Origin of the sequence: Vogesella sp. LIG4 (assembly GCF_900090205.1) — a bacterium.
Classification (GTDB): domain Bacteria; phylum Pseudomonadota; class Gammaproteobacteria; order Burkholderiales; family Chromobacteriaceae; genus Vogesella.
Window position 1 is genome coordinate 3,015,564 of the sequence record NZ_LT607802.1, and the last position, 57,671, is coordinate 3,073,234.

Sequence of the window (57,671 nt, forward strand, 5' to 3'; positions counted from 1 at the left end):
AGCGGCAAATGATGGCTGGCGCGATGTACCTGTGGCTGAATGAATGGCAGCCGGCTGGGGCTGCCCGATGCGGCAGCCTTTTGCCGGTGCGCGGCCCTGCTGGCGATCCGCGTCATGTCTTGCAAGGAGGGTGTTATGTCGCTGAGTGAGCAGGCCTCGCGCCGTGGTTGGCGGATTGCCACGTTGTGGCGCGATGCTTCGCTGTCCGCGGTGACGGCCGGGTTTCTGGCGGTGCTGGTGTCGTACGCCGGCCCGCTGGCCATCTATTTCCATGCCTCGGAGGTTGGCCGCATACCGCCACAGTTGGTGGCCTCCTGGCTGTGGGCCATCTCCATCGGTGCGGCGGTTTCCGGCATCTGGCTGAGCTGGCGGCTGAAAGCACCGGTGATTACTGCCTGGTCGGCCCCCGGCACGGCGCTGCTTGTGACGTTGCTGCCTACCATGCCGCTATCGGACATGGTGGGCGCGTATATCACCGCTGCCGTGCTGCTGCTGTTGATTGGCTGGTCCGGTTATTTCGATCGCCTGATCCAGCGTATTCCACGCGGTGTCGCGTCCGGAATGATGGCCGGCATCCTGTTCCAGTTTGGTACCCAGGCGTTCAAATCGGTGGCGGCCGCGCCCTTGCTGGGCGGGGGCATGTTGCTGGCCTACCTGGTGTTCCGGCGCTTGTTGCCGCGCTATTGCATGGTGATGGTGCTGCTGTGTGGTGTTGCCTTGGCGCTGGGCAGCGGCGGCATGAGCTTGCCGGCCATGCAGCTGGGCATGACGGTGCCGCAATTCATGGCGCCAAGCTGGAGCTTGTCCGCGACCTTCAGCCTGGCTATCCCTCTGGTGATTGTCAGCCTCAGCGGGCAATACCTGCCGGGCATCGCCATTCTGCGTGGTGCCGGCTATGCGGTATCGGCGCGCCCGATCCTGGTGGTGACCAGCCTGCTGTCGCTGCTCATGGCCTGTTTTGGCGGTATCACCATCGTGGTGGCGGCCATTACTGCCGCGCTCTGTACCGGGGCGGATGCCCATGAAAACCCGGCCCGGCGCTATGTGGCAGGGCTGGCAAATGGCGGTTTTTACCTGTTGGGCGGGGTGTTTTCCGGGGCCTTGGTGTTGCTGTTTGCTGCGCTGTCGCATGAGCTGGTCGCGGTACTGGCCGGTGTGGCACTGATAGGTGCCATTGCGGCCAACGTGGCCGGGGTGGTTGGCGATGAAAAGCACCGCGAAGCCGCGATGATCACCTTTCTGGCTACCGCCTCCGGGATGAGCTATGCCGGGATGGGCGCCGCATTCTGGGGCGTGGTGCTGGGCAGCATCGCGCACCTGATTCTGCAGTCGAGGTCGCAGGGCAAGGCTGATTGACGGCCATGCTCGGGCGCCATATGCACATCGGCAATTTGCTGCCCGCGCACGGTGGCTGCCTGCGGGCGGGGTTGGCCTGTTGCGTGTGGGCACGGCAGCGCGGCGACCGGTCGGCAGGGTCAAGGTGCCGCCCGCCGATAAGAGCATGCTGGCATGCGGCGATGCCTGGCCGCTGAAGGAAGGCTCAGCGGCGATAGTGCGCAACGGGCTGCAGAAAATCTGTCTGATATTCGGCCTTGCTTATCAAGCAAGGCCGATTTCTATTTGTGACTCAGTCAGAATATTGCTACCGAATAAAAGGTGGCGCTTGCATGTCAATATTGATAGTGTGGCCCCGGAAAGCAGGGTGCAGAAAATCTGGTGGTTGTAAGTGTATTTTGTGGTGGGGGATATATACGACCGATTGTTTTGTTTGCGGGGAGCCGCGTACATGCGGAGTTGCCGGCAGTTTTGAGTGGCTTTATATGGCCGCCTGGATGATATTTTTAATATTGTGCCCGGTATTTTGGCTGGTTTGAGAGATGGCTACTTAAAACTTATGGTAGAAGGGTTTTATCAGGATTCCATTCGCCTGACGTGTCCGGGCCGGCGTGCATCAAAGAAGTGAATCGATAACCTGCAAAAGCCGGCTATGGCACCGCGCGGTCAGTGCCTTGCGGCCAACCTTGGGGCGGCGCCGGCGGTAGTTGCTGCTATGCTCCTCCCCGGCTGGCGTATGCTGCTGTGTTTCCCGTCGGCAAGGCCGCTTGGGTAAAATCGTGCCTGTTTGTACAAAAATTCTGGCGCGCACTTAGCAAGCATCTGCTTGGAGGTGAAACTATAAGGAGCTGATTTTTTATTGCCGGCGGCTACCGGAATTCTGTTGCTTTTATTTTTTCCCTTACTGGCAGGTAATATTTTTTGGGCTGTCACTATTTTTTATGGTGATATTTCATGGCTGTGGACTATATATATATTGATTATTCTTTGACTGTTCCTCCCGCTGGTTTGAGCTTTGTTCTATTGTTGCCGGGAGTCTGCAATATGAGTTGCGATTGTAATGTCGATATGAATGATCGGTAAATTGTTTTGCATATGGCGAGTTAATATTATTCTGAGAGTCATCAGGCATAGGCGATTGACATGATTAAAGAATAATTTTTGTTTCGTCTTGATGGTTGTTTTCACCAGTTTTGGCCATGGTGCATTGCGCAAGCAAAATTTTATGTGAGTGCTGTGGTTGAGTGATGGTGAGGTCTATGTGCATAAGAAGCAGTGATGCGTGGTGCGTATGTCTATGCGTTTGGATTTTTACAGCGAGGGGCTGGATGACAAGTATGAGTGGATGTAATTCCTGAATAGGAATGGACTGTGCAGCGTGGCAGTGCTGGAAAGGCACTGATTTTTGATAGTGATGTCGGTATTCGACATGGGCGGACGTGAGAGGGTGATGTGAAGTAGAGCAGTGCCAGGGAGTGAAAAATGCATATCAAGAATCGCGTAATGGTTGCCGAAGATCACGATCTTTTGCGGGATGGCCTGTGCTCGATGATATCGGCCCGCGACGAGTACATTGTGGTTGGCGAGGCAAAAGACGGTAAGGAAGCATGCCACCTGGCCGTTACACTCAACCCTGACCTGATCCTGATGGATATTTCAATGCGCGGCATGAATGGCATTGAAGCCAGTGCCGCCATCAAACACCGCGAGCCCAGCATCCGCATCATTGTCCTTACCGTGCATCAGAACGAAGACTACGTGCGGGAAGCCTTGCGCGTAGGTGTGGATGGCTATGTGCTGAAAGACGTTTCGTTCGAGGAACTGCTGACCGCCATGCAGGCGGTAATGCAGGGGAAAAGGCATCTCAGTGCCGAGGTGTACGGTTGCATGGTGGATTCGTTTGTTACCGGGCGTGAGGCGACGTTGCCAAGAAATGGCTGGGACAAGCTGACGGTGCGCGAACGCAGCGTGCTCAAGCTGATCGCGGAAGGGCGTACCAACCGGCAGGCTGGCGAGTATCTGAATCTCAGCCCGAAGACGATAGAAAAGTACCGTGCCAGCCTGATGCACAAGCTGGATATCGTCAATCTGGCGGAGCTGATTGTGGTGGCCATCGAAATGGGCCTGGTCACCATGAAAACGGTGCGGGAGCCTGAGCAGGAACATGCGCTCAGCCTGTTGAGGCATCTGTAGCGCCAAGCACTGGAAAGCGCTTGCGTTAGCTGATTTACGGCCAGGTCGCCGACACCAGGGTGCCGCCCCTGCCGGGCGAGTGGATGGAAAACTGCCCGCCATTGGATTCCACCCGGTATTGCATGCCGACCAGGCCCAGGCATGCCGAACATTCATGGTTGTTTGCCAGCGGGCGGACTTCATAGCCGATGCCGTTATCCTGGATGGTCAGCACCAGGCAGCCCGCGACCCGTTGCAGGCTGAGACTGATCTCGGTAGCGGAGGCGTGCTTGATGGCATTGTTCAACGCCTCCTGGGCGACGCGGAACATGTCACCCTTCAGGTGTTCTGGGATATCGCCATCTTCGATATTGCAGTCGAAATCCACCACCAGATTATCCGTAATGCGCTCGATGCTGCGGCACAGCGCAGCCAGGGCGGCAGGCAGGCCCTGGCGGTCCATCATCAGCGGGTACAGGTCGCTGCAGATATGCCGCAGGTCGCCTATGGTTTCGCGAATGCGCAGTACCGTGTTGTCGAGCAGCTGGGCGGCGTTGTCGACCTGGCCCTGGCGCAGGCGAAACAGCGAATCCTCCACCATCAGCTTGATCAGGGCCAGTGCCTGCCCCATGCCGTCATGCAGCTCGGAAGACAGCCGGCGCCGCTCTTTCTCCTGCCCCAGCGTGAGAAAGGCGAGGTGGCCCGGTATGTCGGATTCCGCCGGCAAGCCGATATCGATAGCCCCGGTCTTGATAATCATGGGTTCTTCGAACAGGGTAAGCCGCGAACTCTCCAGACCATCCCTTTCCACGGCAATGGCTTGCTGGTGCAGGATCAGCCGGCTTGGCAGCCCGGTGCGCCCGCGCAGTACGGTGCTGAAGGTACACAGCGCGCTGGCCATGGCCGTTGCCAGGTGCTGCTGCAGGGAGTGCTGGTGATCATCCGGCGCCATATCGATCAGTAGCTTGCCTACCAGATCCTTGGGCGGGTAGCCGAGCAGGGCAGCCGCATTCTTGTTCGCCGATACGAAGCGCCCGCCGGGTGTGAGTATGGCCAGTGCGCCACCTCTGACATCGGTGATTGCCCCCATATTTGTCGCGCTGGGCCTGATGGTAGTGCTGAGCTTGCGCATGGCCTCGATGAGGTCATGCAATTTGATTGGTGGCTCACCAAGTAGACGGACGCTCATTCCACCTCCAGGCATAGGTAAAATACAACTGCAAAAACATGGGCCGGTTTTTTATTTGGCCCAATACAATTACTGCTCCTGAATGAGCGGGTGGAACGCCCGCCCGTGTATACCTAACGCCTGAAAGTGCATCTACGCCAAATGACAGCGCTTTCTGGGTAAATTATAGACCATGCCTGTTTATCTCAAAGATTGCCCCTGCGCATGCGGCTGCCCCTGGCTGCTGATATGAAAAGGCGATATGGCTAATCTTCTTTGGTGGAAAATATTTCAGCCGGCCGTCACGTTTCATGGCGTGGCTGGCTGAGCCCATGCCTGTTTATTCTGCTTGTCGCAATGGAATAACAGGCATGTGGCACAAGGGGGTTAATTGGCGGCCATCAGTTTCCGGTAATTCTGCAGCAGGTCGTCGGCGGTAGCGAAACCATCGACTCGTAACCAGGGTTTACCGGGCGCCGCGCGCAGCAGTACCACGGGGGTATGGCTCATCTTGTCCTGGTGGAATACGTTGAATGCGCGCTGGGTGGCAACGCTGGCGGCTACGGTGCCGGTGTAGTAACGCGATTCGGGGTTGGCCCCGAATCGCCTGGCATAGGCACGCAGCTGTGGCGGTGTATCGTTTTCCGGGTCTATCGAGATGGACAGCAGGTGCACCTTGTCGCGGTCGGGGCCCAGTTTGCGCTGCAATTGCGACAGCACCTGGCTGGTCATGGGGCAGATATCCCTGCAGGCGGTATAAATGAAGGTCACCACCACCGGGCGGCCGTCGTCCAGCTCGTCTTTCAGCGATACGGTCTGGCCGTCGTCACGCACCAGGTTCACGGTGGGCAGGGTGTAGTTCACGGTAGAGAGGTGCACCTTGCGCATCGAGGCGGGGATGCCCCCTGCCTTGAAGCCTTCATGCGGGAAGGCGGGCGGGGCCATCAGGGTAAGCATGCCGGCGAGCGCGAGGATCACTGCCCGGCTCCCGGGTTTTGTGGATGTTGACATTGCAGGCTCCTATCCCAAGCAGGGAATGATTACCGGTTGTACGCGGGTGCTCATGACAGTGCCGAAGCGGCACATCACGGCACCATCCAGTCCCCATCGGCGGCCAGGGCAGGGTTGTCCGGCTTGGTGAAGTGGACCATGAAGCCCCCCTTGGACGCGAAGCGTTGCCCTTGCGCCAGAGTCAGGCGCGGGTAGTAGCCGGTAATGAGCCGGTGCTCGATCATGTCTTCTATGCGTTCCACCAGGTAATCCCGCACAAAGGTGCCGGACATATGGCTCAGCGTTTCGGCGAGCAGGCCGCAGGCCAGGAAGGTATCTGCCTGCATCTGTTCGGCAACCACCGGGATATGGCGGATCGAAAACCAGCCGAACGCGTAGTCCACGCGCACGCGCCGGCGTTCGGGCAGGTCAACCGGGTAGGCGATATGCGTGACATCACGCCACCCGGCAGGCAGTGGCGCCTGCTCCAGCCCGCCCAGCAGCCCCGACAGGAACACGCCGGCCGGCGCCGGCGGCGGTTGGGGGCCGAGCGCGGCGATATCCGCCGGGCGTAGCCACAGCACTAGCGCGTCGGCATGACGGCTGTGACGAAGTGCCATGGCAACGCTCTCGCCCGGCCTGAGCGTATAGCCCGAGGTGGCAATGCCGTGCGGCCGCAGGGCGGTGGCGAGTGCTTTGGCGCCCGTTTCGCCGCTGTCGTTGGCGCGGTAGATCTGCAGCACAGATTTAGCCGCTTTCCTGTTTTCCGGCGCCAGCAGGCTCTTGGCGATCAGGCGTGCTTCCAGCAGCACTCCGCCGGAGAAATATATCGAGTAGAAATCGCTTGGGTGGTCAACCGGTGCGTCGACATTCGGGAACAGGCATGGCAAGGCGGCCTGCTCGCAGAAAGCATGCACCGGTGCCCAGTTCTTGCCGCCCAGCCCCGATATCACGGCAAACACCGGCTCCGCCGCCAGGTGCTGCTGCAGCTGTTGCTGCCAGGTCGACTCCGGGCCGTTCAGCTGCCACACGTGCAACTGCCAGTGGCGATTGGCCATGTACATCATCTTGCGCGAGCTGCGCAGCGCCGGCGTGGCCCCGATGGGGAAGGTGTTCTTCTCGGCAAAATAGTGCTCCAGCACATCGAGCATGCCGCGGCGCTTCGTCGGGTCCGCATCGGGGGTGATGATGGTGGCGAAGTGCAGTTCCGTCTCCATTACGCCCGGCGTCTTGCGTTGATCCAGCCCTTTCAGATAGCCGATCAGCGCGGCCATGTCGAAATCGCTCATGGTGAAGCGCGGCATCAGGTAGCTCAGCGGCTGCCCCTGCGAATCCAGGCCCTCGCGGATAGCCCGGGCGACGGTGGCATCGGTATACGCGTCACGGCCGTTGCGTACCCCGTCGACAAAGGGCAGGTCGGGGTCCTCGCCATTCTGGGGGCGGAACAGATAGCGGCCGGTGATGGGCGGGATGGAGCTGAGGCCAACCTTGGCGCCCAGGCCACTGCGTCGGTGGCAGTTGATGCAGGCAGCATCGGCGCCCTGCATGTACAGGCCGCCATCGCGGTGGGCTTCCAGCGCTGCGCCCGTCGCAAGTTGGCCGCGGCGAAATATTGCCTCACCCGCATCGCCTGAGCCGGCGCCGTGGGCCTGGCCCGGCAGGGCGGTCAGCACGATCAGCAGCAGCTGTAGCGTCAGTGCACGCCAGCCGCGGGCCCAGGGGAGGGCGAGGGCGGCGCCGGGTCGTGGGCGGGTCATGGCGGCAGGCTCCCCGGTATGGCGTGGGCAGGCAGCTTGCTGGCGTTGGTGTGCTGCTCGTTCGGGTCCGGCTGGCCATGCTGTGGCATGGCCGGTCTGATGAACAGGGCGTCGTCCAGCGGAGGGTTGAGTGCCACCTGGTCGATTACCAGCCTGTCGTTGCGCGGGCCGGTTGCGGTGCCGGCTTCGATAACGAGAGGGATCTGCAAGCCGTCGAAGGCCTTGTAGTTGCGATAGAACACCGACACCGTGGCTGCCTGGCCGGGAGTGCCGGGGGCTTCCCGGTCGTATCTGAGTTCCAGGAAGCTCGTCGCATCTACCCACAGGTGCCGGCTGGCGCCGGAGCGTAGCCGGATGTGCAGACGGTAGGCTTTGTGCCCCTCCACTTCATCCATGCCTTCCAGCCCGACGGTAATGCCCTTGGCGGCGTGGTCGATGAGCACTCCGTCGATGATCGGCTCCTCTGCGGCAAACTTCAGTTCCTCCCTGGCATACGGCTGCACACTGGGCGCGCTGCCTGGGCCGGCCAGCATCTTCCAGCCGCTGGTGCCATCGAACGCGCGCACCGCCATGTGCCCGGATGCGACCATCTCAAAACGGGTCTTGTTGGGGCGTTTCTGCGTGAGTACGAACTGGGCGGGGGACTGGCCTCCCTCCACATGCCCTTGCATGACCAGAGTCTGGATCTTGCGCCAGGCCTCCAGGCCACCCCGCGCCTCGGCGTTTTTCTCGATGATCTGCGCCGCCGCCAGCTCCGGCTCCGCCACTGCGCCCCGGGCCAATGCCAGCGCCGCAATGCATGTGGCCAGTACCCTCGTAGCTCCCAGTTTCATGGCCATGTACTCAGTCGGTTTGTTTGGCGGTCTGGGTGGGAGGATCGGCCGCCGCCAGCTGCGGTTTGCCAAAGGCGGTATCGTCTATTGGCTGATTCACTGCCACATGCTGGATGATCATCTTGTGACCGGGCTTGAGGCCTTCGACTACGGTTTCCTGTTCATGCGCCATGAGCAGGCCGCTTTCGGTTTTGTAGTCGCGGAAGTAAATGGAAACGGCGCGCATTCTGCCGTCCATCTTGCGCGGCACGCCTTCCATTTTCAGTTCGAGATAGCTCTGCGCATCCACCCAGACGTAGCGCTGGCTACTGTCTTTCATGGTCAGCTTGAGCTTGTAGGCGCTGTGTCCCTCCACTTTGTCCATGCCCTGCAGTTCGACCCGGGTGCCTTTTCTGGCGTAGTCGACCAGGGGGCCGTCCAGCTCGGTCGAACTGGCGGCGGACTTGGCTTCTGCCGTCGTGAACGGCTCCACTTCGTTACGCCCCAGGAAGGGCCGGACTTTCCAGCCCTGCTCGCCGTCGTAGGTCTGCAGCGCTGTCTGGTTCTGGAAGTTCACTTCGAAGCGGCTCTTGTATGGCCGCTTCAGTTTCATCACGAAGGGCAGGCTGACATTCTTCTTGCCGCCCGCATCAATCTGCCCGGACAGGGTCAGGGTGTTGACCGCGCGCCAGGCTTGCAGCCCGCCGCGTGCGGCCACGTTCTTGTCGACGATCTGGGCTGCGCTAAGACTGGCTGCCGTGGCGGCCAGCATGGGCACCCAGCCCAGTATCAGCAAAAAATATCGGGTTTTCATTGCATCCTCTCCGCTTGGTGCGTGACGGTAGACCTGGCCTCACCAGGTCATTCCACCGCCAGCCCATCCATATGAAAGGAACCGATCACCACGTTGACGCGGTCTCCGGTCTTGACCAAATTGCCCTTGTTGGAAAACACCATCCAGTATTCCTTGCCCATTTCCGGCGAGCCGGACTGGCGCAAGGGGCCGATCTTGTCCATCACCGGCACTTGCAGCACGGCGTGGCTTCTCAGGCCCAGCAGGTATGGCGTGACTTTCTTGTCGCCCAGTTCCCTGGCCCTGGCGGGGTCGGTTACGCGGTAGCTGACACGAATCAGGTTGTCGGATGCGGTGCGTTGCACCCTTACGTTGTCGATGCCGCCATAGAGCGAGTAATAGATACGGGCCCGGTTCGGCATGCTCACGGCGTGGTAAGGGGAGTGCCGGTGTGCTGTGGCAGGGGCCTGGGGCGTGGTCTTGGCAGGGGCCGGGCGGGGAGTTTGCGCAGACATTCCGTCCGGGGTTTCCTCCGCCTGGCTGGCTGGCGTGAAAGCGGTACTCATGACAAAACCGCTGGCGAGTACCGCCACAAACAGTTTTGCGCGGGTTGTGGATGTTATGACAGTGAGCATGACTTACTCCTTCTCACCCCATCGCCAGTGCCGGGTGCGGCCGGGAAGACAGCTTGCCGTCTCCCCGGCGCAAGGCCTGGCTGGATGGTGTCGGTCACCGTTGTACCGGTTGCCGTGCTCGGTTCTCCCTTGGTCATGACGGGGGTGGGTCACCCCCGTCATATCTTGTGTTGCCGCGGTGTGTCCGCTGCTATGGGTGGCGCTCAGGCCGGCTTGTGTCTACAGGCCATCCGGAGGATTCACTTGCCCGCCGTTGTGAAACTCGACGGCACCGATGTCCCAGCTCCCGTTCTGTGGCCTGGAGATACCGAAGAAGTCAAAGGTTGGCGCCCCCGACGATGTGCCACTGTTGATCGCCGGCGAACCTGCGGTCAGCGCGTAATTGCCAAGCAGTACGTTGTAGCCGGCACCTCCCGAAGTGACGCTTGCATTCACCAGTGACAGCGGACCGTAAGTCATGTTGATCCACTGGTTGCCTTCATCCGGCACTGCCGACGGCAGCAGGCTGAACAGCGGGTTGGGCAGAACCGTATCTGCAATGCCCGGGGGCACGCTAAAGCCGATACCTCCTCCTTCCGGTGGTACGCGAGCGCCATTGCAGTACTGGCTGACTACACCCGGGCTGGCCGGTTGCAGGTTGTGCGCAGCAGCGCTGTTGTAACCTCCGCTGGTACTGGTCAGGATCGAGTAGCGCGGGTTCAGCGTCAGACCTGAACTGTGGTTGGCCGGGCCCGTGTCGCCGTAGGCGCCGATGTCCCAGTACACCGCACCCTGTGCGCAGTAGCCGGTCGGGTGGCCGGCCTGGTTCAAGGACGGGTTCAGCGATACCACGTTCTGCAAGCCCTGGATGGCCGGATCGAGGCCGCCCACCGTGATGTAGAACGAGCGGTTCTGCCAGAACAGGTTGTTGTTGAACGTCACCGGGTTCGAGAAACATGCGCTCGGCGGATGGTTGCCGGAGCAGTTCACATTGGTCTGTACCGCAGTCAGGTTAGTGGTGTTAAGCGCCGTCTCCAGGCCGGCAGGCTGGTAATTCGAGGTGGTAATCGGCTGGCAGGTTGTTTCCGTGCCGTTGTTGGTGCAGTGCGGCGGCCCGACGTTGGCTTGCGCACCGCCATCAGTGTTGAACAACACACCGGACGAAGCAGTGGCATCGTTGGACACAACCGTGTTGTTGTCGAAGTCGACGTTCACCGCATCCTGCAGCGATACACCGCCTCCGGACCAGCCTGCCACGTTGTTGGCGATGATGTTGTTGGTCACACGGACCTTGTACCAGAGTCCTTTTCGGTTGGTCGGGTCGTTTTGCACGTCGGTGCCGTTGATGCTCTGCAGCCGCAGACCACCACCTTTACCGCTTTCGGCGGTGTTGCCGACGATCAGGTTGGCGTCGATCTTTAGGCCGGGGCCGGCGCCGTCACCAAGTGCCGGTGCGCAATCCTGGTCAGTTGTCACAGAGTTCTCGCAGAACGTTCCGTCCGGGGGTACACCCTGGGCGATGATGCCGCCGCCGTAGGTGGGCAGGGTCGGGTTATTGCTCTGGTTGAACAGCACCCAGTTGTGCGAGATGTCGCCGTTAACGCTGTAGCCGAAGTGGGCCATACCGCCACCGTCGCCGCTGCTCATGTTGCCGCACACCCAGTTGTAGTTGAAGTGGTAGTAGTCGGCACCGGTGCAGAACGTTACCCCGCCCGCGGCAGACGGCGTGGTCGAGTTGATCTCGTCGCCGTAGGACGCGTTCGATGTCACCGCATTGTGATGCACGTAGACATGGGTGTGGTACAGGTACGGATCCAGGGTGACGCCATTCTGGGCGGTCGTCCCGGGGGGTACTTCGACCTGGCCGACGGAGATGCCGCCCGTGAGCGTGCCGGCGTTGCCGAAGATGCGGTTATTGGAAACCTCCATATTGTGGTTGAAGCCGTGCAGGAAGATGCCGCCACCGCCCTGCGAGCTGTTGGTCACGCTGATGCCGTCGATACGTGCCGGGTTGCAGAAGAAATCGCTTGGGTAGTCCGTGCAATCCCGGGCGTTGATCTGGGCAGTCAGCAGGCTGCAAGTGCCGGGTTCTACACCACCCGTCATCGCTTCCGTGCCGACACAGAGCAGGTCAGGCTGCAGTACGCCGCGTACACGTACGTCGCGAACGCCCTTGCCCAGCACGGTGATGCCTGCGCCTTCATACGCCCCCATCAAGGTTGGTTCCATCAGCATTTCACCAATATTGCCGTTGAGGGTCGGGTCCCAGCCGACGGTTGGCTCTTGCGGGATGGCATCCACCTTGCGCTGCATGTTGGCCGCACAGGTATAGGTGCCGCTCGGGTCATACGGGTTGTTGGCACTGATTACCCCGCCGTTGAGCGATACGCCAAACAGACAGGCGATCTGACGGCGCCACGGGTCCATCTTGCCGGACGGGTGGGTGTTGGCGTTGATGGTTACCGAAGCTGCACCGACACCTTGCAGGCGCACCGGTTTCCACATGATCAGCATTTCATCGTAGGTTCCCGGCCCAACCAGGATCAGGTCGCCCGGCGTGGCATTGTCGATCGCGGCTTGCAGGGCATTACCCGTGCCATTCTCGCCGTTGACGTGAGTTGGCGCTTTGCCGCCCACGGTCACGGTGACAGTGTCGATCGATTTCTTGCCGTTACCGGCGGTGATCACCAGTTCGCCGCACTGTGCTGCATAGGTCTGGTTCCCGGCACCGGTTCGTTGCAGCGGCGGATGCCGGGTCGCATCGTTCGGATCAACTCCGCACGATGGGATGCCCTGTGGCACCGTTACCGTGATCGACGTGTCGGTCCAGCCGGTAATGGTGGCCGTGGCGCCGCCGATGGTCACGCTCGAAACTGCCGTGCAGGCGCCGCCGAGTCCGGTGCAGCGGCTACCAAAGCCGTAGTGGCGCGTGATGGACTTCTGGTTGAACGGTGCATTGCCCGCGGCCGGGCCGGTGTAGGCATTATTGGGTACCGTTTGATCTCCCAGGGCGGTAATGGTCAGGGTGTGACCCGCGGCACTGACATAGGGGCCGACTCCGTCGCCATTGACCTGCTTGATGGCCGGCGTGGTATCCGGGTACGCGCAGTCGGGCGGGTTATAGGCCGAGGCAAAGGCCTGTACCGGTACTACCGGCGTATCCATGTACTGGGTCTGCCCGGGCATGAACGGAATCTCGTAGCAGAACTGGCTGTAGGCCGGGTTGAACGAGGGGTCCGTGATCATGGTGTTGAAGGTCGGGTTTGCTACGCCATTGATGGTGGCTCGGGTATCCAGTATCGGGCCGGGGTCGTTCATGCAGGCCACCATCATGGTTGGTGCATAGCCGGTCGGGTTGGGTGGGTTCACCTCCCAGGTCGAGTAGTTCAAGCCGTTGAAAATGCCCCACTGGTCGGCGTAAGTGCGCTCGACTTCCGTGCCGGCAAAGTCCTTGATCGAGATCGGCAGGTTAGGTGGCGCAAATTTCTCACCGAACTGCGGCGAGTACGGGTCGAATTCCGACGAGAAGTCGTCCAGCATGAAGCCGGTGAAGTGGGCTGTGACGTGGGTCGAGCTGAATAGCCAGAACTTCGCCAGTACCGTCATCTGGTTGTCGAGCTGTACTTCCTTGCGGTCGCATAGGTGGCGCGAGGCGCCTGCGAACGGGGAAACCTCCTGCGAGCCCGGGAACAGGCTGATGTAGTCCGGCACGATGCGCAGTTCGCCTACGCAGGGCCAGAAGGTTTCGACGGAACCGGTATCGCCTTCGTTACGCGGGAAGGCAACGGAGCCGAGGGCCTGGGTCGGGTTTTGCGGGTTGGTGGCGTTATAAGTGGCATTCATCGCAGCCTGGTCGGGCAGGATGAAGATGGTGGCCAAGCCGCCAAACTGCTGTGTTACCGGGGCGATGTAGTTGTCGCCGATCAGGATGTTCTTGTCTTCCTCTTTCACCAGTTCATAGCCCGGGGGCACGATGACTTCGACCACGTACTTGCCGGCAGGCAGCATCGGGGTACCGTCAGCCGGGTTCGCCACACAGACTGTGCAGTTCGATCCCGGACGTGTTCCGGCTACGCCATTGGTGGCGCCGGCGCCGACCGGGGCACCGCTCACCGGGTCGCGGTTGATGATGCTCGGGAAGTTGTACATCCCGTCGTAAGGCGCAGGCTGCAACTGGTTGAACGCGTGCATGCCGTCATAGCACTTGAACTGGCTATTGTTGGGCAGCGGCGTGCCGGCGTTGAGCCATTGCCGACTGTTGTTCAAGGTATAGAAAAATGCATCCTTGGCGCCGTTTTCCTGGCCCGGGCAGTTCATATTGGGCATGCCGTTGCTACGGAAGCCCTGGGCCCAGTCGTCCCAGCTGCTGGTCAGGGTATGGTCGACCATGGTCAGGGTAGTGGAGCCATCTGCTGCGGTGCCCTCCTGATACAGATTGATGGTGACGCCCGGAACGTTCGGGGTCCAGCTGGTGTGGATCAACAGCGACGGGTCGTCGAACGGACGGGTCGAAGCGTAGATCACCTCACCCCTGATCCCGCCATTCTCGCTCGGGGCAAACGGGGCCTTGCCGAACTCGATGAAGGAGTTCTGGCCGGAGAAGCCCTGCCAGCCCAGCGTGGTAACCCACGGTGGGTTGATGCTGCCGCTCGAAGGGTTGGCCGCACTGCTGGCCGGGCCATTCGCGATGGAGAAACCGGCGCAGTCCGCATTGTCGCAATACACCGCACCAGGGAAGCGCAGGGCGCCAGGCAGGTGGGCAGTCGACGATTCGAGCGTATTGGCAAAGTTCGACGCGATGTTCGAATTCCCGGAACCTGCCTGGCCGGTGCCATCCACCGGGCCGCCGGAGTCATACACCACGTGTACGCCAGTCTGTTTGTAGCGGGTGGTATCGGCTTCCACCACGTACCAGCTGAACAGCGGGAACACTTCGTTGAAGCCGGCAAAGCCGTTCAGGTCGGTGTTGTTGAAGTTGGAGTAGCTGCCGTCGCGGAAGCGGATGTTGGTTGGCACCAGCGTCAGCCCCGGGTCGTCGTCATGCGAAACACCGTCGCCATGCAGGTCGAAGAAGGTTCGCGTGTACAGGTTGGTGTGCCATTGCAGCACCGGAATGTCGCCGAGGTTCTTCGTCTGGCCGGCGGTCAGCTGTGTTGCCGTTGCCAGGCCATCGACGATCTGGTCGTTCCATTGGTCGAACACCGTCAGGCGGGTGGTGCCAGCGGGCAGGCCGCTCATGCTGAAGGTACCGTCGGGGTTGCACTTGGTGAACGCGATATCCTGGCCATCAGTATCGCCGGCGCTCACATAGCATTGTGTGAATGCCAGGGAGTCGCGCGAACCACTGCCGTACAGGTTTTCGTTTGGCGGCCGGCTGTAGTGCAGGTTGGTGATTCTGCCTGACACGCCACTGGTGCATACGGCTCCGGCCAGGTCACACAGCCCGGTATGGCCTGCATTGGTCCTGCGGTTATTGATGATTTGCGGGTTGGCAAAGCCAATGGAGACGTGATAACCCGCTGGCCCGAACTCCTGGAAGTACGCCGGGCCACCTACCTTGATGAAGGCATCGTGGGCTTTTTGCCCGTCCAGGGTATTGGTTTGCAGCCACTGCTCGCCCTTGGCGATGCGATCCGCCGCCGGCGTGGCAACCACGCCGTAGCGGCCTGGCATCAGGTTGGCAATGATGGCCTGGCCGACCAGCGGCGACAGGGTCTTGCCATCCGATTCATATTTCGGGCAGGTCGGGATCATGCCGACCAGCCCATCTTGCGAGGTCTTGGAAATCGGGCAGGCGTTCAGCCCGGTGCTGGGGTCGATCATGCCTTGCAAGGCATTGGACAGCGGCATGTTGAACATGTCGTAGGTCATCTGCCCGGTGGCATCGCCGGTACCGCCGGCATCGTCGAACAGCTTGATCTCGAACCCGCCGAGTCCCGGCTCCAGGCCGGTCCCGAAGGTACCCGGGGCTTCATGGCCGACGTCGACTTCGCCATTGAGCGGCGCGTCGTCTTCGAACACCAGTACCGAGACTTTAGCCGTCTGGAACGGAGTCTGTTGCAGGACTACGCTGACAGCGGTCTGCCCGTTGACAAGCGGTGCGCCACCCATGCCGTGGCCGCACTGGGCACTGGCTCCGCCAGGCGTCCAGGCTGCGTTGCTGGTTGAATAAGTGCCGCAATCCTGGGCAATGCTGAACTGCCTTTGCGGCCCGTTGGGGTTGTTAGGGTCCACCGGCACCGGCGCGCCTGCGCCGGCGGTAAACGGGTTGCCGGCATCACCCGGCAGGATGGAGATGTAGTAACGCTTGGTCGGGTCGAGAGCCACCTGGCCGGGGTTGACCGGGGTCTGCTGCGCAGCGGTGGTGCGGCATACGCCGTTACCGATGTCACATACTGCCGGCACGTGTGCATTGGTGGCCGGGTCGAACACCGTCTGGCCTGCTTCGCAGGCAACCGTGCCTACACACCCAGCTGCCACTACCGGCATATAGCTGGTGTGGAAGTTGGTGCCAAGGCTGGGTACCGGCAGCGGCGGGCAGCTTGCCGGCCGCCCGACGCCGTTGAGCTGGCAGGCAGGGTCGATCTGGAAGGTGCGATCTTCTTCGATGATCCAGCGGTAGTCGCCGATCGGCTGGCCGGTCGGCCCGTCTTTTACCGTGACGGCCAGGCCGCTACCACCCTTGAAGGTGACGGTGACGAGTGCCGGGGCCGAACTGGTGCTCTGCGAGTTGATGGCGGTGTAGTGGAAGGTGACCGTGGCCATGCCGGCGCCTGTAGGCGGGGTGGTCGGCATGGCGGTAAACGAACCATCCCGGTTCAGGGTGACGGTTCCGCCTACCACGCCGGTCGCTGTGCCGGCTGTCAGGGCATGCCCGGCCGGGTCGGTGGCGTAGGCCAGTACACCAGGTGCGCCGATCTGCAGCTGCGAGGCGATGTTGCTGGTGAAGTTGGCGTTATTCGCCGTGGGCGCGCCACCCAGGGTGCAACCGGCTGCATGCACGCTGGCATCGCATTCCTGAATCGTGGCGGTATGCGTCACCGTGCCGTTCACCAGGAAGGTGAAGCTGCCGCCGCAAGCGCCGGCCGAAGGCGGGGTATAGGTAAAGGTGCCGTTGGACTGAAATGCCAAGGCCGTGGCGCCGCCAGCCAGGCTGACGGTACCCAGTACCGCACCGTTGGCGCCGGTGGCATTGGCCAGCACACCCTTGCTCGGATCCTGCACCATCAGGGTCATGCCGGAGGCGCAGTAGTAGGTTTTATCCTGGGCGGTGACCGCGGCATTGGCGATAGGCAGGGTGCCGCCGTTAATGCTGATATACCCCTGCATGCCGCCATCGCGCTGGTTGTTGGTGGACAGGCTGAGTTCGCGGTCGAACACCGGCAGCGTTGCTGCCGCGGCCGGGGCGCTCATCATCACGTCAAAGGTCTTGCCCGCCGCCAGGAATACCTGGCTTTGCACCCTGGCATTGCCGGGTTTGACGTTGCCGTCTTCGGCAATGAGCGAGACACCGGAAACCGCAGGGGTGCCGGTTTGCGCACCGATGATGGACGGTACGTGCATGCGCAGCCCGGCGTTTACGAAGCGCACGAGTACCTGGCCGGTGCTTGCGGGCGCGGCGATGGCAAATTGCGATTTGCTCGGGTTGGCCCGGTCAAAGGAAACGCCGTTGATCAGGTAGTAGCGCGGGTCGTAGTTGACTGCGGGCGGATAGCAGGTGCCGTAATTCGCGGAGCTTGCGTTGCCGCACTGGCCCGGCTGGCCGGACCAGACTGCCGTTTCGCTGAAGCCGGTGGTGTGAACGGCCTTGTCGACGGCGGCGTTCTGCACCGGGTCGATTTCACTGAGCAGCAGCGGCACGCTGGCATCGTAGCCGATGCCGGGGTAGGCCTGCGCCAGGGTGGCGCCAGCGGCGGGCGTGCGTACTACCAGCATGCCGTACAGACCCATGGGGCCCTGGATGGCTGGGTGCGTACCGGACTCGATCAGATAGGTGCCCGGCTTGAGATTGTTCCAGGTCAGGGGCACGGTCTGCCCGGTGGCAACTTCAGTGCCGAACGACTGGACACGAGCGCCCTGCGCCGGCGGGGTGAATGTTGCCGTCCCGGTGCCGGCTATCGGCCAGGTGGTCGAGGTCTGCGTCGGGTGTGCGGGGCTGGGCGTTCTGGTTGGGGACGCGCCAAGGCCGCCGCCCAACTGGCCGACGATCACCAGCGAGGTGGGTATACCCGTTGCTCCTCCCGGGGGCACCGGCAGGCTGTTGGTCAGGTTGATCGTCAGCGGGCCCGGTGCAACGGTAATCACTACCGGCGACCAGCCAGCGCCTGCATTGGGGTTGCTTGCTGCGCATGTTGCGCCAACCGGTGCACCGGTGCAGCGATAGCCCCACATGGGCACGGTCTGCCCGTCCGGGAGTGTGGCGGTGGTCGGGACAGCGCTCAGATTGATGCTGGCCGCCACGGTCGCTCCACTGACTAAGAGAATGGCGGCTGCGAGCCCGGCCCTGACGAAGTCGGACAGCGTCGCCGTGAAGGTATTGGATCTCATCGCGAGTCTCCCTAGCCGCTAGTTGGCTTCGTTGATAACGAAGCTTTGTGGATCGACCAGCATCATCATCATCATGCCGCCCGGGAATATGTTGTTCGTGGTGATCTCGCGCTCATTGTGCGAGTGCCACATGAAGGCGAAGCCTGCTTCGGATGTCGGCGGGTTCGCGATGGTGCCGGATGGCGGTGTTGAGCCGGTGGCACCTACCGCGCGGATGGTGGCATCCGGGCCGAGGTAGGGGCTGCCGCCGTACCAGGCACCATTGGTGAAGATGTTGGCGTCCGGCAGGGTGACCGGGCCGCCGCTGGCGACAGTGCCGAACGGATGGCTTTCCAGCGCCTTGTTGTGATCAGCGCACCACTCGTAGTAGTTGGGCGCCATCGGGTCGGCCGTGTAGTAGCCGTTGGCATCGGGAATGCATACCACCGGCTTGCCGTTGTAGGCGGCGTATTTCGGGTCGGAGGGGTCAAGGTTGTAGACGCTGCCGGGGCCGGTGGCGGCATGGCCGTACACGTCCCAGTTCAGCCCCCGGCCGGTCCAGTAGAAGATGCCGTCCATCGTCTCGCCTGGGGTGGTGGTGGTGGTGAACAGCAGCGGCCCGGCCAGCGTTTTCATCGGGTCTGCCGAGGCGGTCTGGCTGAGAATCAGGTTGCCGTCGCGCGCCAGGATGCGCACGTGGTTGCCGTGTTCGTGGAAGGGGTGCTGCCAGCGGCCGGTGCCGATGATGCGCAACAACACCAGCTCACCCGGGTGCATGTGCGGGTTGCCGTTGTACGGCTGATGCGGATATTGCATGGCATAGTTCGGGTCCATGTCGTCCGGCATGGAGCGGCCGTTGATCATGAAATAGGCCGGGTGGTAAAGCTCGGTCAGGATGTCCATGCAGCCGGTGGCTTGCGTGCATGCCATGCCGGCCTGCTGTTCCGCTTGCTGGTGAATCGCCGGGTCGATCTCGGAAAACTGGAACAGGTACTCGCGGTCGTAGCAGGTGGCGCCGTGGTTGTACGCTGCCGCAGCATTGCGAAAATCGACTTGCCCGTCCGGCAGCGTGGCACCGATGGCACGGCAGCCGGCAGGCACGGTGGTGGGCAACACGATGATCGCGCCGTACAGCCCCATTTCGACTTGCAGGTCGCCCTGTGTGCCGCTGTAGTAACTGTGGGTGCCGGCATTGGTGGCCATGAAGGTGTAGGTCACCGAACCGCCGTTAGGGGCCTCCTGGGTCAGCAGGCCTGGCGTGCCGCCGGATGTGGTGACCTGGAAGCCGGGAAACAGGATCGAGGTATTGCCGGCGGCGGCGGGCAGGTTGTTGGTAAGGGTTACCGTTACGGTGTCACCCTGGTGGACGATCAGCGTCGGACCGGGAATCTGCATGGTCGGGCAGCTCACGTTTACGGCCAGGGCCACGCCAGCGGTAGCCGGGCTGGACTGGATGGCCGCCGGTGAAAAACCCGCCGGCGCCGTGTGGCAGCCGTAGCCCCAGGAGTAAATGCTCGCGCCATCCGGCTGGCTGATGCGCTCCGCCGCTGCGACCAGGTCGAAGTGCGGGGTCGAGTTGCCCCCGGTGATGCCCGGCGCGGCGGCTTGTGCCGTCATGCAGATCAGCAAGGCCAGGGCAGCCGCTGCGAGCCGCCCTAGCTTCGCAATCCACGTGTGATTAATGAAGTGGCTCACGACTGTTCTCCTAGGTGCAGGACTTGGAGGCGGGGTCCACCGCATTGCAGATGTGGACCTCGGTCATCAGGCCGCCAAAGTTCTCGGCATCATTCGAGAGATGGTCGAGATTCGGCGTGTACAGGTAATAGGTGTCGCCAACATGGAAGGTGCTGGTGTCGCTGGCATCCAGGATCACATCCATCGACTCACCGCCCCCCATCGTGATCGAGTTGGAGTAGTAGGTCGTGTCGTTGCCGGACAAGTCGCGCAGCAGGCGTGCGTTGACGCCGATCACGTGCATCGGGATGCCGAGCGAGGCCAGTGTCTGGTACTCGCTGACATCCAGATCCGAGATCCGGAGCAGTGCCTTGCCGCCAACCGGGATGTTGATGATGGTCGGCAGTGGCTGCGAGGCATGCATGGTGCCGTCTGCGGAGGGTGTCTGCAGCGGGCCTTGTGTCACCGTGTCGGGGTAGCTGCGACCGTTCAGCAGGAAGTACTTGTCCTTCATGTCGGTGAACGGTTCCGGGTTGAAGGTCATGCCGATGAAGTGGAAGTTCGGGTCGAAGCCGTGGATCTGGATCGGGTATTCGACGTCGTAGGCGGTGGAACCGTCGCCATCGTTGTAGGTGTACAGGGTGGGGGTGCCGCTCTTGTTATTGATGTGCAGCGTGCCGTTGGCCGGGGGCAGCGGGCTGGAGCACAGGATGTCGTCGCCGCACTTGGTGCGCAGGTCGGTCTGCTGTGCCTGCAAGCCGGCATACAGCGTGCCGCTGCTGACCCGGTTCTGGCGTGGCCGCACGAAAATCTGGCCCACCATGCCCATCTGCAGGTGTTCCGGCGGGGTGATGTGGCAGTGCCAGAAGTAGGTGCCCGCATCCGGGGCCAGGTAGTAGTAGGTGAAGCTGCCACCGATATTGATGGCAACCGAGGCATCCGGCACGCCGTCATAGAACGATGAGGCATTCGGGTAGCCGTGGAAGTGCACGGTATGCTGCTCGAACAGGTCGGGGCGCATGATCATGCCGACGTTGGTCAGCGTGAGGAAGAACTCATCGTCTTCGTCGATGGCCATGGTTGGCGCCGGGATACTGCCGTTCATCACGCCTACATCCATGATCTGGCGCGCGTCGACGTGGGTGGTCAGCTGGTTGGGCGGTACCGATTCCGGGTCGGGGGTCAGGCCCACCGCGCCGTTGTAGGTGGTGGTCGGTACCGGGTCACCCACGCTGAGCGTCACAAGGCTGGAATCCTGGTTGAACACCGCCGCCGGCTGGGTGCCGGGCACGCCATGGACGATATCGCCCAGGCCAGACAGCGGGCCGAACGAGAACATATAGGTCTGCGTGCCATCCCCCATGGTGGCGTAGCCATCGCCGCCGGAGATTTGCTGGCACTTGATCGAACCGCCTGCCGGGTTGGGGTTGCCGGCTGCGGGCGGCGTCGGGTGTGCGCTGGTTGTGGTGGGGCACTGCACCTGGAACGAGGTCGCGAACACAGGCAGTGCGCAGAAAAGCAGCAGCAAGATCGCCATGCTGCTGCGATGGGTTCGAGGACTAAACATATTACTTCCCTCCTGCGCGCGGCCATCGTGGCCCGTACGGGACAACATGTTCCATGCCAGCGGCGAGTCGGACTCGCTGCGGCCGTTCCTCTTTCGTCAATGCTGACTGCGCCAAAGACCATGGCGATTGCAAGGCGTGCGAACGCCGATCCCATCATGTTCAACGTGGAAAAAGACTGCGAAGGCAGTGCTGAGTAAGCACGCAATTACGTCGTTTTACTTATTCGCTTTCGTATTAGCAGAGGGGGGGGGGGGGGCGGCATGGGGCAACCTCCTACTGATGAGGTAGTGCCCTCCCCATGCATGACGGTAGGGACGTCAGATTGCAGGGGGCGATAAGGTTGGCCGCAAGGGCCGGGCGGTATGGCGGGTGGGCGGTGGGGGGCAGCGGGTAGCGCAGGCTGGCAGGCGCAGGCGGGCGCCCACGCCGGAAGGAAAACGGCCCCCTCCATGACAGAGGGGGCCGTGCAGAGGTCATCAACCGAATTTTTCGGTTCTTACCGGCCAACCCAGGGCCTGGGCGCTGCGCTTCACATCTTCCATCAGCGCACCCGGCCCACAGGTAAAGGTCGAGAGATGCGGGCTGTGCTGGGCGATGCGGCTCAGCAGTTCATCCCAGTTCGGGCGGCCACGCTGCACCTTGATCGTTTCACCGTCGTGGCGCTTGAGGCTGGGCAGCGGGGCATCGTGCCCATCCTGCCCGTCCAGGTAGAGGTGCCAGTGCAGCGAGACATGGCGCCGTCTCGCCAGCGCATTGGCCAGCGGCATGATCCAGTGCAGCAGCTGGGGGTGCCGTACCACCCAGACAAAGTGCACGATGCGCTCGCGCTCGCTTTCGATGAAGCCGCGCACCAGGCTCAGGAACGGGGTAACCCCGATGCCGCCACATGCCAGCAGGCAGTTGGTGCTCAGAATCCCTTGCGCAGCCGGGCTGGCAAAGGGGCCGCGTACATCGACGGCCAGCTTGGTCACACCAAAGTCCGCCAGCTTGGCCAGCTCGGTGCTCCAGTCGCCGACGGCATTGATCTTGATGACCCATTGCCCGCCGGTCTCGCCGGAGTCCGCCAGCGAGAACGCATGCCAGGAGTCATCCAGTGTCGGGATGCGCAGCTGTACATAGTGGCCGGGCTTGGTCTCGATGCTGCTAGGCAGGGTGAGGCTGACGATGCCGGGGGCATCCAGGTGCACCCGGGCATAGAGGCCACGTTGCAGCAGGCTGCGGCGCAGCAGCCATAGCTCGATCAGCAGCACCGGAACGGGCAGCAGCAGCCAGCCCCAGAACGGTGGTTGCACATGCAGCAGCAGCAGCAGGCCGGCGATGTAGCCGAACAGGTGCCGACGCTGGAAGCTGTCATAGGCGCGTTTGCGGCGGGCGGCACGGGAGGTCCAGCCGAGCAGCAGGAAGATCGAGCCTAGCAGCAGGCCGCTGATATTGATGCAGGAGGTCGAGCTCCACAGCCGGCTCAGCAGGGCCACCAGCCCCTGGGTGCCGTGTGCCGGCTGCCCCAGCAGCGCGTCGAGGAATGGCTTGGACAGCGTGGCATCGAACACCAGCCAGCCAATGCCGTGAACCAGCGACATGGTAATGGCTATCCAGCCAAACAGGCGGTGGCTGCTGCGGAAGCTTTCCAGCGGCAGCCAGCGGCCGATACGAGTGGTTTCGAGCAGGTTGAGCAGGCTGCGCATGACGGGCAGCCACATCAGGGCAAGCAGCGGCAGCATGCCCCAGCCCGCGGCATGGGCGGTGCGCAGGGCGAGGTTGATGGGGCCGGACGATTCAAACATGAACCCGTCTCGGGCCTTGAGGCCGCACAGGACGGCCAAACCAAAAACCCAGGGTAGGCCCAGCAGGAGCGCCGAGCTTATCCGTAGGTTACGGATTTTGGAAGTGAAGAGCATCTTCTGGATCCCTCTAGTGACGGGTGCAATTTGTGGCACCCGTATAGCGATTCGTAAGACCTTTCTGATGAAAGAGGCGGGGCGACTGTAAATGAAAAGTTCCACCTATTGCAAGAAAAAATCCTTTAAAATCATAGACATATCATTCTTCATTTTTAAAAGTGATGGCATATTACGGCGCAAATCCATGCCGTCTGCGTGGCTTGCCGACGTTTGAATAATCAGAAAGGGCCACTTTATGACCTTGTGAAGTGATGCCCGGAAGGCGGGGAGCTACGGCTATGGGGCGGAGAGTCAGGCGGCTATTGGCGCTACCCGTAGCGGGTGCGAAATCTCAGGAATTGACCCGGAAAACGGGTAGTGAAATGTGGTCGTTACTGTTTGGCATGCTTTGACGGCTGTTTGTCGCCGCTGAGCCCGGCTGCGCCGTGGGCGGCACGGAGGGCGCCAAGGCGGGGGCCAGGCGTTGCAACTCTCTCGGTAGATAGAAAAAGTGCCAGCCATCGTAAGTTTGCACATTGGCAAAATCGGCATAGCGCCAGGGGAAGTTGGCGCGCTTGATCGTTGCTGCGGTCGAGCTGCTGTACACGCCGTAGAAGCGGTCGCCCAGGCGGAGAAACTGCCAGTCATTCTTGCCGGTGATCGGGTCCGGGTAGGCGCGCCGCAGATGGTGCATGGGCAGGGGGAAGCGCTTGTCCTCCAGCAGGTCGTCTACCGTGCCCGGGAGGCTGCGGCCAACCTGGTAGTAGTGCTGGATCGCCTGCCGGTACTGGTTGCCCACGAACAGCAGCTCTTCTTCCTGCAGCCGCTGCCGCTGGAAGGCCCAGACATCCAGCGCCCCCATGAGCGCTACCGACATCAGTGCCAGCGCAATCAGCAGTGCCAGCATCACCATGCCGCACTGGCGCTGCACTGCGGTGGGCGGGGGGCTCATGGTGTGCCCGCTGCGGGCTCCGGCGCGGCGGCCTGCGGGCTGCTGGCGGGCGCCACGTCGTAAACGCCTGGTTTGCTGTCATCCGGCGAGGCAATGGCAAGCCACTTGCTCTCACCGGTCACCGGGTCCTGCGGCACGCTGCGCAGGTAGTGTTTGGCCACCAGCGTGTCCAGGGTTTCCGGGTACGCGCCGTTGTCGCCGTAGTATTTGTCGATGGCATCGCGCATTACCGCCAGATTCTGCTGCTGCACCTGTACCTTGCCGCGGTCGATGCTGTGCATGTAGCGCGGCAGCGCGATGGTCAGCAGCAGGCCGATGATCGCCATCACCACCATCAGTTCGATCAGGGTGAAGCCAGCGGGTCTGCGTTTGCGGGCGGGTTTCATGGGCGCCTCACCATTGCTTGTAAGGGATGCCATTGATGCCGACAAAATCAGACTTCGACGACACATCGAAGACATCCTTGGCATCCTGTGTTTCCGACGACGTGTCGCCAGTGTCCACCGGGTCGCCGTAGGCGCGCTTGTTCCAGGTGTCTTCGGGCGGCGTGCCCGGGTCGCCGGCAAAGAACGGGTCGCGCGGCACCCGGCGCAGGAACATCATCAGCTTGCCGTCGGGGTCCTTGGCATTCTTCACCCCGTCGGCCAGCACCGTCAGCGTGGGCGGGTAGCCGGACTCGCCAACCTCCTTCTCGATAAAGCCGTTGTCGCTGGCATCCTTATATGCATCCAGTGCCGTGCGAATTTCGCGCAGCGCCTGGCTCAGCTGCTGCTCCTTCTGACGCTGCACCATCAGCTCGGAAAACGGCAGCACCGTCAGCGCCACGATGCCGACGAGCGCCAGGGTCATCACCAGCTCGATCAGCGTGAAGCCAAGGCGCTGGAGTCGGTGCCGGTGGCGGGCGGGAGCGGAGCAGGGCGGAAAGATCATGGCTGGCTAACCCCCGATCGGGTGGAGCGGGTTGTCGCTCGGAATATCGCTGGGCATCGTCGGCATGCCGGCGGGCGGCATGCCGGACGGGGTGGCGGGCGCTGCAGCGGGCTCGGGTGCCGGTGCGGGAGCCGGGTTGGGCGCCTGGGCCGGCGAGACAGCGGCATCCGGCGGGCCATTGGTCGCGGCTGCTGCATCGGCTGCCGCTGGCGCTGCCGGGGCTACGGGGGTGGGCGGTGGCAGCGGTGTGGTCGAGAAGCGCCCGCCATACGGTACCGGTGGCGGTGTCGTGCGCGGAGCCGGCGCCGGCTGACCAAACGCGCCAGTGGGCGGCACCGCATTGGCAGTATTGCCCGGTACGTTGTCACGCTTGAGTGCGGCGCCGCTGGTGCCGCCTCCTACATTGCCGGGCTGGCTTGCCGTGACGCTGCTGCCGTCGGTATCCAGCTGCAGTTGTTCCGTGCGGATATTGCTGTCGGTGCCGGACCAGAGTTCTTGCATGTCCGCATCCGCGGACAGCTGCGGCCGGACGATGTGCGGTGTGATCTGCAGCACTATCTCCGTCTTGCCGTGGTCGCCGTTGTGATCCGAGAACAGGTGGCCAAGAATCGGCAGCTGGCCCAGGCCCGGCACCTTGTCTGCGGTGGTGCGGTCTTCATCCGAGATCAGCCCGCCAAGAACCTGGGTTTCGCCATCCTTGAGGCGCAGGCTGGTCGACGCACTGCGCGTGCCGATCTGGTACGCCAGCGAGCTGAGCCCCGTCTGCGTGTCGTTGCTGGAGATGGTCTTGGTGATGTTGCTGACTTCAAGGTTGAGCTTGATCCCCACATCGTTATCCCGGTAGATCTGTGGCTCGACCTCCAGCTTGATGCCGACATCCAGGTACTGGATGGTCTGGGCAAACGAGGGGCCGCTGGTGCTGGGGGTGCTCGAATTGGAGATGACCGGCACCTTGTCACCGATCAGGATCTTCGCCTTTTCCTTGTTGCGCGCGCGGATGCGCGGGCTGGCCAGCAGGTTGGCATCGGTATCGGTGAGCTTGAAGTTGGCGCCCAGTGACAGGCCGCTTGCGTTAAGGTCGCCGATCCTGAGCTTGCGCAAGGCACCCATGGTGCTGGCAGAGCTGGGGGTGGACAGGGAGAATGAACTCGGCCAGCTGATGCCAAGATCGGTCAGCCGGTCGTGCGATACCTCCAGCACCTGTACTTCCAGCATGACTTCAGGGTCCGGCAGGTCCTGGGCGGTAATCATCTGCTCGGCCACCCGGATCGCGTCCGGCGTATCCCGGATGGTGACCGTGTTGGCGTGCTCGTCCACGACCACTTCCTTGGTCTTGAGCAGGCTCTTCAGCAGCGACTGGATCTGCTTGGCATCGATATTGGTCAGCTGGAAGGTGCGTACCTTCAGTTCCTGGTATTCCTGCCGCTTGGTCGGGCTGTCCGGGTAGACGAACAGGCTGTTGGCGTTCAGCACTTTCTTGCCCAGCTGGTTCTGCATCAGGATCAGGTCGACCACATCCTGCAGCGGGGCATTGGTGACGAAGATGGTGGTCTTCAGATCGGTGCGGACATCACGGTCGAGGATCACGTTCAGGCCCGAGGTGCGTGACAGCGCTTCGAACACCATGCGCAGGTTGGCATCACGGAACTGCAGCGAAACCGGCTTGCTCATGATGGAAGAGGTGGAAACCTTGTCTTCCTTCTCCGCCCGTTGCAGGCGCCGTTTTTCCTCGATGTCCCCCAGCATCTGCAGGGCCAGCTCGCTGGTCGGGTTGATCGTCAGTACTTCATGCACGCGCTCGGCGGCCCGTGCGTACGAGCCGCGCTTCATCATGCGATCTGCCTCCTGCAGCATTACCAGGCTGCGGCGGTCCAGCTGAATCGCGGCGGCAATCCTGCGCGCGCGTTCGCTGGACGGGTCGAAGGCGAGGGCGGACTGGACCTGTCTTTCGGCTTCGTCGAGCTTCTGCGCCTGGCGCAGCTGTTCGGCCTGGTCGAGCAGCAGATTCACCTGCAGGTTGCGCTCGCGCAGGTAGTCGAGCTGTGCCATGGCATTGGTGGGTTGCTGCTTGCTGGCATCCCGCAGCGATTTCAGATCCTGGTGGCTGGCGCAGCCGGCCAATGTCTGCAGGACGAGAAACACAAGCAGCGTGTGCAGCGGGTGACCGCTTAAGCCTCGGCGCAAGGCGCATCCGGCGTGCGAGCCGATTCCCCCCCGCGGGCAGGCTGGGGGTGGCGGGCGGTCCATGTCACTCAGTGGGCGACCGAAAGATAAGATGTCCATTTACTTGCCCTCACTCTGGGTGGACAGGACCTGCTTCTGATTGAGTGGCAGATAGGTCAACTCCACATTGCTCGCCGCGATCGAGTCGACGCGGTATTGCTCGTCGATCAGGTCGCCGGAGGCGACGACCAGCAAGCGGTCGCCATTGCTCAGAAATACGTGCGGTTTTCCGCTCTGGGTATCGAATGCGCCCACGAATGCAAACGGCAACGGTGGTGCGGTGGGCGGCGGTGGCTGCACGACCGGTGCGGGTGGCGGCGGTGGCGGCGGTGGCAGCCAGGAAAGCACCGTAAACGGGTCATGGGCCGAGTCGGGTGACATGCGCGGGCGCAGCGATGCCAGCTTGTCGTGTGCTGCCGGTACCGCGTCGGGCGAGCCCTGGGCCGCCGCTGGCGCAGGCTGTGGCACTGCTGCAGGCACAAGCGGTGTCGGTGCTGTTGCTGGTTTGGCGGTGCTGTCGGTCTGGTCGGCCGGGGCCATCGGCATGCTGATGCCGGACGGTATCGCCATATAGCCCAGTGCCGCGACCAGGATGCCGGCCAGGGTGATCAGTGCACGCTTGCTCAGAAGGGGTTTCATGATCATGTTGCCCGATAGATCAGGTCGAAGCGCACGCGCGCGTCGAGTTCGCTACCCTCGACGCCGGGGCGTTCAACGTGGATTTCCTGCAGGGCGGCGTTCGGCATATTGTTGAGCACCGCAGCGAGAAAGCGCCGGATCGACCCGTACTGATCCTTTATGGGCAGCACCACTTGATAGCGGGTGAAGTGCGCACTCGGCTCGGTCGTGAGCTGGTACTGGGCGGCGCCGAGCGTGAGCTTGTTGGCGCGGGCGTGCATCAGGATCTGGGCCATGTCCGCACCGTTTTGCGAGAAGGGCGGAAACAGCTCGGGCAGCCTGACCAGTACTTCGCTGGGAGCTGTGGCGGGGGGGATGGCGGGGTTGCGGTAGTGGGCTTTACGCGCCTGCTCGATGCGCGCGGCGTCGCGCAGGTGGCGGGTGTGGCGCTCCACGCCGGGAATCGTGTTCCACGCCACGGCGGCGACGACCAGCAGCAGCAGCCCCAACAGCCCGGGTAGCCCCAGCAGGCGCTGCAGCTCGAAGCGCACGGTCAGTGCCAGGTCCAGAATGCGTGCCATCTTCATGGCGATCTCCAGGCGGCGGCGATCTGGAACCGTACCGGCGTGCCGGGTACCTTGTCCTCGATCCGGTATTCGCTCAGCGCCACCCTGTACAGCAGCTTGCTGCCCTGCAGGTATTTCAGGTACGCGATCATGGTATCGACGTCCTTGGTCTCGGCGGTAATGTGCACCAGGCTTTGACTCGGTACCTGGTCGATGCCGATCAGCGCCACGTCATGGCTTGGGTAATCTTCGACGGCGGCCAGCAGGCCCTGCCACGGCACGGCGAGTTCACGCAGGACAGCCCGGCTCTGCTTCTCCTCCTGTTTCACCACCGCGGTCGGCACGGCCTTGACCGGGGCTCTCTTGATGGTGGGGTGGTGCCGGGCGGCCATCAGCGCTGCACTGGCCTGTTCCTGTTCGCGGTAGGCATGCCAGATATCGGCGGCTCCCAGCAGCAACAAGACGACGGCGATGCACAGCAGGCCCAGGCCGGTGGTGGTGAACACTTTCTGCCGCCGGCCAAAGTCGATGGAAAGATGGGGCATCATCTTGCGTACTCCATCAGGCGCGGCGCGGTGGAGCCGTTTTCCTGCGCCGGCATCGGCAGCGGCATCGGCAACACGCAGGCAAAGCGCGACTCGAACGGTTCCGGGTCGATGCTGGCACCGTACAGATACACGGTGCAGTCTTCGCGCCGGGTTGTTGCCGAGCGCTCGAACAGCTGCTCGGTGAGTGCGGCCAACCTCCAGGCATCGTCGGTGTCGCCGGGAAACAGGCGCAGCGAGTCATACGCAACCCAGTTGTCGTGCTCGACCATCACTGCCTGCAATAGCGGGGCGGTGACGAACACCAGCATCGCCGGGGTGCCGTCTACCGCGTGCCGGGTGCGATTGAGCATCTCGGGCAGGCATAGCCGCAGGCTCTTGACCGCGACGTTGGCCGACGCGCTCACCTCCAGAATGCCTTCATGCAGCCAGCTGGACATCGCGCTGGTGAACAGGGTTCGCCCGCCAGGCTGGATCTCGAAGCGGATCTCCAGCGACTGCCCCTCCAGGTCGAAGGTATCGTTGAAGTAGGCCTTCACGATTTCCTCGACTTCGCGGGCTGGCAGCGTGCGAAAGTCGCCGCTCAGGATGGCGTGGTTCGCCCAGAAGTCATCCAGCACGACATAGGCGGCTTGTTTGTGCCGCGCGTGTTCCCGCTCCTCGGCATCGGCCCACAGCGCTTCGCGCAAGGCATTGAGAGCGCCCTGCTCGGTAAAGTGCTCATCTTCGGACATGTAGACCTGGGAGGTGGGGGTGATGGGCGCTGGCCGGTACCAGGTTGGCAGCCAGCCCGGGTACTCGCCGAGGGCAAGATCGCTGGCGCCGAGTCCGATTACCAGTGGTTTATTCGATGACTGTGACACGATTAATCTCCTCGAGAGTTGTTACGCCGCGCGCAACCAGCCCGACGGCTGCCGTGCGTAACGACTGCATGCCGTAGTGCATCGCCGAGTTCTTGATCTGCATGAGCGGGGCGCGTTCCGACAGCAGCTGGCGCAACTCGTCGTTGATGCGCAGGGCCTCGGCAATGGCGCGCCGGCCACGGTAGCCGCTGCCGCGGCACGAGGCGCAGCCGGTGCCGCGGTGAAAATGGAAGCTGCCTGCCTGGTCGGGGTCGATGCCCGAGCGCAGCAGGGTGTCGGCATCCACTGCTTCTTCGATGGCGCAGTCCGGGCAGCACTGCCGCACCAGGCGCTGCGCCACGATGCCGTTCAGGGCGGAGACGAAGCTGTAGGAATCGACGCCCATATTGGTGAAGCGGCCGATGACGTCGAACACATTGTTGGCATGCACGGTGGTGAACACCTGGTGGCCGGTAAGGGCCGCCTGCACGGCGATTTGCGCGGTTTCCGAATCGCGGATTTCGCCGACCATGATCTTGTCCGGGTCGTGCCGCAGAATGGAGCGCAGCCCGCGTGCAAAGGTGAGGCCCTTGGCTTCGTTCACCGGAATCTGCAGGATGTCGCCCAGCTGGTATTCCACCGGGTCTTCGATGGTCACGATCTTGTCGAGGCCGTCGTTGATCTCGGTGAGGATGGCGTACAGCGTGGTGGTCTTGCCGCTGCCGGTAGGCCCGGTGACCAGCAGCATGCCGTAGGGCATGGCAGCGAGTGAGCGCATGAAACGGGTGTGCGCTTCTTCGAAGCCCAGTGCCTCCAGCGTCAGCCCGCCGTCGGTTTGCGACAACTGATAGCGGTCGAGAATGCGCAGCACGGCGTCTTCGCCGAACTGGTTGGGCATGATCGACACCCGGAAATCAATGTCGCGCCCTGCGTAGTTCGCCTTGAAGCGCCCATCCTGCGGTACGCGGCGCTCGGCGATGTCCAGCTCGGAAATCACCTTGACGCGCGAGATTACCTGGTCGGCAAAATCGCGCCCCTCGGCGCGGGCCACCACCGTCAGCACGCCATCCACCCGGCACTTGATCAGCAGGCCGTGGGCGCGGCTTTCGAGGTGGATGTCGCTCGCCATCATTTTCAGCGCGTCGTAGATGGTGGAATTGAGCAGGCGCACCACCGGGCTGTCGTCGCTGCTGATGCCCTGCAGGGTCAGCGCCAGCGCAGACGGGGCGCTCGCATGCTGGGTACGGCTGTCGAGTGCCAGCGTATCCATGGCGCGCACGTCTTTTTCCCGCACCGTCAGGTAGGCGTTGATGTCGCCGATATTGGCCAGCGCCCAGCTGTAGGGGATGGTTGGCTGCGAGCGCATGCGCTGGTCCACGATGCCGCGGGTGCGGGTATCCAGCGGGTCGGCAATCACGAACAGCAGGCCGTTACCCTGGCGGAAGCACACGCACAGCCGGGCTGCGGCCTCCACGAACGGGAAGAAGTCGAAATCCGGCTCCAGCTGGTTCAGCTCGCGCAGGCTGATCGGCTTCATGCGGAACTGTTCGGCCAGCAGGGCCAGCATCTCGCCGGCATCAAGCACCTCCTGCGCCATGAGTTCTTCCAGCGCCCGGGTGCCCGAGCCGTAGCGTTCTGCAAGGGAGCGCAGCGCATCGCGAAACTGGATGCGGTGGGGAGGCGTCAGCGTAGCATTGGGTTCCATCTTGTTCTCCTCTCGTCGCGCTACTGGATGCTGGAAGCAATCTCGAAGATCGGCATGTACATCAGCACGATGATTCCGCCGATCACCACCCCGATCACCACCATCATGGCGGGCTCCACCAGCCGGGAAATCAGGTCGATGGCGCGTCGCACCTTCGACTCCTGAAAGCTTGCTACCTGGTCCAGGATCGGGCCCAGGCTGCCGCTCTTCTCCGCCACGGTGAGCAGGCGGTAGGTGATCTCGTCGGCAAGCCCGTTCTGCTGGAAGGCATCGGAAACCTTGCCGCCGTTGCGTACCTGCTGCATCGCACCGTTCAGCGCGGAGCGGTCGGCACGGCTGATCAGGTCGCGGGCCAGATCGAAGGCCTGCAGGGCGGGAATGCCGCCATCGATCAGCATTGCCGTGGTGTGGAAGAACTGGGATTGGCGGAACAGGCGGAAATGGGCACCGATGCCCGGCAATGCCAGGATGCGGTCCGCAATCCAGCTGCGTACCCTGTTTTGGCGGCATGCGGCCACTGCGGCCAACATGCCGGCGGCAAGAGCGGCCGCCACGCTGCTGCTGTGTGCATGCACCATGCTGCCCCAGGCGATCAGCCACTGCGACAGCAGTGGCAGTGTGCGGCCACTGTGTTCCAGCAGGTCGGCGAAGCGGGGCACCACGAATCCCAGCAGGAACAGCACCACGGCGATGCCGACTGCCAGCAGTACCGCCGGATAGATGGCGGCTGCCACCACGCGCCCGCGCAGCTCCTGCAGCGTCTCGCTATTGCGCGAGTAGCGCTTCAGGCTGCTCGACAGGTCTCCGGTCTGCTCGCTGGCCTTGACGCAGGCAATGAGTACCTTGGGGAAAATGCTGCTGACGGATTCCAGCGCCCGGAACAGCGGTTGCCCCTGCTCCAGTTGCCGCAGCAGGTTGCGGTACACCTGTGCCGAGGACTCGTTGTGCTCGTTGCTGCTCAGCGTGCGCAGGGCATCGATGACGCCGACCCCGGCATCGAGCAGGGCGGCGAACTCCCGGGCGAACAGGTTGACATCGAGCCTGGCGCCCGGCAGTGCCGCCAGGCCCAGGCGAAGGGCCTGCTGGCGCGTGTCGGCGCGAACCGACACCACGCGCAGGCCACGCGCGTTGGCGCTGGCTACTGCGGCATTTGAAGAGTCGCCTTCGATCCGGATCGTTTGCACTGCACCGCGTGTATCGAAGACGCGTAGAACGTATTTCACCCGTGTCCACCCCATTGGCTGGGCGACCAGGCCCGTGTGCGGCAGCGTTATGTGCTGTCGCTGTTATGTGATGCTGTTGTTCTCGACCTGGTTTCCATTTGTTGGATAACCCGCTACTGAATGGCCCTGCGCCGCGCACGGGGCAGCCCCTGGCTGTGCAGACTTGCCGTGTTGATTGCAAATTTGCTCACTGCATTTTTGGTTCAGGCCGAAAGCAACAAGTAGTAGGGATGTTCGCCGAAAGGGATGGGGAACTACCCGCCAAATCAGCGGGCATTCAACCGGGCGCTTCCGCGCCAGCGGCCGGCACGGTACGGTGCTGCGTGGTGGGCAAAATGCCGCTGCAAAGCCTTGGGCGGCGTGTTTTTGCTGGCGAGGAACACTGCCCGGCCTGCGTGTGAGGCGGCAAAGGTTGGCCGCAAGCAGGGGCAGCGGCGGCTGGCGGGCGGGGTGGGGCGCAGTTGACCGGTTCAGGCTCATCTAAGGTGATAGGGGATGCAAGGTCCCCCTTGCTTTCCCTGCCTGTAGTATCAGCATTGGCAACGCCCTCGCCGTCCCTCTGGTGCGAGGGCACTTTTTTGCCCGCTCGCTGGCGGCACAGGCGGCTGAACGCTGCGGCCAACCCGGATACGCGGAAAAAGGGCGGCGATACCCTACCGTGCTTTGGGTAAGCCACCCAATGACAAGAGCGGCCGAAATTTCGAATACCAAGTTAAGCGCGCATCGCCGACGCCGTGACCCTGTCCCGGCCCTGGTGGTGGCTCTTTGAGGTATCGACAACTGGCAGGAGGTTCTCATGTCTTTAAATGCAATGACTTACTCACTTCTCATGCTGGGATTCGCAGCGATGGCTTCGGTCGCCCATGCAGATCCGGCAGCAGTCAAGGTTGAGTTGAACGACGGCCCTAACGGCATGGTCATGACCCTCGATAAAAACAAGGTAGAGACCGGCCCGGTGGAGTTCGAGGTTTCCAATAAATCGATGCACATGCAGCACGAAGTGCTGATCATCCCGTGGCAGGACGATGTCAACGGCTTGCCGTATGACGAAAAAACCCAGAAAGTGGATGAAGACAAACTGGTGGGCATGGTGGGGGTTGAGGACCTCGACCCGAACCAGAGCGTGACTGCCCGCTTCATGCTTGCCAAAGGGCGCTACCTGATTTTCTGCAACGAACCCGGGCACTACAAAGCCAATATGAAGCAGACCCTGGAGGTGAATTGAGCGCCTGCCAACCGCTGCCGTGCTGCCATTCGCGGGAGAGGAATGGCTGCGGCGCAAAAAAGATGCCCCTCGCGTGAGGGGTATCTTCGTTTTGGGAGTGGCACCTCAAGCAGGGCCTAGTGTGCTGCCAATGCGCTGTGCACCGTGTAATGGTGGGGTGGTGGCCATGTAGTGGGGCTGTGGCCTGCTTGTTCCTGGTTTTAAACTCAATGACATAAAATCATGGTTTTCCCTGCGCCGCTGAGCAGCGGGGAAAGCTTGCGCATTCACTGTGCTCCGCATTTTTGCTACAGCGTCTCTGCTTTCTGTTATTGCCTGCAATCCTTGCCCATAGGGCCTGTTAGGCATTTCCTGTTCTGCAACGCCAGCGGCCACCTACCACCAGCGCTTGATGGTGATCAACATTGTTTTGTCCTAAGTAGTTCTACTTGTTTTGTAAATTTATAAAAATTGCTAAATTTTGCATAAATTTACCTTTTATGAAGGATTTCACAGCGCGGGGCATGTGAGCATCAAGAGGGCGGGCAGTACTGGCCGGCTGTCTTTGCTCGCTGATGGTCGACTTGGAGGGTCGGGATTCATCTGTCCGCAAGAACGTGAAACGCACGGCGGGCAGCAGGCGCTACTGACTGGGGTTGCCAAGGGCAGCCGGGCAGCGCTGCATTGGTAGCCCGCTTGCCGGTGGAGTTGTGGTGACGATGTGGAGAGGCGCCATTCTGCATGGGTGCGGTAAATGGCGGCGATTTTTAAATGTCTTATTTTGAGGTGTTACATGAAGTTTGCTAATTTGTGTCTGTCTGCTGTTGCCATGTGCTGCATGTCTGCTGCCTTTGCTGCGCAAGGCAATTTTACCGGCCCCTCCATCAGTCTTGGCCTGGGCAGTTCCAGTAACAAGATTAAGTATGGCGGTTTCCTGGATGGCCAGTCCAGCTCCAAAACCGATGTGGTATCCGATCTGCAGTTCAATTACGGTATTGCTGCCGGAAGTAACTGGGTTATTGGCCTGGGGGCGAGCTATGATCTGAACGATCGCAAATTTGGTACCGTGAATTACATCGACGGTGGCCCACAAACGGTGGATGTAAAGCTGAAAGAGCATTGGTCGCTGTTTGTTACGCCGGGCTATCTGGTACAGCCGGATCTGCTGGTATATGGCAAGCTGGCCTACCACGGCGCCAAAGGGGAATATCACGATACCGATGTCGGTAATGGCACCCGTCACCATCAGGGTATTGGTTATGGTGTTGGCGTGAATTATGCACTCACGCGCGCTATCGAATTGGGGGCGGAAGTGCAGTATGTCAGCCTGAGCCGTGAATCTGCCAACCTCTCGAACGGCAAACCTTCGTTTACCGAAGCCATGCTGCGTGTGGGCTATCGCTTCTAAACGTATCGCCTTTTAGCCGCACCTCCAGCTGCTTGAACTCATGCGCTCACAGTCTTTCCCCGGTTGGTGAGTTATTTGGCAGGTGGCAGGAAATAAGATCACCCCGCTTGGCGGGGTGATCTTTTTTGCTTGAATGGCCAGTGCCCGGCCGAAACAATCGCCCGTGGCTTGAGCAATGCATGGATGCTTGCGCTACGGTACGGACGTCATGGACTCAAGCAGTTGTGCGCTTGCCATGACGCGCAGTGCTTATTTGGCGCATGGCGGATGTGGGTGAGCTGACTCGCCCGCCAGTTGACACTCTCTCGCTGAACTGCGACCCTTCCCGCTTCAATTGATCCGCCTTTGCCCACCATGAAAATCACCCAAAATACCGCCGTCACTCTGCGCATGAAAGTCACAGATAGCCAGGGTCTGGTTTACGACGATGGCAAGAGCCCCGTTTCCTACCTGCACGGCGATTACGACAACCTGTTCCCCAAACTGGAAGCTGCACTCGAAGGTCAGGAATCAGGCTTTCAAACCACGCTGGAACTTGCTACCGAAGACACCTTCGGCGAGCGCGACGAAGCACTGGTCACCACCATGCCCAAGGCCGACTTCCCGCCAGGCATCAAGGTAGGCGGCCAGATTCAGCGCCCTGGTCCGGATGGCCAACTGCGCTACTATTTCGTCACCAAGATCAAAGGCCCGACCGTATTGCTGGACGGCAACCACCCGCTTTGCGGCAAAACCCTGCGCTTCGCCCTCAAAGTTGTGGATGTACGTGAGGCAAGCGCCGAGGAAATTGCCCACCAGCATGTACATGGCGAGCACGGGCATCAGCACTGATACTAAGTCCGTCTCACACAAACAAAGCCCTCCCCATCCGGGAGGGCTTTTTTTTTGCCAGAAGCGCACCTGCCATCTGGCGTTGGTGACTTGCTCCTGATTCATGCGCCACCTACTGATCTGTTTCGGGGGGCCACATATTAGGCGGGTGTCTCCTGGGTTGCATTTCCTGCTGACGTTGAGTCGGCGCGCCTTGCGTATCAGGCTGCTGCTGATACTGGTCGGGACGTGGCCTGCCTTGCCGTTCGCCCTGCTGCGGCTGTTGCCGTTGTTGCCACTGCGGCTCTTGCGGTTGCTGCTGCTGTTGGGGGGCTTGTCGTTGCTGTTGCTGCCACTGCGGCTGTTGTCGTTGTTGCCACTGCGGCTCTTGCGGTTGCTGCCGCTGTTGGGGGGCTTGTCGTTGCTGTTGCTGCCACTGTGGCTGTTGTCGTTGTTGCCATTGCTGCTCTTGCGGTTGCTGCCGTTGTTGTGGCTGCTGTTGTGGTGCTTCCCGTTGCTGTTGTTGCCAGGGCGGCACTTGCTGCCGCTGCCATTGTGGGTGTGACGGCTCCTGCTGCTGTTGGTTTCTCGGTTGAAAACGCTGCGGTATGACTGTCTCACGCGGCTGATAACGGTAACTCTGGGATCGAATCGTATTTTGTTGCTCTACTGAACCTGGGTAGCGGCTACCCGAGTAGTTACGCTGGTAGTTGGGCAACGGTGCCGGTGGAGCGGATGAGAGATTCCAGCGCTCCCATCCTCTATGGCGTCTTTCCCAACCCGGCCCCCAATGCTCACCCCAACGAGGCGGCCGATCCTCACGCCAGTCCCTGAAATACGCCGGTGGCCTACGGTAATAGCGTACCGGAATCCGTAATATAAAGAGTGGAACATATTCTGGCTCTACCTCGTCCCAAGGTCCGTTATACCAGCTGGCTGCATACCAGCGGTCATCCTCGTATGCCCAATACAGGCCATCATAAAAGAAGAGGTTTACGTCCACCTGGGGGGCGTAGTAGACCGGATAGCCAGGTACTCTGACCAGGGATGGGTATATGGGCAAGTTGATGCCGATATCGATGCCAGGCAGTGCCACGCCAATGCCGATGGTAACCTGGGCATAAAGTGAGCTTGCCGGGTAAAACAGCAAGGACAACGCAAGAATGAGATAGCGCATTTTCAATCCTCCAATGGGGTGAACGGCCATCGCAGAGATGGTTGTTATTAAATAACTTGAAGATGGGTAAATGGGGAGGGTGATTCTGGGGTGCCGATCAACAATGCAACCTCAAAAATACACTGATGTGCTGAATGAAATCACCAAAATCCCGAAGGTCACCGCTGCCATGTCTCTGTGGCAGAAATATTCGGCCGAAGGTACGGAAAATATTCTTATGAATATCGCAGCTTGAATCAAGGCATTCATAAATGCGGCGGCATTGATAAAGATGTCGCCGTCCTTTGTTGACAATTTATCTGCCATTAAGTTTCTTGCGCGTTCCGTGTTTTTATTGCATCGGTGATAAATAATTGGTGATGCAGTAATCAGGAGGACTGAGCAGACTGGGCGGTCAAGCAAACTGCCAAATTTACACGACATGGTTAGCCATGGATTTACAGGACATGAGGATAATGCGGCTTGCAAGTTGATAGCTGCGGATGCCGCGGTTTTTACGGTGTCGATATACGAGCCCCGCAGCAGCGGGTGGGCATCCGCGCAAACGTTGGCCGCAGGCGGGATGCCAAAGATATTGCCGATCTGGTCTATCTCCAGCTGCAGCTCCAGCGCCTGCATTCAGTGAACCAACTGGTCGCGGCCTGCTTGTTCGGCATCGGAGATGGCGACGCGGGTAATGCCTGTGCGGCGAGCCGCGTTGCTCGCCGGCTGCAAGCAGCCATGGCTGTGGCGGCTGCCTTATGGGTACCTCGAAAAACTCCCACTTTCGTCGCGATACTGCGTTGCTCACGAAAAATTCCTCCTTACATATCAACTATATGCTGCGTCGGAATTTTTCGTTCGCGCCTTGTCTCGCTTAGAAACCAGGGTTTTTCGAGGCGCCCTTATGTGAAGCGTTCCCGCCTTGTATGTTCGCACTGGAGCAACGGTGCGTACTCGTGCAACTCGCGCGGCGCGATGTCGAAGGCGCGACGGAATGCCCGCGTAAAGCTCGACGCATCATTGAAGCCCAGCCCCCAGGCAATATCCTGCACTTCCCTATGCGGAAAGCGCACCAGTTGATCGGCTGCCATGCGCAGCCTGCGGTTGCGGATATAAGCGGCCAGGCCACCTTCATGCTCGAATAGCCGGTACACGCTGGCACGTGAGAGATGTAGCGATGCCAGAACGCTGTCCGGCGTCAGGTTCGGGTTACGCAGATTGGCCTCGACATGTCGCCGTACTTGCCCGTAGACGGCAGTACGCACCGCCGCACGGGCGTCGCCGGCAAGGCCCGCTTGATGGCGGAACGCCGCAGCGATGAGCTCTACCGCAGTGAGGAAAGACTGATGCGCTTCCTCCTTGCTCAGCCCGACGATTTGGCGCCTTAACGCCACCACATGCTCGATCAGCAGCCGCGTCACCGGAGTGCATGCGTGAACCCAGCGGCCATGTAGTGCGGCCGCATCAGGGAAGGACTTTTCCACCAGCGCGCGCGGCACAAACAGCAGCAGCATCCGGCCATGAAAACCCCGGATGGTGCACGGCTGGTCCATATCCAGCGCAAGAATGCTTGGCCCGGGAGCTGTGTGCGACGCGTCAGGTTGCTGCCTGCCGCCCAGGAACTGCGCCGGCGGCCCTTCAAGAAATATGCTGAACGTGATGTCGCGAATGCTCTCGGTCGACACCCGCCCCAAGGATCGTACGGCCAGGGTTGGCCCGGTGCGAAAGTCGAAGATGCTCAGATTGTCGATGGTGTAACGAGACAGCGAGGCATCAAACATATCCTCCGCCTGCCTTGACGACGGCTGTATGTCATAGACCGGGCTCATGCGTTCCTGCCAGGCCAGGAAGCTTTGGCGGGCATCGCCTTGCACGCTGAAGTCGCTGTGCACGATGCCGGGAGCGAGCATTGGCGGCTCCGGCAACAACAAGCTGCTTAGCGGTATCGCCGTGTGTGGTGGGTCATCGTTCAAAGCAGCACTCATCGCTGATTTTCATCCTGTCTTGATTCGCTCCGTGTGGCCGAATCGCCTATTGAGCGGCCCGCCCGCGGCGCACCAGGGTGTGATTGATCGGGCTCTTGAATAGCAATGAACCCTGACATCAGTTTAAAGCACGCAAGGTAATGCAGCGTGGGGGCCATGGCAAGCGTGGCTCTCCGTTTCGCACCGCCTTGCGTGAATTCTGCTACCGGAGCCAAGTCAGCTGGTGGCCATGCAGCCAAACCACGGGTGGTGGGGGGCAGGCCTCAGGGGAAGGGGTAACAGGAAGGGACATTCAGTGGCCGAATCGGCTGGAGACGTTCGGCAACCATCCAATGACTTGGTTAAGAAGCCGGGGTAGCCGATTCAAATTGAGACGCACGGTCAAGTGGGGTGCGCGCCGCCGATTGTACGCTTGGGGACACCTTCTATATCCCGCTGCAAAGCGAAAGCGTCAATTAGCGCGTAAGGCCGCGCTTGCGCGATATGGGAGGGGCAAATACACGAATTACCAACCTCCTACTACACAAAGGGGAAGCAATGAAAACCGGCGGCGGCCACTACCCAAAGCAAAAAACACTCGTGCTAGCCATTGCGGCAGCCCTGACAGGGATCGTCTCCATCAACGCGAACGCTGGAACGTCCTGCCCGCAGGTGGATACACCGGTAAGCTCTGCGCTTAGCTGGAGTGCGGGTGATTGCACTGTCACCACTTCCATTACCTCGTCGGTGAATTTTTCCCCGGCGATGTATGTTTCTACTGGCTCGGTGGGGACACTGACCAACAGCGGCACCATCAGCGGCAACAGCTGGGGGGGTATTGGTTTTTCCAACGGTGGTTCGATAGGATCGATCGCCGTTGTGAATAATGAAAGTGGCGGTTTGATCAGCGGGGCAGTCGCAGGACTCACAAACGTAGGCGTGATTGGCACGCTGAACAACAGCGGCACCATCAGTACGTCTAGTGATTCCGGTGGTACCACCGCTATTGTCAACTATGGCTCGATAACTGCTTTGAACAATCAAAGCAGCGGTTTGATCAGCTCTTCAACTTCGGGGGTCAAAAGCACGGGTACGATCGGCACGCTGAGCAATAGCGGGACGATCATTGGCGGCTACATTGCCATTAATAATGCGGGCCTCATCGACACCCTTACCAATAGCGGGACGCTCAGCGGTTACAATGGCCTCGACAATGGAGGAACCATCAATACGCTGAGCAATAGCGGGACGATCAGCACCGGCCGCAGTGGCATCAACAACAATGGCAACATTGGCACCCTGAGCAACAGCGGGCTAATCAGCGTCAGTAGCGGCACAGGCATCAGCAATGGCGGCTCCATCGGCACGCTGACCAACAGCGGTACAATCAGCGGTAGCAGTGGCGGCATATACAACTCTGGCGCCATCGGCACCCTGAACAATAGCGGCACGATCAGTGGCAGCAGTTATGCGATTTACAACGACACTTACGGCAGCATTGGCCAGATCAGCAATACCGGCGTTATCGCGGGCAATATCCATAATGCTTCTGCCAATGATCTTACCGTCAGCGGCGGCTCCGGCAGTACCTTCGGCACGCTGACCGGTTACGGCGGCACCATCGGCACCATCAGCAACACCGCATCCAATGTGGTGTTCAGTTCCGGCAATCAGCTACTCAACGACAACATCAACGTTGGCAGCAACGCGGTGAACAACATCGGCGCTACGCTGCAGGTCAACAATCCGCTCTCCATCACCGGCAACTACAGCCAGGGGGCGAGTGCCACGCTGCAGATCGGGGTGGCGGACGGAGCGGTGGCTACCGGCTCGATCGCGGACGACAGCGGCTATGGCCGCCTGGTGGTGTCCGGCAGCGCGACGATTGCGTCGGGTTCGTCGGTGGCGCTGCAGAAAACCGGCAGCTATGCGTTTGCCGCCGGGCAGCGCTTTGTGGTGATCGACGCGTCCAGCAGCGGCACCAATTACAACGAAGGCACGCTCAACTATTCGATCAAAGGCGCCACTGGCAGTGTGCTGACCGGCGCGGATGTTACATCCGGCGCTAACAGCGACCTGGTGGTGACGGTCGTGAATGCCGGCTCGGCGGCGTCGGGCACAGCCAGGCCGACGACTCCGGTTGCCGTCTCCTCCCTGAACGGGCTGCAGAACTACAGCGGTATCGACAGCGGCCTGCTGGGGCTGTTCAACGCCTCGCTGGCGATTGGCTCGACGGCTGAGGCCAACCGTGCCGGCGCACAGCTCGCCCCCTCGCAAAACTTCAGTGCCGGCAATGCCACGTCGGTGGCCACCTTCGATACCCTGAGCGTGGTCGGGGCGCATGCCGATACCCTGCGGCTGGCGCAGACCAATGGCCAGAGCGGTGTTGCCACCGGCGATAGCCCGCTGGAGTGGGGCGCCTGGGGCCAGCTGCTCGGCGGCCATGCCCACCAGGGCATGATCGACCAAGTCAGCGGCTATAGCGCCAACTATAGCGGGATAGTGCTCGGGGCCGACCGCGGCTTTGCCGAACGCTGGCGTGCCGGTGGTGCGTTCAGCTATAGCTCGACCTCGGTCGACGGCGCAGACAACCTGGCCGGCAGCTCCTCCCGTGTCGATGCCTACGGCCTGATCGGCTATGCCAGCTATATCGGCTCGCCGTGGTACCTCAACCTGTCGGCCAGCGTGCTGCAGCATGACTACCGCTCGACGCGCGATATCAGCTTCAGCGGCTTCGCCGGCCAGGCGCATGCCGACTACAAGGGGCAGCAATACGTGGGCAAGGCTGAGTTCGGTTACCCGCTTGCCCTGGCAGGAAACATGACGCTGACCCCGCTGGCCAGCCTGAGCTACAGCTACCTGCATCAGGATGGCTACACCGAAACCGGTGGCAACGGCGCAGCGTTGGCAGTGCAGTCCACGCATAACGAAGCGGTACGCAGCAGCCTGGGCGGCAAGCTGGAGAAAACCCTGCAGTCCAGCTATGGCGAAGTGGTGCCATACGCGCAACTGCTGTGGACGCACCAGTACAACCGCAGCCGGATGGCCACCACCGCCAGCTACGCGGCAGACAGCACCGGGGAAACCGGCTTCACCACTCTTGGCGCCACGCCCGTGGCGGATATGGGCGAGCTGGCGCTCGGGGTCAACCTGTTGAAGAGCGACAATCTGACATTGTCTGCCCGCTACGACCTGCAGGCCGCGCCGCACTACATGGGCCAAACCATCAGCCTGCGCCTGCGCAAGCTGTTCTGAGCCGGTTGAAGCGCTAAGCTGCTGGGCGTGCCTCCCTGGGGCACGCCCAGCGGTATGGCGTACTATCCCTGCATATTGCAAACGAGTGAATGATCGGAACCCCGCATGTCGAGTGCGCCCAATGCCAACACCCTAAGTATTCCGGAAGCGCTTAACCGTGCGCATGCTCACTGGCAGGCCGGCCAGGCGGATCAGGCCGAACAGTATTGCCAGCGGGTGCTGGCCGAGTGGCCGGGCCAGGCCGATGCGCTGCACTTGCTCGGTCTGATGGCCCATGCCTACGGCAACCTGGATCTGGCAATATCCCATTTGCGTCAGGCTTGCCTCGCGCCGCGTGCTCCGGCGATCTACTCCAGCAACCTGGCCGAGATGTTGCGCCAGAAAGGCCTGCTGACCGAGGGTGAGGAAGCCGCCCAGCGTGCCGTAACGATGGACCCTGCGCTGGTGCCGGGCTGGAGCAACCTGGGCATCCTGCTGCAGGAAGCGGGCAAGCTGGAGCAAAGCCTGGCCTGCCTGGAACGGGTGGTGGTGCTGACGCCAGATGCGCCGGAAGCACATAACAACCTGGCCAATACCCACAGGCGCCTGGGGCGGCTGGATCGGGCCGAGCAGCATTATCGGCAGGCGCTGGCGCTATACCCGAACTATGCCGAAGCGCACAGCAATCTCGCTTTTCTGCTCACTGCGCAAGGGCAGTATGACCAGGCGGCCGCAGAGGCTCGTCTGGCTATCGAACTCAACCCGCGGCTGATCGAGGCCTACCTGAACCTGGCCGACGTGGAAATCTCCCGCCATCGGCATGGCGCGGCGCTACAGGCGCTGGACGCACTGCAGGCCTTTGCCCCGCAGCATCCTGCCGGGCTTGTTGCGCGGGCGAAGGCGCTGAGGCAGCTCGAATATACCAATGAAGCGCTCGGGTTCGCGCAGCAGGCGGTGGCACTGACGCCGCGCAGCGCCGAAGCGCATCACGCACTGGCGCAAGTGCTGCAGGCACTGGGAGAAACCGACGAGGCGCTGGAGCAGTTTGAACAAGCGGCCGCGCTGCCCGGCACGGTGGCAGAAGAGGCGCTGATCGGGCGCGCCACGCTGCTGCTGGAATCCGGGCAGAAGGTAGAAGCGATGGCGGCGTTCGATCGTGCGCTGGCGGCTTTTCCAGGTTCGGTGCGGGTATTGACCAGCCGCGTGGACGCCAAGACCTTCAAGACAGGCGACCCCGATGTAGCGGCCATCGAAGCCCTACTGGCCGAAGGCGAACGCCGGCCGTTGCCGGATCGCATGTCGGCCCATTTTGCACTGGGCAAGGCCTATCTCGATATGGGCGACGCAACGCGCGCCTTTGCTCATCTCGATACAGCCAACCACCAGAAGCGTTCGACGTTCAGCTACGACTCGGCAGCCACGGGCAGCTGGATGCAGCGCATCGCCAGTACCTTCACGCAGGAATGGCCGGCGCGCCTGCAGGGCGCCGGCGCGCCCTCCGAACTGCCGGTCTTTATCATCGGGATGCCGCGTTCCGGTACTTCGCTGGTGGAGCAGATATTGTCATCCCACTCGCAGGTATTTGGCGCGGGCGAGCTGTCCGCGCTGCGCCTGGCGATTGAAAGCCAGGGCACGTTCCCGGAGCTATTGCACGGCCTGACACCGGCGCGGGCACAGCAACTGGGCCGTGCCTATCTGGACCGCATCGAACCGCTGGCGCATGGTCACCTGCGCTTGATCGACAAGATGCCGGGCAATTTCCTGTACGCCGGGCTGATTCCACTGCTGCTGCCGGGCGCGCGCATCATCCATTGCCGCCGCGACCCGGTGGATACCTGCCTGTCTTGCTATACCAAGCAGTTCGGCGGCGAGCAGCAGTTCACCTACGATCAGACCGAGCTGGGTGAGTTTTACCGCTACTACCAGCGCCTGATGGCGCATTGGGCTCAGGTCTTGCCGGCCGGGCGCTATATCGAGGTCGATTACGAAAGCGTGGTGGACGACCTGGAGGGAGAGGCACGCCGCCTGCTGGCATTCCTTGACTTGCCGTGGGAAGACGCCTGCCTGCAGTTCCACACCAATCGCCGGGTGGTGCGCACCGCCAGCGTGAACCAGGTACGCCAGCCGATCTACAAGACATCCAAGGGGCGCTGGCAAGCCTATGCCGAACATTTGCGCCCGCTGCTGGATGCACTCGGGGTGGCTGCGCCATGACGGTGGATGTGGCGGCAATCGAGCGCCAGGCCCGCGCGCTGATTTCGGCCGGCAGTCTGGAGGCGGCCGAGGCGCTGGTCCGCCCGTATCTGGCTTCCGGTAGCGGCCCGATCATGCTGTGGCGCCTGCTGGTGGATGCGATCCGCCCGCAAGGCAAGGTCGGCGAAACGCAGGCCATCCAGGAGATGCTGGTGGCCGCGGCCCCAGGCAACTATGCCATGCGCTTTGACCTGTCGGAAACCCTGCTGCTGCAGGGGCAGTTTGACCGCGGTTGGCGCGAGTACCACTACCGCTATAGTTTGCCGCATACCTCCGGCATCGAGCGCAAGGTGCAGCGGCCGCGCTGGGATGGCCGACCCATTCCCGGCAAAACACTGCTGATCCATGACGAGCAGGGCTACGGCGATACCTTCCAGTTCCTGCGCATGGTGGCCTGGGCACGAGAGCGCAGCCGTGCCCGCGTCATTCTCGAAATCAATCCCGAAAGTCTTTCGCTGGCGCAGCGTTGTGCCGGCTTTGACGAGCTGATCGTGCGCGGCAGCCTGCCGCCGGCATTCGATGTGCACTGCGAGATGATGAGCCTGCCGATGGCCATGGGCCTCAAAATGGAGGACCTGCCTGGGGCGGTGCCTTACCTGTCGGCCGACCCGCAGCGCCTGGCCATGTGGCAACAGCGCCTTGCTGCGCTGCCGCGGCCCCTGGTGGCGCTGGTCTGGGCGGGGCGCCCGACACACTTCAACGATGCCAACCGGTCGCTGAACCTGGCACAGCTGGCGTCGCTGGCCAGCCCGGGTGTGACTTTTGTTTCCATCCAGAAGGGGCCGGCTGCGGCTCAGGCGCAGAATCCGCCTGCCGGGATGTCGCTGCTATCGCTAAGCGACGAGATCCGGGATTTCGAAGATACCGCCGCCATTCTCGGCATTGCAGACCTGCTGGTTTCGGTTGATTCCTCGCCGGTGCATCTGGCCGGCGCCCTGGGGCGCCCGGCGTGGGTGATGCTGCCTTTCGTGCCCGACTGGCGCTGGTTGCTCGGCCGCGATGATACGCCGTGGTACCCCAGTGTCCGCCTGTTCCGCCAGCAGTCGCGTGGCGACTGGGATGGGGTCATGGCCGCGATGGCGCCACAGCTGGCGCGCATGGCTGCTGGGCAGGAGTAGCGGCCATGCATGGTTCGGTATCTGCAGGGCGACGGTGGGCCGCCCTGATGCTTGCGGCGGCATTGGCGGTTCTGCTGGGTGGGTGTGCGGAACTCGACCGTAACGCGCATGCTGCAGCGCTGGCCGCGCCGGCTGGCCTTAAGCGCGAACAAGTCGCCACTGGCCAGTTTGTGCTTACGGCTTTTGCACGCATCACGCGGGCTGACCAGGCGCTGACGGTCTACATCGAGGGAGACGGCCTGGCGTGGCTTAGCCGCAGCCAGGCATCGACAGACCCGACACCGCTTGCGGCAACCGGCCTGGCGCTGGCCGCGGTGGATCCGGCTGCGAACGTGGTGTACCTGGCCCGCCCATGCCAGTTTACCCCCATGGAACTGAACCCCGGTTGCAGCGAGCCGTACTGGACGGGCAAGCGCTTCGCGCCCGAAGTCATCGCGTCGATGAGCGCGGCCGTGAGCCATTTTGCGGCGCAAGTGCCGGGGCAGCGCATCCACCTGGTTGGCTACTCGGGCGGCGGCGCGGTGGCCGTACTCATGGCCGCGCGCCGCAGCGATATTGCTTCGATCCGGACGGTGGCGGGCAATCTGGATAGCGAACTCGTCAATCGGCTACACCATGTTTCGCCCATGCCCGAATCAGAAAACCCGGCCGCTTTCGCCGCGCAGATAGCGAAGATTCCACAGCTGCACTTCAGCGGAGCCGACGACACGGTGGTTTCCCCCGAGGTGGCAGACTACTTTATTCAGCTTACCGGTGGCCGCTGCGCACAGGCGCGCACGGTGCCGGCTATGACGCATAGCGGAGACTGGAGCAGAGTATGGCCGGCGTTGCTGGCGCAGGCTCCGGCATGTACAGGGCAATGACAATGAAGAGAACACCCGCCACCATCTGGCTGACCGGTCTGAGCGCGGCTGGCAAGACCACTCTCGCGCACGCGCTGGCAGATACGCTCGCTGCCAGCGGTATGGCCTGCCAGGTGCTGGATGGCGATATCGTGCGCCAGGAACTCTGCCGCGATCTCGGCTTCTCCAGGGAGGATCGCAGCGAGAACGTACGCCGCGTGGCGCAGCGCTGCCGGCAGATCAACGAAGCCGGGACATGGGCGATCGCCGCCTTGATCTCGCCTTATCGCGAAGACCGGGCCCGCGCGCGCCAGATTGTGGGCGAGTCGGCATTCTTCGAGATATTCCTGGCAACACCGCTATCTGTATGCGAAGCGCGCGACCCGAAAGGCTTGTACCGCAAAGCAAGGGCAGGGGGCATTGCCAATATGACCGGGGTAGATGACCCCTACGAGGTGCCGCTCAACCCCGAACTGCAGCTCGATACCGGCGCACAATCCATTGCCGAGTGTGTCGAGGTGGTCACCAAACTGCTCGGTTGAGCAGGCGCGGCTAGCTACTTGCCCGGCGTATCGAATAGCTGCCTGGCGCGTTCGGCCCTTTCCTCCGGCCCGCCGTTAAAAGCCAGCTCCTGCAGCACACTGCCGATGACTTGCCCCAGCGATGGCGGCCCGGCCAGAAGGCGGTGCGGCAAGCCGGAGTCGCGTGCATCCTCATCCATCGAGACTTCGGGGTTGAAGCGCAACGGTAGGTTCAGGATGTCGGTTAGCGGCAGGAACATGATGGACCAGGTAATCCGGCTGCCCTTGCGGTATTCGATGCTGCCATTTTGCTGGCTATCTTCGCGCAGCTCATAGCCGATGGCCCGCAGCCATAAGTGCGTGCTGTCGGCAGCCTCCGCCGTGTCGGCGCCCGGTTCCCGGTGGTAGAAAAGCTCAAGGTATTCGATGCCATCCGGGTCGTATTCGCCGGAATAGGGGGTGGCAATGCCTTGTCGGGCTTCGGCAAGGAACGCTGCCGCATGCAGCCGGGCGAATTCTTCGAGTAAAACCGGGTTGGCCGCAAGCAGCAAGAAAATATCCCGGAGGTGAATTTCGCCGTCGAATCGCACCGCCTCCGCAAGATAGGCCGCGGCATGGTGACTTGCCTCCGAGCAGGCCGGTGCCTGGCCATGTGTAAGGTTGGCCGCAAGGTGGTAATACGTCAGCTTGCCGCCGGCGCTGAGCACGAGCCCATCCATTATTGCCTCCAGTATCCGAAAAGCGGGCGATGCAACCCTTGGCATGCTGCTGGCGCCCGGTTTGCCCGCACGCCAGTGTAAAGCAGGCAGCCTCCGCAAGCCGGTGTTGCTGCAGACATTTGCTGCCGGGAACGCGGTGGAAAGACGCTCCATCTAATGGGCAGGGGCGATGCTTGCTGCCGGCGCATGGTGTTTCCTGCTAACGGCTTGCCCTGGCCGGGGCCGCGCGCAGTGTTCGCCGTGTGTGGCGTAGCGGCAAGCCGGCATCCCGCCAAGGTTGGCCGCAGCAACAGGCAGGCTGGGGGTGCCGGGTCTATGAAGAACTATCCAGGGATGTGCCACCGCGGCGCGTGGTTCTGTGCCTGCCCGGAAATCGCCGCTGAGTGTCACAAGCAGCAGGAGGTTCGCCATGTCTGAATATTCTGTCCGATTGACTGCCCGCCAGGCGGTAGCCGAAGGCACCATGGCCTTCAGCTTCGAAAAACCGGCTGGTTTTGCCTACAAGCCGGGGCAGGCCATGGATCTGATCTTGCCCGGTCCGCACGCGGACCCCAATTCGTCGGATGCCCGTCATGCCTTTTCCATTGTCAGCGCTCCGCATCAGGGCGAGCTGACGGTGGCGACCCGCATGCGTGACAGTATCTTCAAGCGCACGCTGGGCAAACTGGCCAACGGCACGACGGTCACCATCGACGGCCCCTTCGGCTCGCTCACCTTGCACAAGAACACGGCGCGCGCCGCCGTGCTCATCGCCGGCGGCATCGGGGTCACACCGTTCATGAGCATGCTGCGGCACGCGGCAAGGCAGCAACTGCAGCAAGACCTGTTGCTGCTGTACTCCAACCGGCGCCCGGAGGATGCAGCGTTCCTCGGCGAATTGCAGCAGCTGGAAAAAGAGAACCCGAGGTTCCGCCTGCTGGCCACCATGACGGACATGGCGCACTCGACACAAGCCTGGGGCGGCGCCAGCGGCAAGTTCGACGGTGCATGGATCAAACAGGCCATCGCGGGGCTGGCGGAGCCGGTTTTCTATGTCTCCGGCCCTCCCGCGCTGGTGGCCGCGATGTGTCAGGCACTGACGGACGCGGGTGTCGACGAGGATGAAGTGCGCAGCGAGGAGTTCCACGGCTACTGATCCAGGGCAGGCCTGGTGGCAGAAGTAAAAAAACGGCCAGCACGAGGCTGGCCAAGGGACTTCTTCAGAGGAAACATGATGGCGCGATGTCGCGCTCAGGCACCGCCCACGGTGGAGACCACCTGCCACTTGCCGTTCTTGACCTGGTAGACGGTTACCGCGCCGTTATTGATGTCGCCATTGGCATCAAACGACACCTTGCCGGTGACGCCGGTGTAGTTTGTCTTGCCCACCTCGGGCAGATACTTCTTCGGGTCGCTGGAGCCGGCGCGCTTCATCGCTTCCACCAGCACGTGCACGGCATCGTATTCATACGGCGAGAACACCTGGATCTCGGTGTTGAACTTGCTCTGGAACTTGCTGCTGAAGGCGGCAAAGCCCGGCATCTTGTCGCGCGGCAGGCCGCAGGCGGAGGCATACAGGCTTTCGGCGGCGTCGCCCGCCAGCTTGATGAATTCCGGGGTCTGCATGCTGTCGCCGCCCATCAGCCTGGCCTTGATCCCCAGCCGCTTCATCTGCTTGGCCATCGGGCCGGCCTGGGCGTCCATGCCGCCGTAGAACACCACATCGGGCTGGGCGCCCTTGATGGCGGTCAGAATGGCGTTGAAGTCGGTGGCGGTATTGGTGGTGAACTCCCGCTTCACCACCTTGCCGCCCTTGGCGGTGATGGCCTTGGCGAATTCATCGGCCAGGCCCTGGCCATAGGCGGTGCGGTCGTCCACCACCGCCACGGTTTTCGCCTTCAGCGTGTCCACGGCAAACTGCCCCAGCGCCGTGCCTTGCTGCACATCGTTGGCGATCATGCGGAAGGTGGTCTTGTAGCCCTGCCTGGTGTAGTCCGGGTTGGTGGCGGACGGTGAAATCTGCGGAATGCCGGCCTCGGCATAGATGCGGGAAGCCGGGATGGTGGTGCCGGAGTTCAGGTGCCCGACCACGCCCGCCACGCCAGCATCGATCAGGCGCTGCGCTACCTGGGTGCCGATCTTGGGGTCGCCCTGATCGTCCTCGGAGACCAGCTCGAACTTGACCTTCTTGCCGCCGATCTCCACGCCTTCGGCGTTGAGGTCTTCGATTGCCAGCTTGGCGCCGAACTCGACATCCTTGCCCAGGTGCGAGATCGGGCCGGTCAGCGGCGATACCTGGCCGATCTTGATGGTCTCGACCGCGCCCGCCGCCGGGCTGGCTGCGGTGCTGGCCGATGCGCCGGCAGGTGCGGTGCTGGCAGCCTCCTGCTTGCCACAGGCGGCGAGGGTGAGTGCCGCAGCGGCAAACAGGCTCAGTTTCGCAAAGTTTCTCATGTGTTTTCCTGAATGTAGATCGGTGTTGCCGTAATGCCGGCCGCAGGCTGCGTCTGCTGCGCAGTGGGTGGCCCCGCGGCTCGGCGCCTGGTGAAACGCGTTACATAAGGGGTGTGACCGCCTCAGCGCTGGCCTTCGAAACCGCGCAGCACGTTGACGGCATTGATGCCGATGTCGTCGACCATGTAGCCGCCTTCCATCACGAACAGGGTCGGCCGGCCGATGCCGGCAATGGTCTGGCCGATCTTGAGGAAGTCTTCGCTTTCCAGCTGGAAGTGGCTGATCGGGTCGTCCTTGAAGGTGTCCACCCCCAGCGAGATCACCACCGCATCCGGCGCGTAGTCGGCTATGGCCTGGCAGGCGTGGCGCAGCGCCGCGCCGTAGCCATCCCAGCCGGTGCCGTGCGGCAGCGGGTAGTTGTGGTTGAAGCCCAGGCCGGCGCCGCGCCCGGTTTCGTCCTGGTGGCCGAGGAAGTACGGGTAGGAGTGCTTGGGGTCGCCATGCAGCGAGGTGAACATCACGTCGGCGCGGTCATAGAAAATGCTCTGCGTGCCGTTGCCGTGGTGGTAGTCCACGTCCAGCACCGCCACCCGTTTGGCGCCGTTGTCCAGCGCGTGCTGGGCGGCAATGGCGGCATTGTTCAGGTAGCAGTAGCCACCCATGTACTCGGCGGCGGCATGGTGGCCGGGCGGGCGGCACAGCGCGAAGGCGCTGTACTCGCCCTGTGTCAGCGCGGCCATGCCGGTCAGCGCCAAATCGGCACTGCTCTTTACCGCCTGCCAGGTGCCGGCGGTGATGGCCACGCCGGCATCCATGGCATAGAAGCCCAGCTTGCCGTCGATATGCTGCGGCTCGATATCGCTGCGCAGGTCGCGCACCGGCCAGATCAGCGGCAGGGCGTCATGCTGGCGGCCCAGCGCCTGCCATTCGCTCCAGGCCTGTTCCAGGAAGCGCACATAACGTTCGCTGTGCACGCGGGCATAGCTGGCGCTGCCGAACTCGCGCGGGGCAATGACTTCGCCGAGGTTCACGGCCTGCACCCGCGCCAGGATGGTGTCGGCCCGGCTCGGCATCTCGAAACAGGGCTTCAGGGTGCCGTCTTTCAGCTCCGTGGCGTGGTGAAGGCGGTGGGCATTGCTGTAGATGGTAAGCATGACGTTGTGCCGTACATAGGAAGGTGACGGCAATCAGTATGTGGCGGCACAGCTGGATTTACTTTGCTTTAATCCCCCTCGTCTGGCTATCCTGCGATATGAATAGACTCTTTTGGTGGCATTAATGAGCGATAACAAACTAAAGAACGAACTTGATGCCGCGGATCGCACTATTCTGCGCTTGCTGCAGCAGGACGGCACACTGTCCAACCCGCGGCTGGCGGAGCAGCTGTCGCTGAGCGTGACGCCCTGCTGGCGGCGGCTGAAACGGCTGGAGGAAGAGGGCTATATCAAGGACTACCAGGCCAACCTCGACCGCCGCAAGCTGGGGCTGGACGTGCTGGCCTTCGTGCAGATCCGCTTCGGCGTGCACGGCAGTAACGAGCCGAACGAGTTCGAGGCGGCCATGTGTGCGCAGCCGCAGGTGCTGTCCTGCCACAAGATCACCGGCGATGCCGACTACCTGCTGCAGGTGGTGGCCACCTCGCTGGATGCCTACAGCGAGTTTGTCGAGAACGTGCTGCGGCAGATGCCGGGGGTGGCGTCCATCCACTCCAGCCTGGCGTTGCGCGAGGTGAAAGCCGGCAGCCGCCTACCGGTGTAGCGGGGTCCGGGCGCGAGAAGGTTGGCCGCAAGCCGGCACATGGCTTGCGGCCAACCTTGTTGTGCCGGCTGAGTGTGATGAACCAGTAAACCCGGTAACATCGAGTAGCAGGGAAAGGGCGCAGCATGGGCCGTATCGCGGCGATGCAGATCTTCGTACAGGTGGTGGAGAAGGGCAGCTTTACCGCGGCGGCCGAGCAGCTGCACCGGCCGATTGCCACCCGTGCCATCCAGGGGCTGGAGCAGGGGCTGGGCGTCCCTCTGCTCAGCCGCACCACCCGCGTTGAGGGCTTGGTGGCGTGCTCTTGCATGCGGGGGCTACTACCTTCCGTGCCGCGTGCAGCCGTGATGTCGGCTTGCCGCCCGCAAGGTTTGCGAAGGAGTCCCAGGCCGTAGCAGCGGTCTTGTCCGGCAAGCAGCCGGACAATTACTTGAATTGTCTCGCCCCCGCAGAAGTGCGGCTGGCCTTATAAGTACAGCAGTGCGACAGCAACAGTGACACGGCGACGCCGGGTCATTTTTTTGTTGCCGCTTTCACTGGTGAAATTTTTCGGCCATCCATGAAATTGCTTTGACCGCCGCGTGCGGCGGCTGCTTTGATGCCGCCGTTCGGTACGGAGGGAGCGAGATGCGTAACTACAAGAACTTTATCGGCAACGAGTTCGTGGCCGCCGGCGACGAGATGATCGCCGTCCACGACCCGGCTACCGAGGAACTGGTCGGCCACGTTGCCGCGGCCAGCATGGACGAGGCCTATGCGGCGGTAACGTTGGCCGCAAGCGCGCAGCAGGCTTGGCGCCGGCTGCCGGCTACCGAGCGGGCGCAGTACATGCGCCGCCTGGCCGATGCCCTGTGCGAGCGCGCGCCGCAGATTGGCGCAGCGCTGGCCGCCGAATCCGGCAAGAGCCTGGCCGATGCCAGCAGCGAGGCGCTGTACGCCGCCGAGATCGTGCGCTACCACGCCGAATGGGCACGCCGCATCGAAGGCGAGATCATTCCCAGCGACAGCCCGTCGGAAAACCTGCTGCTGCACCGCGAGCCCATCGGCGTGGTGGCCTGCCTGATTCCGTTCAACTACCCGGTGTACACCCTGCTGCGCAAGGTGGCGCCGGCGCTGATCACCGGCAACACCGTGGTGGTGCGCCCCAGCAACAACACGCCGTGCTCGGCATTCGAAATCGCCAAGGCGGTGCTGGATGCCGGCTTCCCGCCCGGTGTGATCAACATCCTGGCGATGAGTCATGCCACCGCCGAGGCAGTGTGCACCCACCCGGCGGTGGGCATGATCACCCTTACCGGCAGCGTGGGCGCCGGGCGCAAGGTGCTGGAGTATTCGCAGGTGAATATCGCCAAATCCTCGCTGGAGCTGGGCGGCAAGACGCCGGCCATCATCGAGCCGGATGCCGACCTGGTGCGAGCAGCCAACGAGGTGGTGGCCTCCAAGGTGACCAATTGCGGCCAACTATGCACCGCGGTGGAGCGGGTCTATGTGCATGCCGATGTGTACGAGGAGTTCGTACGCCTGCTCAAGGTGCGCTTCCTCAGCCGCCAGTTCGGCAACCGCGCGCACAACCCGAAGTTCATGGGCCCGCTGATCAACGCTTCCTCGCGGCTGGGCATCCACCAGATGGTGCAGCGTGCGGTGGACGACGGCGCCACGCTGGAGGCCGGCGGCTTCATCCCGGAAGGCCCTGGTTTCTTCTACCCGCCGACGCTGCTTACCGGCTGCCGCCAGGACATGGAGATCGTGCAGGAGGAAATCTTCGGGCCTGTGTTGTGCGTGCTGCGCTATCAGGACATAGACGAGGCGCTGCGGCTGGCCAACGATCACCAGTTCGGCCTGTCCTCGGTGCTGTACACCGAGAGCTACCGCACTGCCATGCTGGTGGCCAACAACATCGAGGCCGGCGAACTGTACGTGAACCGCACGCCGGCCGACCCCTACCAGGGCTATCACGCTGGCTGGAAGCGCTCCGGCCTCGGCGGGGATGACGGCAAGCACGGCATGCTGGAATTTACCCAGACCCGGCTGGTGGTGCTGAAGTACTGAGCGCGGCGCGGGGCGAACATGGCTAAGCACAACAGGCCGCCACAGGCGCGGCGTATCTTCACATTCAGGCAGTCAGCAAGCAGGACGGGGGTGGAACAATGAAAATCGTGTCGATGGAATCCCATATCGTGGCCGTGCCGCCGCCGCATGTCGGCGGGATGTACTGGATCTTTGTCACCCTGAAGACGGATTGCGGCATCGAGGGCGTGGGCGAAGTCTATGCCTCCACCTTCCACCCCAAAGTGATGGTGCCGGCGATCAACGATGTGTTCGAGCGCTACCTGCTGAACCACGACCCGCACCATATCGAGCGCTTCTTCCGCGCCGCCTACTCCAGCGGCTTCACCCAACGCCCGGACCTGACCATGATGGGCATTGTCAGCGGCCTGGAAATGGCCTGCTGGGACATCATCGGCAAGGCCGCCGGCAAGCCGGTGTACGAGCTGATCGGCGGCCGGGTGCACGAGCGGCTGCGCTCCTATACCTATCTTTACCCGAAGAACAGCCAGGGGCAGTTCGATTACGACGACCCGGACCTGGCCGCCGAATGCGCCGCCGACTTCATGCGCCAGGGCTTCACCGCGCTGAAGTTCGACCCGGCCGGCCCCTACACCGTGTATTCCGGTCACCATCTGTCGCTGGAACTGATGGATCAGTGCGAAACCTTCTGCCGCAAGATCCGCGAGGCGGTGGGCAGCCAGTGCGACCTGCTGTTCGGCACCCACGGCCAGATGACACCGGCCTCGGCGGTGCGCCTGGCGCGGCGGCTGGAAAAATACGACCCGCTGTGGTTCGAGGAACCGGTACCGCCGGGTCAGGCCGATGCCATGGCCGAGGTGGCGCGCAAGACCAGCATCCCGATTTCCGCCGGCGAGCGGCTGACCACCAAGTACGAGTTCCAGGAGCTGCTGCAAAAGGGCGCCGCCTCCATCCTGCAGATGAACCTGGGGCGTGTCGGCGGCATCTTGGAAGCCAAGAAGATTGCCGGCCTCGCCGAGGCGCACTACGCGCAGATTGCGCCGCACCTGTACAACGGCCCGGTGGGTGCTGCGGCCAGCATCCAGCTGGCCACGGCCACGCCGAACTTCCTGATCCAGGAAAGCATCATGACCTGGGACGGCTTCCATTCGCAGGTGCTGAAAAAGCCGATCCGCTGGGAGGAGGGTTTCATCATTCCGCCTACCGAGCCCGGCCTCGGCGTGGAGTTGGACATGGCGGTGGTGAAGGCGCATTCGCCATACAGCGGCGACCGCCTGCACCTGTTCATGGACCCGCAGCCCTTCGATGTGCGGGCGCAGTCTTCCGATGCCTGGAAGAACCGCTGGAACAATGGCGAGGTGCTATGAGCGAGTACGACTTCATCATCGTCGGCGCCGGTTCCGCCGGCTGCATCCTGGCCAGCCGCCTCAGCGAGTCCGGCAAGTTCCGCGTGCTGCTGCTGGAGGCCGGCGGCAAGGACGATTCGTTCTGGTTCCGCCTGCCGGTGGGCTACGTCAAGAGCTACTACAACCCGGCCACCAACTGGATGTACTACTCCGAGCCGCAGCAGAACCTGGCCGGGCGCCAGATCTACGCGCCGCGTGGCAAGGTGCTGGGCGGTTCCGGCACCATCAACGCCATGATCTACGTGCGTGGCCAGGCGCAGGATTTTGACGACTGGGAAGCTGCCGGCAACCCGGGCTGGGGTTACCGTGACGTGCTGCCCTATTTCAAGAAGCTGGAATCTCACCACGGCGGGGAGAACGCCTGGCGCGGTGGCGACGGCCCGATCGGCATCACCTCGATGAAGGACGATGCCCACCCGATCTGCAACAACTACCTGCGTGCCTGCCGCGAGCTGGGGCTGCCGCAGAGCGAGGATTTCAACGGCGCGCAGTTCGAGGGCGCAGGCATCTACGAAACCAATATCCGCAATGGCGTGCGCGAATCCAGCAGCTTCCGCTACCTGCACCCGGCGCTGCGGCGCGGCAACCTCACGCTGGAACTGCATGCCCATACCGAGCGGCTGCTGTTCGACGAGCACAAGCGCGCGGTGGGCGTGCAGGTGCGTCAGCACGGCAAACTGCGCGAATTCCGCGCCCGCTGCGAGGTGATCCTGGCGGCCGGTGCGGTGGATTCGCCCAAGCTGCTGCAGTTGTCCGGCATTGGCGACAGCGCGCTGCTGCAGCGGCATGGCCTGCCACTGGTGCAGCACCTGCCAGCGGTGGGGCGCAATCTGCAGGATCATTTGTGCGTGTCCTTCTACTACCGCGCCAACCGCAAGACGCTCAACGATGAGCTGGGCACGCTGTGGGGCCAGGCCAGGGCCGGGCTGCGCTATGCGCTGCGCCGGCGCGGCCCGCTGGCGATGAGCGTCAACCAGGCTGGTGGCTTTTTCCGCGGTAACGCGCGCGAGGCGCGGCCAAATCTGCAGCTCTACTTCAACCCGCTGTCCTACAGCATTCCCAAGGACCCGAACGCCGGGTTGAAGGCGGACCCGTATTCCGGCTTCCTGATCTGCTTCAACCCCTGCCGGCCCAGCAGCCGCGGCAGTGTCGAGATTGCCTCGGCCGACCCGGCGCAGCCGGCGCGCATCATGCCCAACTACCTTTCCACGCAGAAGGATATCGACGAGGCGGTGCAGGGCAGTGTGTTCATCCGCCGGCTGATGCAGACCGAAGCGATGCGCGAAATCACCGTGGAGGAGGTGACACCGGCCGCTGCGGTAAGCGACGAGGCCAGCATGCTGCGCTTCTTCCGCGAGCAGTCCGGCTCCATCTATCACCTGTGCGGCAGCTGCGCCATGGGGCCGGACCCGGCCAGTGCGGTGGTGTCCAGCCAGCTCAAGGTGCATGGCGTGGCCGGCCTGCGCGTGGTGGATGCCTCGGTGTTCCCCAACATCACCTCCGGCAATACCAATGCCCCCACCATGATGGTGGCGGAGAAGGGCGCCGAGCTGATCCTGGCCGACTGGCTGTAACGTTGGCCGCAAGGGAGGGCGCATGGTGCAGGACAAGCCCACCACGCCGGCGGTAGACAGCGCCATTCGTGTGCTGCAGCTGCTGGTGAACGCGCCCTATCCGCTGACGCAGCGCGAGGTCAGCGCCCAGACCGGCATTCCGGCCGCCAGTTGCTACCGCATCCTCAACAGCCTGCTGGCGGCCGGGCTGATCGCCAACGACCCGGGGCGCAAGCGCGCCTTCGGCGTGGGCGCGCGCATCTTCCAGATGGCGTCCACCATCTACGGGCGGCAGGCGATACTGCCGTTTTTTCATCCCATCGCCGAAATCCTCAAGAACGAAACCCGCCATGCCGTCCTGCTGAGCA

Annotated in this window: 43 protein-coding genes (1 of these 43 only partly in view); 18 read left to right on the plus strand and 25 right to left on the minus strand. The window is 62.3% G+C overall.

Annotated elements, in window-relative coordinates; genetic code table 11:
* Positions 1–135 precede the first annotated feature (135 nt).
* Both PSELUDRAFT_RS14180 and PSELUDRAFT_RS14185 read left to right on the plus strand, forming a co-directional pair.
* Positions 136–1,356, plus strand: a complete 1,221-nt coding sequence (locus PSELUDRAFT_RS14180) for a benzoate/H(+) symporter BenE family transporter (protein WP_088967449.1) — start codon at positions 136–138, stop codon at positions 1,354–1,356.
* Positions 1,357–2,817: 1,461 nt separating this feature from the next.
* Complete coding sequence (locus PSELUDRAFT_RS14185) at positions 2,818–3,528, plus strand: response regulator transcription factor (RefSeq protein ID WP_088967450.1); 711 nt, start codon at positions 2,818–2,820, stop codon at positions 3,526–3,528.
* Between the two features lie 34 nt (positions 3,529–3,562).
* Here PSELUDRAFT_RS14185 and PSELUDRAFT_RS14190 read toward each other — a convergent pair whose 3' ends face one another.
* From PSELUDRAFT_RS14190 to PSELUDRAFT_RS14285, 20 genes are all read right to left on the minus strand, one after another.
* Positions 3,563–4,597, minus strand: a complete 1,035-nt coding sequence (locus PSELUDRAFT_RS14190) for a histidine kinase (protein WP_197693870.1) — start codon at positions 4,595–4,597, stop codon at positions 3,563–3,565.
* Positions 4,598–5,062: 465 nt separating this feature from the next.
* Positions 5,063–5,653 carry an SCO family protein gene (locus PSELUDRAFT_RS14195; protein WP_197693871.1) on the minus strand — a complete coding sequence of 197 codons (591 nt, stop codon included), beginning with the start codon at positions 5,651–5,653 and terminating at the stop codon, positions 5,063–5,065.
* Between the two features lie 107 nt (positions 5,654–5,760).
* Entirely contained in the window at positions 5,761–7,422 is a 1,662-nt protein-coding gene (locus PSELUDRAFT_RS14200) for a hypothetical protein (protein WP_197693872.1), read from the minus strand.
* On the minus strand, positions 7,419–8,255 hold the full coding sequence (locus PSELUDRAFT_RS14205; RefSeq protein WP_162291264.1) for a hypothetical protein: 837 nt from the start codon (positions 8,253–8,255) through the stop codon (positions 7,419–7,421). The genes PSELUDRAFT_RS14200 and PSELUDRAFT_RS14205 overlap by 4 nt, the downstream gene beginning before the upstream one ends.
* Positions 8,256–8,265: 10 nt before the next feature.
* Positions 8,266–9,048 (minus strand): outer membrane lipoprotein-sorting protein, encoded by a 783-nt coding sequence (locus PSELUDRAFT_RS14210; RefSeq protein WP_088967454.1) that lies wholly within the window; start codon positions 9,046–9,048, stop codon positions 8,266–8,268.
* Positions 9,049–9,095: 47 nt separating this feature from the next.
* Entirely contained in the window at positions 9,096–9,662 is a 567-nt protein-coding gene (locus PSELUDRAFT_RS14215) for a hypothetical protein (RefSeq protein ID WP_197693873.1), read from the minus strand.
* 219 nt (positions 9,663–9,881) lie between these two features.
* The gene (locus tag PSELUDRAFT_RS14220; protein ID WP_088967455.1) at positions 9,882–18,188 is read right to left on the minus strand and encodes a choice-of-anchor Q domain-containing protein; all 8,307 of its coding nucleotides are present in this window, start codon (positions 18,186–18,188) and stop codon (positions 9,882–9,884) included.
* An 18-nt stretch (positions 18,189–18,206) separates the two neighbouring features.
* Positions 18,207–19,784: a multicopper oxidase family protein gene (locus PSELUDRAFT_RS14225; protein ID WP_197693874.1), complete on the minus strand. Its 1,578-nt coding sequence runs from the start codon at positions 19,782–19,784 to the stop codon at positions 18,207–18,209.
* Positions 19,785–19,872: 88 nt separating this feature from the next.
* Positions 19,873–21,408: a multicopper oxidase family protein gene (locus tag PSELUDRAFT_RS14230; protein WP_088967457.1), complete on the minus strand. Its 1,536-nt coding sequence runs from the start codon at positions 21,406–21,408 to the stop codon at positions 19,873–19,875.
* 477 nt (positions 21,409–21,885) lie between these two features.
* Positions 21,886–23,193: a ferric reductase-like transmembrane domain-containing protein gene (locus PSELUDRAFT_RS14235; RefSeq protein ID WP_162291265.1), complete on the minus strand. Its 1,308-nt coding sequence runs from the start codon at positions 23,191–23,193 to the stop codon at positions 21,886–21,888.
* Positions 23,194–23,641: 448 nt separating this feature from the next.
* Complete coding sequence (locus PSELUDRAFT_RS14240; protein WP_197693875.1) at positions 23,642–24,196, minus strand: type II secretion system protein; 555 nt, start codon at positions 24,194–24,196, stop codon at positions 23,642–23,644.
* 41 nt (positions 24,197–24,237) lie between these two features.
* Positions 24,238–24,627 (minus strand): type IV pilin protein, encoded by a 390-nt coding sequence (locus PSELUDRAFT_RS14245; RefSeq protein ID WP_088967459.1) that lies wholly within the window; start codon positions 24,625–24,627, stop codon positions 24,238–24,240.
* Between the two features lie 7 nt (positions 24,628–24,634).
* Positions 24,635–25,171 (minus strand): type II secretion system protein, encoded by a 537-nt coding sequence (locus tag PSELUDRAFT_RS14250; protein WP_088967460.1) that lies wholly within the window; start codon positions 25,169–25,171, stop codon positions 24,635–24,637.
* A gap of 6 nt (positions 25,172–25,177) precedes the next feature.
* Positions 25,178–27,313, minus strand: coding sequence for a type IV pilus secretin PilQ (locus PSELUDRAFT_RS14255; RefSeq protein ID WP_197693876.1), 2,136 nt, complete (start codon positions 27,311–27,313; stop codon positions 25,178–25,180).
* A 141-nt stretch (positions 27,314–27,454) separates the two neighbouring features.
* The gene (locus tag PSELUDRAFT_RS14260; RefSeq protein ID WP_088968514.1) at positions 27,455–28,033 is read right to left on the minus strand and encodes a hypothetical protein; all 579 of its coding nucleotides are present in this window, start codon (positions 28,031–28,033) and stop codon (positions 27,455–27,457) included.
* 2 nt (positions 28,034–28,035) lie between these two features.
* The gene (locus PSELUDRAFT_RS14265) at positions 28,036–28,599 is read right to left on the minus strand and encodes a hypothetical protein (protein WP_088967462.1); all 564 of its coding nucleotides are present in this window, start codon (positions 28,597–28,599) and stop codon (positions 28,036–28,038) included.
* Positions 28,596–29,126: a hypothetical protein gene (locus PSELUDRAFT_RS14270; RefSeq protein ID WP_088967463.1), complete on the minus strand. Its 531-nt coding sequence runs from the start codon at positions 29,124–29,126 to the stop codon at positions 28,596–28,598. Before PSELUDRAFT_RS14270 ends, PSELUDRAFT_RS14265 begins: the two co-directional genes overlap by 4 nt.
* A complete protein-coding gene (locus PSELUDRAFT_RS14275; RefSeq protein ID WP_157725135.1) occupies positions 29,123–29,986 on the minus strand; it encodes a hypothetical protein in 864 nt (287 codons plus the stop codon). Before PSELUDRAFT_RS14275 ends, PSELUDRAFT_RS14270 begins: the two co-directional genes overlap by 4 nt.
* On the minus strand, positions 29,967–31,670 hold the full coding sequence (locus tag PSELUDRAFT_RS14280) for a GspE/PulE family protein (protein WP_088967465.1): 1,704 nt from the start codon (positions 31,668–31,670) through the stop codon (positions 29,967–29,969). Before PSELUDRAFT_RS14280 ends, PSELUDRAFT_RS14275 begins: the two co-directional genes overlap by 20 nt.
* Positions 31,671–31,690: 20 nt before the next feature.
* Complete coding sequence (locus tag PSELUDRAFT_RS14285) at positions 31,691–32,854, minus strand: type II secretion system F family protein (protein ID WP_197693877.1); 1,164 nt, start codon at positions 32,852–32,854, stop codon at positions 31,691–31,693.
* An 835-nt stretch (positions 32,855–33,689) separates the two neighbouring features.
* On the opposite strand from PSELUDRAFT_RS14285, the gene PSELUDRAFT_RS14290 reads away from it, so the two are divergent.
* From PSELUDRAFT_RS14290 to PSELUDRAFT_RS19475, 4 genes are all read left to right on the plus strand, one after another.
* On the plus strand, positions 33,690–34,118 hold the full coding sequence (locus PSELUDRAFT_RS14290; RefSeq protein WP_157725136.1) for a hypothetical protein: 429 nt from the start codon (positions 33,690–33,692) through the stop codon (positions 34,116–34,118).
* Positions 34,119–34,890: 772 nt separating this feature from the next.
* Positions 34,891–35,505: an outer membrane protein gene (locus PSELUDRAFT_RS14295; RefSeq protein WP_157725137.1), complete on the plus strand. Its 615-nt coding sequence runs from the start codon at positions 34,891–34,893 to the stop codon at positions 35,503–35,505.
* Between the two features lie 354 nt (positions 35,506–35,859).
* Complete coding sequence (locus tag PSELUDRAFT_RS14300; protein WP_088967469.1) at positions 35,860–36,336, plus strand: peptidylprolyl isomerase; 477 nt, start codon at positions 35,860–35,862, stop codon at positions 36,334–36,336.
* 160 nt (positions 36,337–36,496) lie between these two features.
* Positions 36,497–36,880 (plus strand): hypothetical protein, encoded by a 384-nt coding sequence (locus PSELUDRAFT_RS19475; protein WP_157725138.1) that lies wholly within the window; start codon positions 36,497–36,499, stop codon positions 36,878–36,880.
* A gap of 723 nt (positions 36,881–37,603) precedes the next feature.
* On the opposite strand, the gene PSELUDRAFT_RS19480 is transcribed toward PSELUDRAFT_RS19475, so the two are convergent.
* The gene (locus tag PSELUDRAFT_RS19480) at positions 37,604–38,110 is read right to left on the minus strand and encodes a hypothetical protein (protein WP_157725139.1); all 507 of its coding nucleotides are present in this window, start codon (positions 38,108–38,110) and stop codon (positions 37,604–37,606) included.
* A gap of 266 nt (positions 38,111–38,376) precedes the next feature.
* Complete coding sequence (locus PSELUDRAFT_RS14315; RefSeq protein ID WP_197693878.1) at positions 38,377–39,384, minus strand: helix-turn-helix domain-containing protein; 1,008 nt, start codon at positions 39,382–39,384, stop codon at positions 38,377–38,379.
* Between the two features lie 612 nt (positions 39,385–39,996).
* Here PSELUDRAFT_RS14315 and PSELUDRAFT_RS14320 point away from each other — a divergent pair.
* From PSELUDRAFT_RS14320 to cysC, 5 genes are all read left to right on the plus strand, one after another.
* On the plus strand, positions 39,997–42,693 hold the full coding sequence (locus PSELUDRAFT_RS14320) for an autotransporter domain-containing protein (RefSeq protein ID WP_088967472.1): 2,697 nt from the start codon (positions 39,997–39,999) through the stop codon (positions 42,691–42,693).
* Positions 42,694–42,798: 105 nt separating this feature from the next.
* Complete coding sequence (locus tag PSELUDRAFT_RS14325; protein ID WP_088967473.1) at positions 42,799–44,886, plus strand: tetratricopeptide repeat-containing sulfotransferase family protein; 2,088 nt, start codon at positions 42,799–42,801, stop codon at positions 44,884–44,886.
* Positions 44,883–46,043: a glycosyl transferase family 8 gene (locus PSELUDRAFT_RS14330; RefSeq protein WP_088967474.1), complete on the plus strand. Its 1,161-nt coding sequence runs from the start codon at positions 44,883–44,885 to the stop codon at positions 46,041–46,043. Before PSELUDRAFT_RS14325 ends, PSELUDRAFT_RS14330 begins: the two co-directional genes overlap by 4 nt.
* Positions 46,044–46,048: 5 nt before the next feature.
* Entirely contained in the window at positions 46,049–46,906 is an 858-nt protein-coding gene (locus tag PSELUDRAFT_RS14335; protein WP_088967475.1) for an alpha/beta fold hydrolase, read from the plus strand.
* A gap of 2 nt (positions 46,907–46,908) precedes the next feature.
* Positions 46,909–47,427: an adenylyl-sulfate kinase gene (cysC, locus tag PSELUDRAFT_RS14340; RefSeq protein WP_088968515.1), complete on the plus strand. Its 519-nt coding sequence runs from the start codon at positions 46,909–46,911 to the stop codon at positions 47,425–47,427.
* Between the two features lie 14 nt (positions 47,428–47,441).
* On the opposite strand, the gene PSELUDRAFT_RS14345 is transcribed toward cysC, so the two are convergent.
* Complete coding sequence (locus PSELUDRAFT_RS14345; protein ID WP_088967476.1) at positions 47,442–48,125, minus strand: hypothetical protein; 684 nt, start codon at positions 48,123–48,125, stop codon at positions 47,442–47,444.
* Between the two features lie 409 nt (positions 48,126–48,534).
* On the opposite strand from PSELUDRAFT_RS14345, the gene PSELUDRAFT_RS14350 reads away from it, so the two are divergent.
* Positions 48,535–49,260, plus strand: a complete 726-nt coding sequence (locus PSELUDRAFT_RS14350; protein WP_088967477.1) for a ferredoxin--NADP reductase — start codon at positions 48,535–48,537, stop codon at positions 49,258–49,260.
* A 95-nt stretch (positions 49,261–49,355) separates the two neighbouring features.
* On the opposite strand, the gene PSELUDRAFT_RS14355 is transcribed toward PSELUDRAFT_RS14350, so the two are convergent.
* Entirely contained in the window at positions 49,356–50,558 is a 1,203-nt protein-coding gene (locus tag PSELUDRAFT_RS14355; protein WP_088967478.1) for a branched-chain amino acid ABC transporter substrate-binding protein, read from the minus strand.
* A 122-nt stretch (positions 50,559–50,680) separates the two neighbouring features.
* A complete protein-coding gene (locus tag PSELUDRAFT_RS14360) occupies positions 50,681–51,712 on the minus strand; it encodes a histone deacetylase family protein (RefSeq protein ID WP_088967479.1) in 1,032 nt (343 codons plus the stop codon).
* A gap of 124 nt (positions 51,713–51,836) precedes the next feature.
* On the opposite strand from PSELUDRAFT_RS14360, the gene PSELUDRAFT_RS14365 reads away from it, so the two are divergent.
* The 6 genes from PSELUDRAFT_RS14365 to PSELUDRAFT_RS14390 all read left to right on the plus strand — a co-directional run.
* Complete coding sequence (locus PSELUDRAFT_RS14365) at positions 51,837–52,316, plus strand: Lrp/AsnC family transcriptional regulator (protein WP_088967480.1); 480 nt, start codon at positions 51,837–51,839, stop codon at positions 52,314–52,316.
* Between the two features lie 143 nt (positions 52,317–52,459).
* Complete coding sequence (locus PSELUDRAFT_RS20145) at positions 52,460–52,711, plus strand: LysR family transcriptional regulator (protein WP_369800120.1); 252 nt, start codon at positions 52,460–52,462, stop codon at positions 52,709–52,711.
* A 232-nt stretch (positions 52,712–52,943) separates the two neighbouring features.
* Positions 52,944–54,365, plus strand: a complete 1,422-nt coding sequence (gene aldA, locus PSELUDRAFT_RS14375; protein WP_088967482.1) for an aldehyde dehydrogenase — start codon at positions 52,944–52,946, stop codon at positions 54,363–54,365.
* A 98-nt stretch (positions 54,366–54,463) separates the two neighbouring features.
* Positions 54,464–55,711 (plus strand): mandelate racemase/muconate lactonizing enzyme family protein, encoded by a 1,248-nt coding sequence (locus tag PSELUDRAFT_RS14380; protein ID WP_088967483.1) that lies wholly within the window; start codon positions 54,464–54,466, stop codon positions 55,709–55,711.
* Positions 55,708–57,324 (plus strand): GMC family oxidoreductase, encoded by a 1,617-nt coding sequence (locus PSELUDRAFT_RS14385; RefSeq protein WP_088967484.1) that lies wholly within the window; start codon positions 55,708–55,710, stop codon positions 57,322–57,324. The genes PSELUDRAFT_RS14380 and PSELUDRAFT_RS14385 overlap by 4 nt, the downstream gene beginning before the upstream one ends.
* 22 nt (positions 57,325–57,346) lie before the next feature.
* A protein-coding gene (locus tag PSELUDRAFT_RS14390; protein ID WP_088967485.1) for an IclR family transcriptional regulator crosses the window boundary here: on the plus strand, positions 57,347–57,671 show its start. The gene runs 431 nt beyond the window's last position; 325 of the gene's 756 nt are visible here — the first part of the coding sequence; it begins with the start codon at positions 57,347–57,349; its stop codon lies off the right edge, out of view.

Excerpts from the sequence above, each read along its gene's own strand:
- PSELUDRAFT_RS14180 (WP_088967449.1), top strand. The coding sequence starts at position 136 with ATGTCGCTGAGTGAGCAGGCCTCGCGCCGTGGTTGGCGGATTGCCACG.
- PSELUDRAFT_RS14185 (WP_088967450.1), top strand. The coding sequence starts at position 2,818 with ATGCATATCAAGAATCGCGTAATGGTTGCCGAAGATCACGATCTTTTG.
- PSELUDRAFT_RS14190 (WP_197693870.1), bottom strand. The coding sequence starts at position 4,597 with ATGGGGGCAATCACCGATGTCAGAGGTGGCGCACTGGCCATACTCACA.
- PSELUDRAFT_RS14200 (WP_197693872.1), bottom strand. The coding sequence starts at position 7,422 with ATGACCCGCCCACGACCCGGCGCCGCCCTCGCCCTCCCCTGGGCCCGC.
- PSELUDRAFT_RS14205 (WP_162291264.1), bottom strand. The coding sequence starts at position 8,255 with ATGAAACTGGGAGCTACGAGGGTACTGGCCACATGCATTGCGGCGCTG.
- PSELUDRAFT_RS14210 (WP_088967454.1), bottom strand. The coding sequence starts at position 9,048 with ATGAAAACCCGATATTTTTTGCTGATACTGGGCTGGGTGCCCATGCTG.
- PSELUDRAFT_RS14215 (WP_197693873.1), bottom strand. The coding sequence starts at position 9,662 with ATGCTCACTGTCATAACATCCACAACCCGCGCAAAACTGTTTGTGGCG.
- PSELUDRAFT_RS14220 (WP_088967455.1), bottom strand. The coding sequence starts at position 18,188 with ATGAGATCCAATACCTTCACGGCGACGCTGTCCGACTTCGTCAGGGCC.
- PSELUDRAFT_RS14225 (WP_197693874.1), bottom strand. The coding sequence starts at position 19,784 with ATGACGGCACAAGCCGCCGCGCCGGGCATCACCGGGGGCAACTCGACC.
- PSELUDRAFT_RS14230 (WP_088967457.1), bottom strand. The coding sequence starts at position 21,408 with ATGTTTAGTCCTCGAACCCATCGCAGCAGCATGGCGATCTTGCTGCTG.
- PSELUDRAFT_RS14235 (WP_162291265.1), bottom strand. The coding sequence starts at position 23,193 with ATGTTTGAATCGTCCGGCCCCATCAACCTCGCCCTGCGCACCGCCCAT.
- PSELUDRAFT_RS14240 (WP_197693875.1), bottom strand. The coding sequence starts at position 24,196 with ATGCTGGCACTGCTGATTGCGCTGGCACTGATGTCGGTAGCGCTCATG.
- PSELUDRAFT_RS14245 (WP_088967459.1), bottom strand. The coding sequence starts at position 24,627 with ATGAAACCCGCCCGCAAACGCAGACCCGCTGGCTTCACCCTGATCGAA.
- PSELUDRAFT_RS14250 (WP_088967460.1), bottom strand. The coding sequence starts at position 25,171 with ATGATCTTTCCGCCCTGCTCCGCTCCCGCCCGCCACCGGCACCGACTC.
- PSELUDRAFT_RS14260 (WP_088968514.1), bottom strand. The coding sequence starts at position 28,033 with ATGAAACCCCTTCTGAGCAAGCGTGCACTGATCACCCTGGCCGGCATC.
- PSELUDRAFT_RS14265 (WP_088967462.1), bottom strand. The coding sequence starts at position 28,599 with ATGAAGATGGCACGCATTCTGGACCTGGCACTGACCGTGCGCTTCGAG.
- PSELUDRAFT_RS14270 (WP_088967463.1), bottom strand. The coding sequence starts at position 29,126 with ATGATGCCCCATCTTTCCATCGACTTTGGCCGGCGGCAGAAAGTGTTC.
- PSELUDRAFT_RS14280 (WP_088967465.1), bottom strand. The coding sequence starts at position 31,670 with ATGGAACCCAATGCTACGCTGACGCCTCCCCACCGCATCCAGTTTCGC.
- PSELUDRAFT_RS14290 (WP_157725136.1), top strand. The coding sequence starts at position 33,690 with ATGTCTTTAAATGCAATGACTTACTCACTTCTCATGCTGGGATTCGCA.
- PSELUDRAFT_RS14295 (WP_157725137.1), top strand. The coding sequence starts at position 34,891 with ATGAAGTTTGCTAATTTGTGTCTGTCTGCTGTTGCCATGTGCTGCATG.
- PSELUDRAFT_RS14300 (WP_088967469.1), top strand. The coding sequence starts at position 35,860 with ATGAAAATCACCCAAAATACCGCCGTCACTCTGCGCATGAAAGTCACA.
- PSELUDRAFT_RS19480 (WP_157725139.1), bottom strand. The coding sequence starts at position 38,110 with ATGCAGGCGCTGGAGCTGCAGCTGGAGATAGACCAGATCGGCAATATC.
- PSELUDRAFT_RS14315 (WP_197693878.1), bottom strand. The coding sequence starts at position 39,384 with ATGCTCGCTCCCGGCATCGTGCACAGCGACTTCAGCGTGCAAGGCGAT.
- PSELUDRAFT_RS14320 (WP_088967472.1), top strand. The coding sequence starts at position 39,997 with ATGAAAACCGGCGGCGGCCACTACCCAAAGCAAAAAACACTCGTGCTA.
- PSELUDRAFT_RS14325 (WP_088967473.1), top strand. The coding sequence starts at position 42,799 with ATGTCGAGTGCGCCCAATGCCAACACCCTAAGTATTCCGGAAGCGCTT.
- PSELUDRAFT_RS14330 (WP_088967474.1), top strand. The coding sequence starts at position 44,883 with ATGACGGTGGATGTGGCGGCAATCGAGCGCCAGGCCCGCGCGCTGATT.
- PSELUDRAFT_RS14335 (WP_088967475.1), top strand. The coding sequence starts at position 46,049 with ATGCATGGTTCGGTATCTGCAGGGCGACGGTGGGCCGCCCTGATGCTT.
- cysC (WP_088968515.1), top strand. The coding sequence starts at position 46,909 with ATGAAGAGAACACCCGCCACCATCTGGCTGACCGGTCTGAGCGCGGCT.
- PSELUDRAFT_RS14345 (WP_088967476.1), bottom strand. The coding sequence starts at position 48,125 with ATGGATGGGCTCGTGCTCAGCGCCGGCGGCAAGCTGACGTATTACCAC.
- PSELUDRAFT_RS14350 (WP_088967477.1), top strand. The coding sequence starts at position 48,535 with ATGTCTGAATATTCTGTCCGATTGACTGCCCGCCAGGCGGTAGCCGAA.
- PSELUDRAFT_RS14355 (WP_088967478.1), bottom strand. The coding sequence starts at position 50,558 with ATGAGAAACTTTGCGAAACTGAGCCTGTTTGCCGCTGCGGCACTCACC.
- PSELUDRAFT_RS14360 (WP_088967479.1), bottom strand. The coding sequence starts at position 51,712 with ATGCTTACCATCTACAGCAATGCCCACCGCCTTCACCACGCCACGGAG.
- PSELUDRAFT_RS14365 (WP_088967480.1), top strand. The coding sequence starts at position 51,837 with ATGAGCGATAACAAACTAAAGAACGAACTTGATGCCGCGGATCGCACT.
- PSELUDRAFT_RS20145 (WP_369800120.1), top strand. The coding sequence starts at position 52,460 with ATGCAGATCTTCGTACAGGTGGTGGAGAAGGGCAGCTTTACCGCGGCG.
- aldA (WP_088967482.1), top strand. The coding sequence starts at position 52,944 with ATGCGTAACTACAAGAACTTTATCGGCAACGAGTTCGTGGCCGCCGGC.
- PSELUDRAFT_RS14380 (WP_088967483.1), top strand. The coding sequence starts at position 54,464 with ATGAAAATCGTGTCGATGGAATCCCATATCGTGGCCGTGCCGCCGCCG.
- PSELUDRAFT_RS14385 (WP_088967484.1), top strand. The coding sequence starts at position 55,708 with ATGAGCGAGTACGACTTCATCATCGTCGGCGCCGGTTCCGCCGGCTGC.